At 61.6% G+C, this 57,671-nt stretch carries 49 protein-coding genes, 4 tRNA genes and 1 riboswitch (1 of these 54 running past the window's edge); of the genes, 13 read left to right on the forward strand and 40 right to left on the reverse strand.

What is annotated here, in order from left to right:
- Positions 1–317 precede the first annotated feature (317 nt).
- The 4 genes from tenA to thiD are packed head-to-tail and all read right to left on the reverse strand — an operon-like array spanning position 318 to position 3,247.
- Positions 318–989, reverse strand: a complete 672-nt coding sequence (gene tenA / locus AACP59_RS02030; RefSeq protein ID WP_297317080.1) for a thiaminase II — start codon at positions 987–989, stop codon at positions 318–320.
- Positions 986–1,627: a thiamine phosphate synthase gene (gene thiE, locus AACP59_RS02035; protein ID WP_297317081.1), complete on the reverse strand. Its 642-nt coding sequence runs from the start codon at positions 1,625–1,627 to the stop codon at positions 986–988. The genes tenA and thiE overlap by 4 nt, the downstream gene beginning before the upstream one ends.
- A complete protein-coding gene (gene thiM / locus AACP59_RS02040; RefSeq protein ID WP_339349643.1) occupies positions 1,617–2,432 on the reverse strand; it encodes a hydroxyethylthiazole kinase in 816 nt (271 codons plus the stop codon). The genes thiE and thiM overlap by 11 nt, the downstream gene beginning before the upstream one ends.
- Complete coding sequence (gene thiD / locus AACP59_RS02045; protein ID WP_297317083.1) at positions 2,429–3,247, reverse strand: bifunctional hydroxymethylpyrimidine kinase/phosphomethylpyrimidine kinase; 819 nt, start codon at positions 3,245–3,247, stop codon at positions 2,429–2,431. The genes thiM and thiD overlap by 4 nt, the downstream gene beginning before the upstream one ends.
- Before the next feature lie 73 nt (positions 3,248–3,320).
- A riboswitch (TPP riboswitch) is annotated at positions 3,321–3,419 on the reverse strand.
- 321 nt (positions 3,420–3,740) lie between these two features.
- Between thiD and AACP59_RS02050 the strand changes: the two genes are divergently transcribed.
- The gene (locus AACP59_RS02050; RefSeq protein WP_339349645.1) at positions 3,741–5,072 is read left to right on the forward strand and encodes a leucine-rich repeat domain-containing protein; all 1,332 of its coding nucleotides are present in this window, start codon (positions 3,741–3,743) and stop codon (positions 5,070–5,072) included.
- Between the two features lie 111 nt (positions 5,073–5,183).
- On the opposite strand, the gene der is transcribed toward AACP59_RS02050, so the two are convergent.
- Positions 5,184–7,313, reverse strand: coding sequence for a bifunctional cytidylate kinase/GTPase Der (gene der, locus AACP59_RS02055; protein ID WP_339349647.1), 2,130 nt, complete (start codon positions 7,311–7,313; stop codon positions 5,184–5,186).
- Positions 7,310–8,083, reverse strand: coding sequence for a pseudouridine synthase (locus AACP59_RS02060; protein WP_297317086.1), 774 nt, complete (start codon positions 8,081–8,083; stop codon positions 7,310–7,312). The genes der and AACP59_RS02060 overlap by 4 nt, the downstream gene beginning before the upstream one ends.
- 187 nt (positions 8,084–8,270) lie before the next feature.
- Here AACP59_RS02060 and AACP59_RS02065 point away from each other — a divergent pair, with 187 nt between their 5' ends.
- Positions 8,271–9,347: an MIP/aquaporin family protein gene (locus AACP59_RS02065; protein WP_339349648.1), complete on the forward strand. Its 1,077-nt coding sequence runs from the start codon at positions 8,271–8,273 to the stop codon at positions 9,345–9,347.
- On the opposite strand, the gene AACP59_RS02070 is transcribed toward AACP59_RS02065, so the two are convergent.
- The 17 genes from AACP59_RS02070 to AACP59_RS02150 form a co-directional block, all read right to left on the reverse strand.
- A complete protein-coding gene (locus AACP59_RS02070; protein WP_297317104.1) occupies positions 9,344–9,679 on the reverse strand; it encodes a DUF3017 domain-containing protein in 336 nt (111 codons plus the stop codon). The two genes, AACP59_RS02065 and AACP59_RS02070, sit on opposite strands and share 4 nt — an antisense overlap.
- A 342-nt stretch (positions 9,680–10,021) precedes the next feature.
- The gene (locus tag AACP59_RS02075; RefSeq protein WP_297317088.1) at positions 10,022–11,395 is read right to left on the reverse strand and encodes an NAD-dependent succinate-semialdehyde dehydrogenase; all 1,374 of its coding nucleotides are present in this window, start codon (positions 11,393–11,395) and stop codon (positions 10,022–10,024) included.
- A gap of 153 nt (positions 11,396–11,548) precedes the next feature.
- Positions 11,549–13,150, reverse strand: coding sequence for a bifunctional phosphoribosylaminoimidazolecarboxamide formyltransferase/IMP cyclohydrolase (gene purH / locus AACP59_RS02080; RefSeq protein ID WP_339349649.1), 1,602 nt, complete (start codon positions 13,148–13,150; stop codon positions 11,549–11,551).
- 21 nt (positions 13,151–13,171) lie between these two features.
- The gene (locus AACP59_RS02085; protein WP_339349651.1) at positions 13,172–14,662 is read right to left on the reverse strand and encodes a cell division protein PerM; all 1,491 of its coding nucleotides are present in this window, start codon (positions 14,660–14,662) and stop codon (positions 13,172–13,174) included.
- Positions 14,659–15,582 carry a succinate--CoA ligase subunit alpha gene (sucD, locus tag AACP59_RS02090; protein ID WP_339349653.1) on the reverse strand — a complete coding sequence of 308 codons (924 nt, stop codon included), beginning with the start codon at positions 15,580–15,582 and terminating at the stop codon, positions 14,659–14,661. The genes AACP59_RS02085 and sucD overlap by 4 nt, the downstream gene beginning before the upstream one ends.
- A complete protein-coding gene (sucC, locus tag AACP59_RS02095; RefSeq protein ID WP_297317092.1) occupies positions 15,579–16,787 on the reverse strand; it encodes an ADP-forming succinate--CoA ligase subunit beta in 1,209 nt (402 codons plus the stop codon). Before sucC ends, sucD begins: the two co-directional genes overlap by 4 nt.
- 24 nt (positions 16,788–16,811) lie before the next feature.
- Positions 16,812–17,396 carry an adenine phosphoribosyltransferase gene (locus AACP59_RS02100; RefSeq protein WP_339349655.1) on the reverse strand — a complete coding sequence of 195 codons (585 nt, stop codon included), beginning with the start codon at positions 17,394–17,396 and terminating at the stop codon, positions 16,812–16,814.
- Between the two features lie 132 nt (positions 17,397–17,528).
- Positions 17,529–18,065 carry a preprotein translocase subunit YajC gene (yajC, locus tag AACP59_RS02105; protein WP_339349656.1) on the reverse strand — a complete coding sequence of 179 codons (537 nt, stop codon included), beginning with the start codon at positions 18,063–18,065 and terminating at the stop codon, positions 17,529–17,531.
- 71 nt (positions 18,066–18,136) lie between these two features.
- The gene (gene ruvB, locus AACP59_RS02110; protein ID WP_339349657.1) at positions 18,137–19,198 is read right to left on the reverse strand and encodes a Holliday junction branch migration DNA helicase RuvB; all 1,062 of its coding nucleotides are present in this window, start codon (positions 19,196–19,198) and stop codon (positions 18,137–18,139) included.
- Between the two features lies 1 nt (position 19,199).
- Positions 19,200–19,811: a Holliday junction branch migration protein RuvA gene (ruvA, locus tag AACP59_RS02115; RefSeq protein WP_297317096.1), complete on the reverse strand. Its 612-nt coding sequence runs from the start codon at positions 19,809–19,811 to the stop codon at positions 19,200–19,202.
- 53 nt (positions 19,812–19,864) lie between these two features.
- Positions 19,865–20,446: a crossover junction endodeoxyribonuclease RuvC gene (gene ruvC, locus AACP59_RS02120; RefSeq protein WP_339349658.1), complete on the reverse strand. Its 582-nt coding sequence runs from the start codon at positions 20,444–20,446 to the stop codon at positions 19,865–19,867.
- A gap of 4 nt (positions 20,447–20,450) precedes the next feature.
- Positions 20,451–21,206 (reverse strand): YebC/PmpR family DNA-binding transcriptional regulator, encoded by a 756-nt coding sequence (locus AACP59_RS02125; protein WP_297317098.1) that lies wholly within the window; start codon positions 21,204–21,206, stop codon positions 20,451–20,453.
- A 115-nt stretch (positions 21,207–21,321) separates the two neighbouring features.
- Entirely contained in the window at positions 21,322–22,572 is a 1,251-nt protein-coding gene (locus AACP59_RS02130) for a glycosyltransferase family 4 protein (protein WP_339349659.1), read from the reverse strand.
- 8 nt (positions 22,573–22,580) lie between these two features.
- Positions 22,581–23,579 carry a phosphatidylinositol mannoside acyltransferase gene (locus AACP59_RS02135; protein ID WP_339349660.1) on the reverse strand — a complete coding sequence of 333 codons (999 nt, stop codon included), beginning with the start codon at positions 23,577–23,579 and terminating at the stop codon, positions 22,581–22,583.
- Positions 23,580–23,585: 6 nt separating this feature from the next.
- Complete coding sequence (gene pgsA / locus AACP59_RS02140) at positions 23,586–24,260, reverse strand: phosphatidylinositol phosphate synthase (RefSeq protein ID WP_297317101.1); 675 nt, start codon at positions 24,258–24,260, stop codon at positions 23,586–23,588.
- A gap of 14 nt (positions 24,261–24,274) precedes the next feature.
- On the reverse strand, positions 24,275–26,329 hold the full coding sequence (thrS, locus tag AACP59_RS02145; protein ID WP_297317102.1) for a threonine--tRNA ligase: 2,055 nt from the start codon (positions 26,327–26,329) through the stop codon (positions 24,275–24,277).
- Positions 26,330–26,444: 115 nt separating this feature from the next.
- Positions 26,445–27,302 carry a PAC2 family protein gene (locus tag AACP59_RS02150; RefSeq protein WP_297317103.1) on the reverse strand — a complete coding sequence of 286 codons (858 nt, stop codon included), beginning with the start codon at positions 27,300–27,302 and terminating at the stop codon, positions 26,445–26,447.
- Positions 27,303–27,449: 147 nt separating this feature from the next.
- Here AACP59_RS02150 and AACP59_RS02155 point away from each other — a divergent pair.
- From AACP59_RS02155 to AACP59_RS02170, 4 genes are all read left to right on the forward strand, one after another.
- Positions 27,450–27,522 (forward strand) — tRNA-Gly (locus tag AACP59_RS02155).
- A 28-nt stretch (positions 27,523–27,550) separates the two neighbouring features.
- Positions 27,551–27,621 (forward strand) — tRNA-Cys (locus AACP59_RS02160).
- 20 nt (positions 27,622–27,641) lie between these two features.
- Positions 27,642–27,713 (forward strand) — tRNA-Val (locus AACP59_RS02165).
- A 34-nt stretch (positions 27,714–27,747) separates the two neighbouring features.
- A tRNA-Val gene (locus AACP59_RS02170) sits at positions 27,748–27,820 on the forward strand.
- A gap of 658 nt (positions 27,821–28,478) precedes the next feature.
- Here the strand turns inward: AACP59_RS02170 and AACP59_RS02175 are convergent.
- Both AACP59_RS02175 and AACP59_RS02180 read right to left on the reverse strand, forming a co-directional pair.
- On the reverse strand, positions 28,479–29,132 hold the full coding sequence (locus AACP59_RS02175; RefSeq protein WP_297316808.1) for a helix-turn-helix transcriptional regulator: 654 nt from the start codon (positions 29,130–29,132) through the stop codon (positions 28,479–28,481).
- Positions 29,133–29,960: 828 nt separating this feature from the next.
- Positions 29,961–30,836, reverse strand: coding sequence for an undecaprenyl-diphosphate phosphatase (locus AACP59_RS02180; protein WP_339349663.1), 876 nt, complete (start codon positions 30,834–30,836; stop codon positions 29,961–29,963).
- 109 nt (positions 30,837–30,945) lie between these two features.
- Here AACP59_RS02180 and AACP59_RS02185 point away from each other — a divergent pair, with 109 nt between their 5' ends.
- Positions 30,946–31,740 (forward strand): fructosamine kinase family protein, encoded by a 795-nt coding sequence (locus AACP59_RS02185; RefSeq protein ID WP_297316810.1) that lies wholly within the window; start codon positions 30,946–30,948, stop codon positions 31,738–31,740.
- An 88-nt stretch (positions 31,741–31,828) separates the two neighbouring features.
- Here AACP59_RS02185 and dnaJ read toward each other — a convergent pair whose 3' ends face one another.
- Positions 31,829–32,962: a molecular chaperone DnaJ gene (gene dnaJ, locus AACP59_RS02190; protein WP_297316811.1), complete on the reverse strand. Its 1,134-nt coding sequence runs from the start codon at positions 32,960–32,962 to the stop codon at positions 31,829–31,831.
- A gap of 70 nt (positions 32,963–33,032) precedes the next feature.
- The gene (gene hrcA, locus AACP59_RS02195) at positions 33,033–34,115 is read right to left on the reverse strand and encodes a heat-inducible transcriptional repressor HrcA (RefSeq protein WP_339349667.1); all 1,083 of its coding nucleotides are present in this window, start codon (positions 34,113–34,115) and stop codon (positions 33,033–33,035) included.
- A 185-nt stretch (positions 34,116–34,300) separates the two neighbouring features.
- Here hrcA and tkt point away from each other — a divergent pair, with 185 nt between their 5' ends.
- Complete coding sequence (tkt, locus tag AACP59_RS02200; RefSeq protein WP_297316813.1) at positions 34,301–36,403, forward strand: transketolase; 2,103 nt, start codon at positions 34,301–34,303, stop codon at positions 36,401–36,403.
- 162 nt (positions 36,404–36,565) lie between these two features.
- Positions 36,566–37,675: a transaldolase gene (tal, locus tag AACP59_RS02205; RefSeq protein ID WP_297316814.1), complete on the forward strand. Its 1,110-nt coding sequence runs from the start codon at positions 36,566–36,568 to the stop codon at positions 37,673–37,675.
- Positions 37,676–37,914: 239 nt separating this feature from the next.
- On the opposite strand, the gene AACP59_RS02210 is transcribed toward tal, so the two are convergent.
- From AACP59_RS02210 to AACP59_RS02260, 12 genes are all read right to left on the reverse strand, one after another.
- Positions 37,915–38,241 carry a ferrochelatase gene (locus AACP59_RS02210; protein ID WP_339349668.1) on the reverse strand — a complete coding sequence of 109 codons (327 nt, stop codon included), beginning with the start codon at positions 38,239–38,241 and terminating at the stop codon, positions 37,915–37,917.
- A gap of 121 nt (positions 38,242–38,362) precedes the next feature.
- A complete protein-coding gene (locus AACP59_RS02215; RefSeq protein WP_339349669.1) occupies positions 38,363–38,614 on the reverse strand; it encodes a hypothetical protein in 252 nt (83 codons plus the stop codon).
- A complete protein-coding gene (locus tag AACP59_RS09460; RefSeq protein WP_370465954.1) occupies positions 38,541–39,098 on the reverse strand; it encodes a chlorite dismutase family protein in 558 nt (185 codons plus the stop codon). The genes AACP59_RS02215 and AACP59_RS09460 overlap by 74 nt, the downstream gene beginning before the upstream one ends.
- A 742-nt stretch (positions 39,099–39,840) precedes the next feature.
- Positions 39,841–40,089, reverse strand: coding sequence for a preprotein translocase subunit SecG (gene secG, locus AACP59_RS02220; protein WP_297316817.1), 249 nt, complete (start codon positions 40,087–40,089; stop codon positions 39,841–39,843).
- A 60-nt stretch (positions 40,090–40,149) separates the two neighbouring features.
- On the reverse strand, positions 40,150–40,932 hold the full coding sequence (tpiA, locus tag AACP59_RS02225; RefSeq protein ID WP_297316818.1) for a triose-phosphate isomerase: 783 nt from the start codon (positions 40,930–40,932) through the stop codon (positions 40,150–40,152).
- Between the two features lie 106 nt (positions 40,933–41,038).
- A complete protein-coding gene (locus AACP59_RS02230; RefSeq protein WP_339349671.1) occupies positions 41,039–42,235 on the reverse strand; it encodes a phosphoglycerate kinase in 1,197 nt (398 codons plus the stop codon).
- 113 nt (positions 42,236–42,348) lie between these two features.
- Positions 42,349–43,320, reverse strand: coding sequence for a DNA-binding protein WhiA (whiA, locus tag AACP59_RS02235; RefSeq protein WP_297316820.1), 972 nt, complete (start codon positions 43,318–43,320; stop codon positions 42,349–42,351).
- A 137-nt stretch (positions 43,321–43,457) separates the two neighbouring features.
- Positions 43,458–44,378, reverse strand: a complete 921-nt coding sequence (gene rapZ / locus AACP59_RS02240) for an RNase adapter RapZ (protein WP_297316821.1) — start codon at positions 44,376–44,378, stop codon at positions 43,458–43,460.
- Positions 44,375–45,376 carry a shikimate dehydrogenase family protein gene (locus tag AACP59_RS02245; RefSeq protein WP_339349673.1) on the reverse strand — a complete coding sequence of 334 codons (1,002 nt, stop codon included), beginning with the start codon at positions 45,374–45,376 and terminating at the stop codon, positions 44,375–44,377. The genes rapZ and AACP59_RS02245 overlap by 4 nt, the downstream gene beginning before the upstream one ends.
- 58 nt (positions 45,377–45,434) lie before the next feature.
- Complete coding sequence (gene uvrC / locus AACP59_RS02250) at positions 45,435–47,834, reverse strand: excinuclease ABC subunit UvrC (RefSeq protein ID WP_339349674.1); 2,400 nt, start codon at positions 47,832–47,834, stop codon at positions 45,435–45,437.
- Positions 47,835–47,848: 14 nt separating this feature from the next.
- A complete protein-coding gene (gene uvrA / locus AACP59_RS02255) occupies positions 47,849–50,791 on the reverse strand; it encodes an excinuclease ABC subunit UvrA (RefSeq protein WP_339350068.1) in 2,943 nt (980 codons plus the stop codon).
- 159 nt (positions 50,792–50,950) lie between these two features.
- Positions 50,951–51,556 carry a DNA-3-methyladenine glycosylase I gene (locus AACP59_RS02260; RefSeq protein WP_297316824.1) on the reverse strand — a complete coding sequence of 202 codons (606 nt, stop codon included), beginning with the start codon at positions 51,554–51,556 and terminating at the stop codon, positions 50,951–50,953.
- A 156-nt stretch (positions 51,557–51,712) separates the two neighbouring features.
- On the opposite strand from AACP59_RS02260, the gene AACP59_RS02265 reads away from it, so the two are divergent.
- Together AACP59_RS02265 and AACP59_RS02270 are read left to right on the forward strand one after the other, a co-directional pair.
- Positions 51,713–52,900 carry a TspO/MBR family protein gene (locus AACP59_RS02265; RefSeq protein WP_297316825.1) on the forward strand — a complete coding sequence of 396 codons (1,188 nt, stop codon included), beginning with the start codon at positions 51,713–51,715 and terminating at the stop codon, positions 52,898–52,900.
- A 121-nt stretch (positions 52,901–53,021) separates the two neighbouring features.
- A complete protein-coding gene (locus tag AACP59_RS02270; protein WP_297316826.1) occupies positions 53,022–54,623 on the forward strand; it encodes an ABC-F family ATP-binding cassette domain-containing protein in 1,602 nt (533 codons plus the stop codon).
- 43 nt (positions 54,624–54,666) lie between these two features.
- Here the strand turns inward: AACP59_RS02270 and AACP59_RS02275 are convergent, their stop codons facing one another.
- The gene (locus tag AACP59_RS02275) at positions 54,667–55,356 is read right to left on the reverse strand and encodes an MgtC/SapB family protein (protein ID WP_297316827.1); all 690 of its coding nucleotides are present in this window, start codon (positions 55,354–55,356) and stop codon (positions 54,667–54,669) included.
- Positions 55,357–55,560: 204 nt separating this feature from the next.
- Here AACP59_RS02275 and AACP59_RS02280 point away from each other — a divergent pair, with 204 nt between their 5' ends.
- Together AACP59_RS02280 and AACP59_RS02285 are read left to right on the forward strand one after the other, a co-directional pair.
- Positions 55,561–57,474 (forward strand): bifunctional ADP-dependent NAD(P)H-hydrate dehydratase/NAD(P)H-hydrate epimerase, encoded by a 1,914-nt coding sequence (locus AACP59_RS02280; protein ID WP_339349676.1) that lies wholly within the window; start codon positions 55,561–55,563, stop codon positions 57,472–57,474.
- 61 nt (positions 57,475–57,535) lie between these two features.
- Positions 57,536–57,671, forward strand: partial view of a 2,3-bisphosphoglycerate-dependent phosphoglycerate mutase gene (locus AACP59_RS02285; RefSeq protein ID WP_339349677.1) — the start only. Its footprint extends 659 nt past the window's final position; 136 of the gene's 795 nt are visible here — the first part of the coding sequence; the start codon lies at positions 57,536–57,538; the stop codon falls past the right edge of the window.

Genomic DNA, 57,671 nt, shown 5'->3' on the forward strand with positions numbered 1-57,671 from the left:
TCAGCCAATTGCTCGACCACCAGCGGTTGCAACAAATCGTTGCGGGCGCCAACCGCAACAAGTGCCCAACCGCGGCAAACCCGTCAATGAGGAACCGTCATCCGTCCCCCAGAAGGGGCATGCGCCTCCCGAAACCCAGAACCTGATCGGCCAGAGGCACCGGATACGACGACTGGGCTTGCCGGCCACGAAAGAGGGTCAGGTGGCAGGCAGGACGTATGCGGAAGAACATGGAGCGGCCCGGGTGGCGCAAACTTGCGCACTGTTGCCGCACGCAGATCAAAACCAGCCCGGGGATGACTGGGTATGGGTGGTGGTCAGTCGGTACCCATATCCCGGTGGTAGGCCATGGTCCAGAACTGGACCTCGGCCCGGACGCTGGCACCGAAGATTCCAATCAGGTGCCGGCGTTCGCGGGAGCTGCGGTCCTTCCCCATCTGGTTCAGTGTTTCTATGATCCACTGGTAGGAGGAACGGTATTCCTCAGAGGTGTACGTATCCAACCAGGGCTTGTAGGGGTTGGCCATCAGTCCTTTGCGGTAAGCGGTTACCAGGCGTCTTGCATAGTCGTCATAGGTCCAGGCGCATGGGAGAATCGTGGCCAGAAAGGCGCAGAAGTCCCCGCCCTGGGCCTGGACCAGCATCTCATTGGTGTAGGCCCGATTGGCCTGGGACTGCCTGGTTCCCTTCATATCCGTGGCACTGATGCCCCAGGTGGCCATGTAGGCCTCGTGGAGGCTTTGCTCGGTGTGTACTATCCGATACTGCATGAGGATGCAACGTCGCTGAAGTTCCGCATCGGGTGCGCTGACCGATCCCAGGGCACAGACCTTGGCATATTGGGCCAGGTAGAGGTAATCCTGAAGAAGATAGAACCGGAAGGACTCCTGCGGTAGGGTGCCCCGGCCCAGACCCTGGACGAAGGGGTTTCTGTATCCCTCTTCCCAGGTATTGGCCACCGATTGCTTCATGTCCTGTGTGATGGTCATGCCCGGTCTCCCAGGGTTGCGTCAACCACCGCTCTCAGGTGCCTGCTGGCCTTGCAGATGTCCTTTTTGCCCAGGATGGCGGAGACCAGGGCGAAACCGGCGATGGGGCCGGATTCCTTGAAGGAGGGGATGTTGGTCTCATCGAGCCCGCCTATCAGGACTATCGGGATCCGCACGGCCGATTGAATGGCTTTCAGGTCATCGCGGCCAATGGTGAAGGCATCCCGCTTGGTGGAGGTGGGGAAAACGGCCCCCACCCCCAGGTAGTCGGCTCCCCCGTCCTGGGCACGGCGGGCCTGGTCGGGCGTCTGTGCAGAGATGCCGATGATCCTGTCTGGACCCAGGAGACGACGCGCCTCGGTCACCGGAATGTCGGACTGACCCAGGTGGACGCCGGCCGCCCCGCAGGCCCAGGCCACATCGACCCGATCGTCGATGATCAACGGTACTCCGTAGCGGTCCGTTACCTGCTTGACCGCCTTGGCACGCTCGAGGAACCGACCGCCGTCGCTCCCCTTCTCCCTGACCTGGACCAGGGTCACCCCTCCCTGAAGGGCCCGGGTGACTGCTGAGGTCAGGTCGGGTGTCAGTGTGCTGTCCGTCACCAGGTAGAGGCGGTAATCCATCTCAGGCTTCATCGTGGTCGCCTTCTTCCTGCAGGGTTGCATCGTCCATCAGGGAGATGGCATCAATCAGGGCAGAATGGAAACTGCCTGTCCCCAGGCCCCGGGTGGCCTTGTCGGCATGTTGGCCGGCTATGCCCATGGTCTCGATGCCCCAGAGGGCGCTCATCAGGGGCTGGTCGGGAAAGGCTCCGCAGAAGGCGCCCATGAGCGAGGCGGTCATGCATCCGGTGCCGGTTACCTGTCCCATCCGGGCGGACCCGTTATGGATCATGAAGGTGGTTTCGGCATCGCTGACCGTGTCTACCTTGCCTGTGGCCACGATGACCGAACCGGTGCGGCCCGCGAGTTCCCTCAGGAGGTGGGCCGAGGCCGTCTTGTCCCTGTCGACTTCGGACACATCCACCCCCTTGGCCTTGCCCGCTTTGCCGGCCAGGAAGTTGATCTCGGACAGGTTCCCCTTGATGATGAAGAAGCGGACCTCCCGGAGCAGGTCCTCCAGCGTCCGGTTGCGAAGTCTGGAAATGCCTGCCCCGACCGGATCGAGGACGACCGGAACATGATGTTCGTTGGCCACCCTGCCTGCCTTGAGCATGACCAGGGCGGATTCCTCATGCAGGATGCCGATGTTGATGACCAGGGCATCGGCCATGGCTACGATTTCGTCCATATCGGCCAGACTGTCGGCCATGATAGGCGAGGCACCGATGGCCAGGGTGGCGTTGGCGCAGTCATTGGCGGTGACGATGTTGGAGATGTTCTGGATCAACGGGTTTTTCGCCCGCAGGGTTGCTATGGGGTTGGATGAAGCAGATGTCATTGCCGGGCCTCCTGACTCCTGGTCCCCGCCTCGGGGAAGAACCGGTGGAAGTGATTGGTGGGGCCGTGGCCATGGCCAAGGGGAAGTGCATGTTCGATCGCTCCGGTGACATAGGTCTTGGCCCGGCCCACGGCCTGGTCCAACGGAAACCCCAGGGCCATCCATGAGGCGATGGCCGAGGAGAGGGTGCACCCCGTACCATGCGTGTTGGTGGTTCTGATGCGCGGCACGGAGTAGTAGTGGAATTCATCGCCGTCATAGAGGACGTCGATGGCATCGCCGATGGCGTGACCACCCTTGACCAGGACCGCGGCATGGCAGCCGGCATTGATGGTTCGGGCGGCCTCCTTCATCTCGTCCAGACTCTCGATGGAGCCTCCTGCGATCCGCTCCGCTTCGGGGATGTTGGGGGTCAGGACCGAGGCCAGTGGCAGGACCCTGTCGATCAGGGTTCTTACCGCCTCATCCTCCATCAGGGAGGACCCGTTCTTGGCCACCATGACCGGGTCGAGGACGATGGCCGCGGGCTTCCATTCCTCCAGCCCGCTGGCCACGGTCTCCATGGTGGTGGGATTGGAGAGCATGCCCACCTTGACGGCATCGGGACGGATGTCCTCGAAGACCGCCCGCATCTGATCGCGGATGATCTCCGGTTCGATATCCTGGTAGGTGATGACCCTGGCGGTGTTCTCGGCCACCACCGAGGTGATGACCGACATGCCGTAGACCCCGTGCGCCGAGAAGGTCTTCAGATCCGCTTGGATCCCCGCTCCCCCGCTGCAATCGGAACCGGCTATGGTCAGTGCCGTTTTCATACCGCTGCCTCCTTGTACGCAAAAGGGACGTCCCTCAGCCTGAGGAACGTCCCTTGCCGTCGATGCGCTCGCCGGTTCCGCGACTATTGCTCCCTACGCTGGTCTTAACCAACAGGTTCAAAGGGTCAGGTTCCACCTTCTCAACGCGTACCGCGTTCCCCTGCAAACTCATCTTCAATTATCGGGCACCAGTCTATGCCCGGATACATACATGAGCATGGAATCATCCTGCATGGTAGGCTTGAACCATCGTTCACACAGGGGATGTTCGGCTATGAGGTAGCCGTTTTATCAGATGGTAAGGGGAATGTCCATGCATCTTCGATTGGTAGACGGCAAAATTCGGATGGTGCTTGCCGTCCTTCTTACCCTGGGATTAGGCGGATTGGGTCCGATTGTATCGGCCCAGGCGGCCAATCCCGTGCCGCGGTTGCGCACGTGCACCGTGGGAACCAGTACCATATCCGACTGTTTCCCCGATGCGAATATGGCCATGGCCGTTTCGCGAAATCTGAGCAAGGCGACCACCGATGTGTTCACCCTGGCTGATTCGCAGCTGTCAGGGTCTCTGACATTGAACAGTGCACGCATCCGAGACATCGACGGCGTGCAGGAATTCACCCAGGTGACCGATCTCAATATCAGTGGAAACCAGGTTGAGGATATCTCCGCCCTGGCCGCCATGACCCAGCTGACCAGGCTGAATCTTAACAACAACAAGATTTCAGACATCAGCTCCCTCAGTGGCCTGACCAACCTGGTCAGTCTGAAGGCATCATTCAATAAGCTTGATGATACTGCTCCGTTGAGGTCCCTTGCCGGAAACCTGAAATACCTGGAACTGGTCGGCAATGGCATAACCGATATGCAACCCCTTGGTGCCTTGACCAATATGGAAACGCTGAATGTCAGCGCCAATTCCATCAGCGATGCCTCGCCCGTCTCCGCCCTGACCAGGATGATCCGATTCGAGGCCTATGGGAACCGGATATCCGACCCGGCGCCCTTCGCCCATTTGAACCGAATCAGCACGCTTAATCTGCGCGCCAACGCGATTTCCGATCTTTCGGCATTCAACGGGTTCGCCGACATGACCGATCTGGATGTTCTTGATCTTTCCGATCAGGCGATCATTCCCGACCCCATCCTGGCGGACAGGACGACGACGCTTGAAGTGCCCACCGCCTTCGTTGATTCCTCTGCCGGAACCTATGCGCCCATAGTTTCCAGCAATCCCACAGGCGTCACAGATGCTTCCGGGGAAAAGGTGACCTGGCCGGTCAGGGATCAGGGCAATTATTTGGTCTACTTCTCGTACACAGGCTCCATACCTTCGGGTTCTTACCTCTATTCCGGATTCGTGGGGCAGCAAGTCCTTCCTTCGGTTACGGTCACCTACGACACCCAAGGGGGTTCCGTGGTGCCCCGCCTGTTGCTGGGAGTAAACGATGTCATCGGCAGTCGGAAACCGGCCGACCCGGTCAGGACCGGTTATGGCTTCAAGGGTTGGACCACGGACCTGGCGGGTACGGCTCCCTACAACTTCAGTGACCCTGTTGCCGCCGACCTGACCCTCTATGCACAGTGGCAACTCAATACGACTCCTCCCAATCCCGGTCCGGGAGGTGGCGGGACCCTGCCACCCACGCCAGGCCACGGTGGAACACCCGCACCCTCCCATGACCCGGGCAGCGACCGGCAAGGGCAGAACGTCCAGCTGGCTCAGACCGGAACCTCGTCGGCATTCATGATCCTTGCCGGGCTCGGTTTTGCTGCGATGGCAGGAGTCTTCCTGGTGTTGAGAAAGACACTGACCTCCCGCTGAATTCCGTGACCGGACGTGCCTGAAGCGCCTGGGACGGACGAAAGGAAGCAGGTTCCCGGACTGGCCTGATGGTCAAGTCAGGGGACCTTTTCGTCTTGCCGGCGTCCGCAGTTACTTCCGCTTCTTCTCGCGGATGTGGACCGAAATCTGTATCGGTGAACCCCGAAAACCGAACTCCTCACGCAGGGAGCGTTCCAGGTACCGACGGTACCCGTGCTCCAGGAACCCAGAGGCGAAGACGACGAACCTGGGCGGCCGGGTGGAGGCCTGGGTGGCAAAGAGAATCCTGGGCTGCTTACCGCCCCGCAAGGGGTGGGGATGGGCGGCCTGGACCTTGCCCAGGAAGGAGTTGAGTTTCCCTGTGGGAATACGCTGGTTCCATGAGTCCAGGGCGGTCCGCATGGCCCGGGCCAGGCGGTTGGTGTGCCAGCCGGTCTTGGCCGACAGGTTGACCCGCTCGGCCCAGGTGACACGGTCGAACTCCGTCTCCCAGAGACGTTCCAGTCGCTGACGGCCGAAGTCATCCAGGAGGTCCCACTTGTTGAAGACCAGGACGATGGCGCGACCGGCGTCCACGGCCTGGCTCATGACCTTCAGGTCCTGGTCGGCAATGGGTTGGGAGGCGTCGAAGAGGATCAGGGCCAGCTCGGATCGTTCGATGGCGGCCTGGGTGCGCAGGCTGGAGTAGTACTCGGCCCCGGAGATCTTGTGGAGGCGGCGCTTGATGCCCGCCGTGTCGATGAAGAGCCAGTCCTCACCATCCACATTCACCACCTCATCGACCGGGTCCCTGGTGGTGCCGGCCAGGTCGTGGACCACTGCCCGTTCCTCATGGGCCAGCTGGTTGAGCAGGGAGGACTTGCCCACATTGGGTCTGCCGACCAGGGCAACCCTGCGCAGCCCCTCGGGGGTCAGGAAGCCCGACGTCTTGTCGGCCTTGCGGAGCTGCTCCAGGGCGGCATCCAGGAGGTCGCCGATGCCCCGGCCATGCATGGCGGAGATAGCGTAGGGCTCGCCCAGCCCAAGTTTCCAGAACTCGGATGCCGTGTAGTCCGCCATCCGGTCATCCAGTTTGTTGACGGCCAGAACCACGGGTTTCCCTGACGCCCGGAGCATTTTGACGATGCGCTCATCACTGGCCGTCAGGCCCACCTGCCCGTCCACGACCAGGACGACGGCATCGGCCAGTCCCACGGCCACCTGTGCCTGGGAGGCGATGGCGGATTCGATGCCCTCCACGTCGGTCTCCCAACCGCCGGTGTCGACAAGCTTGAAGTCGGTTCCGGCCCACTCCGCCTCGTAGCTGACCCTGTCGCGGGTGACACCGGGGGTGTCCTCAACGACGGCTGCCCGGCGACCCAGGATCCTGTTGACCAGGGTGGACTTGCCCACATTGGGCCTGCCGACGACGGCCAGGACACCCACCGGTCTGGGGGCCGCCTGTTTTGTCTGTGAGGTGCCTGATCCAAACAGGAGGGTGCGGTCCTCCTCGTCCAACTCGTACTCGTCCAGTGCCTGGGCATACTGGCCGTAAGAGTCCTCCTCCATGGCCCTGGAGACCATGTCGATCAGGGTGTCGAGCGTCTGCTCGAAGGTCATGTCCGAGTTGTCCACGGTTGCGACACCCGGAGCGGCCTCGTTGAAGGAGGTGACCTTGGCGTCCTTGGCGTCCCTGGCGGCCACGTTGTCGGCACCTGCCCCCGATTCCTCTGCCGTCTGCCCTGATCTGCGGGCCTCACGGACCTCCTCACGGGCCGTCAGGAGGACACGGACCTGGGCATCTGGTGCGACCACGGTGGTGATGTCGCGTCCCTCGGCCACGATTCCACGCCCGCCTGATATGGAATCCGTCTCACCCTGCTCGGCGATGATCGCCTGCTGGGCGGCAATGAGCACCCTTCTGACGGCGGGAATGGAGGAAACGGCGGAAACGTGGGAGGAGACCTGTTCGGAACGGATGTCCTGGCTGATATCCTCACCGTCCAGATGTATCACCGGGTTGTCGGGGTCCAATCCCATTTTCAGGTGGCCATCGGTGATGGAGGCGGCAACCGCCTCGGTGATGGCCTCCTGATCGGGATGGTCGGCGTCAAGATTCAGGCCCTGCCTGAGGCACCAGAGGGCGCTGGCCCGGTACATGGCCCCGGTATCAAGGTAGGCCAGTCCAAAATGCTCGGCAAGGGCCCTTGAGGTGGAGGACTTACCGACTCCGGCCGGTCCATCGATTGCTACGGTGATCACAGACCCACCTCCTTGTCGAGGGACTTGATTTCGGCCGGAGAAAGCACGCGATAGGAACCGGGCTTGACCTCACCCAGCTTGATCGGGCCGATCTGGGTGCGTACCAGGCGGGTGACCGGGTACCCGATGGCCCCGAAGATGCGCCGCACGATCCGGTTCTTGCCGGAGTGGAGGACCACCTTGACCAGGGTGTGTTCCCTGTTGTGGTCGACGATGGCACAGTGATCCAGGCGGATCAGGCCATCGTCCAGTTCCACCCCCTGCCTGACCAGGCGTCGGCAGACGTTTCCCCCGATATGCCCCTGCAAGGTGGCGATGTAGGTCTTTTTGACCTCGTACTTGGGGTGCATGACGTGCTGGGCCAGCTCCCCGTCATCGGTCATCAGGATCAGGCCCTCGGAATCATAGTCCAGTCGACCCATGTGGAAGACGCGTTCGTACTTGTCTCCTATGATGTCGCGCAGGGTGAAGCGACCCTTGGGGTCGTCCATGGTGGAAAGGACCCTGCGCGGTTTGTTCAGGGCCAGGGTGATGTGTTTGTCGTTCAGGTGGATCCTCGACCCGTCCACCCGGATCCGCTGATGATCGGGGTCGACCCGGCTGCCCAGCTCGGTGACCAGTTCCCCGTCCACCTCGACCCTGCCCTGGGTGATGATCTCCTCGCACTTGCGTCGCGATCCGAACCCGGCCTGGGCCAGGATCTTCTGAAGACGTACTCCCTCTTCATCGTTCTGGCGTGCACGGATGGCTTGCGAATATGGATGTGGCATCGTTCTCCCAACGTGGCCTGTCTGAAAAGACGTATGACTTGCTAAGAGGCCCCTGTTGAGACCTCGGGCCTGACCGGTTGTTCGACCCGGCAGGGCCACCGTATAGTATAACGGATGGATGGGATGTGCTGCTAGTATGGCATACGCCGTCAATGAATCAGTTTGAGGAAACAAAAGGTGGGGATAAATGAACGTGGAGCCAACCGCAGAACCGCTTGCTCAGCATGCCTTGGAGCAGAACAGTGCGGCAGATGAGATCGAAGAGGTACAAGAGGTGACCGGAATTTCCGCACCAGTGGATGGCCATCGTCAGGGATTCCGGGCCGGGGATGTGAGATGGATCAGGGTCGGGGCCGAGCTGGTAGGGACTTTCCTGATCTGCGCCGTGCTCTACTTCGCTTTCAGCTTCGGACAGATTGTCCTCGGGCAGCCCACGGTCATTCTTCCGGCCATTGGGACCGCCCTGGTCTATATGGCCGTGACCGCCATGTTGGGTTCGATTTCCGGCGGGCACTTCAACCCCGCTGTGACCGTGGCAGCAATGTTCACCTCGCAGATATCGCTGATTGATGGACTGCTCTATATCGTGGCTCAGCTCTTGGGCGCCATCGGCGCGGGATTCCTCCTGATCCGTATCCTCCCCACCACCCAGACCATCCCGGCCAAAACCTGGCTTATGTTCATGGTCAATGGGTTCGATGCCAATTCACCGGCCGCGCCCACGCTGAGCCAGCAGCATATCACTTTTGGCGCGGGTATCGCCATCATCGTCGAATTGATCGGGAGCCTGATAGTGGTCGGGGCCGCCATCGCCACCATGCGTTCCGATGGTACTGCCCGCAAGAACCACGGCCTCTATACCGGCATGGCGTATGGAGCAGGCACCCTGATCGCCTATCCGGTCACCAATGCCGCCCTGAATCCGGCCCGCGCCACCGGTATCGCCATCTTCGCCCAGGCCAAGCATATGCCTGCCTCCCCGATTTCCCAGCTCTGGCTCTTCTGGATCTGCCCACTTCTGGCCGCCTCGCTGGTGGCTCTGGCCGTCATCATCTCGAATATTGTCACCGATGGCCTGAACAACCGGGCCAAGGATGCAACCGCTGTCGAAACCGTTGCCGAAATGGTCGATGATTCCGATGAGGATGCGGTTGCAGAACATGACAATACTGCTGATACCGATTCATCCGAGGTGGATTCTTACCTGGATAACCTGAATGAGGCAGGCCCGGATGGCCGGGATTCCTCTGACTCGGCTCTCTAAAGGAGCAACTGGATGCTCAGGTAGGTCAGGAGAAGGCCGATTCCCAGGCAGATGCCGATAAAGGAATCGAAGGCCACGGACCTGACCTTCCAGGGGCTCCGCTCCCTGAGAATCAGGCGGAGCAGTCCCGATACGATGGCCGCGACGGACACGATGACCGTCGCGGCCATCGTGTTTCCGAGTAGGGCCACCAGTGCAGAGACGATGACGAGCAGGAAGATGATGCCCTCGAAGAGGGGCCGACCTTCGTGCGATTCGGAGACGTATGGGTGGCCGTGAGGGCCATGGACAGGTACTTCCCCGGAATCGCCCGTCCGCGTACGGCGGGACAGGGAGGACATCTCCTCCCCCTGGTCTGCATGCTGTGCCGCCGATTTCATCACTGGCCTTTCTGCAATGACGCTCTTTCCTTTCGAAGACTACCAGCCCTGGTCAACAGGGTGCGGACGCCGGGAAGTCGTTTGATGAGTCGACCTTGGCACCAACGGTCCAGGTCAAGTGGCGACTGAACCGGCCCCGTTGCCTGCCAACCTCCTCCACTCCAACCGGTTCACGTCCAGCAGTCACCTTGCAGTGGCCCCTATGGCGGCCTGGTTACGGCAGGGAAGCAAAAAGGTGCCACCGCCCTTCTGGAGCGGTGGCACCTCCCATATCAACAGGAGTGAATGGTTCGATCAGCGGTTGTGATCGAAGATCAGATGCTCGTTGGCGAAGGTGTCGAAGCCCAGGCTGAAGAGTTCGCGTCCATACCCGGAATTCTTGATTCCACCGAAGGGTAGTTCGGGCATGGTCACCCAGCCGCCGTTGATGAAGGTCATGCCGGTCTCGATTCTTCTGGCCAGTTCATCGGCATGGTCGATGTTTTGGGAGAAGACCGTTCCGCCCAGGCCATAGCTGGAGTCGTTGGCCAGTTCGATGGCCTCGTCCTCCGTATTGACCTTGTAGATTGTGGCTACGGGGCCGAACATCTCCTCGTCGTAGGCCGGGTTGTCCTTGGTGATGTCGGTCAGGATGGTCGGCATCAGGAAGGCTCCTGGGGAATCGACGGGCTTGTTGCCATAGGCAACCTTGGCTCCGGCTGCAATGGCCTGGTCCAGTTGCTTCTGGAGGCCGTCGCGGGCGTGTACCGTGCACATGGGGGCCATGGTGGTCTCGGGGTTGCTGGGATCTCCCAGGGTCAGCTTGGAGAAGGAATCCACCATCATGGAGACGAAGTCGTCGTACTTGTCGGCCATGACGATGAACCGCTTGGATGCACAACAGACCTGGCCTGCGTTCATCAGCCTGGCGCCGGGGGCGACCTCTTTCAGGAGGTTCCAATCGGCATCATTCAGGATGATGAAGGCATCATTGCCGCCCAGCTCCATGGAGGACTTCTTCAGATGCATGCCTGAAGACTTCGCCACGGAGGCCCCGCCACGCTCGGAGCCGGTCAGTGCGACACCGGCCACACGCTTGTCGGCAATGGCCTTGTCCACCTGGTCGTAGTTGATGAAGAGGTTTGTCAGGCTTCCCTCGGGGGCACCGGCGCGCAGAACGGCATCCTCGAAGGCCTGGGCCGAGGCCGGCACATTGGAGGCGTGCTTGAGAATCATGGGATTGCCCAGGATGAAGTTCGGGGCGAAGACCCTCATGATCTGGTAATAAGGGAAGTTCCAGGGTTCCACCATGACCAGGACGCCGGTAGCCTGCTTGACGTAATAGGCCTTGCCGGCAGGGTTGTCCAAGGGGGTGGGCTTGAGCAGGTCCTCAGCCTTGTCTGCGAAGTACTGGGCGATGTCGGCGCAGAGTTCCACCTCGGCACGGGCCTCGGTGATCAGCTTGCCCATGTCCTTGGTCAGATTGGCCGCCAGGGCGTCCTCCTCCTGACGGAAGATCGCCGCCACCTTCCCGAGCTGGCTCGCACGCTCCGAGGGGTCGTCATCCTTCCTCCACTGTTTGTAGAGGGCATGACCGGTGGCCAAGGCCTCTTCCAGATCCTCATCTGTGGCATCCGGATAAGTCTTGATCAGTTCATTGGTATAGGGGTTAACGGTCTGATACGTCACCTTGATCTCCTTCGAATCGTCGGTAACCAGTCAGCATCATTGCTGATAGTTCAATCATAATATCACCGCGGCCCCGGCAGGGCATGCATGCCAAGTGTGAAAAATCAAACAGTCGAAGACCCGACACGGCCCTCCCCTGCCAGGGTTTCTCTCTCAGTGGAAGAAGTGTCTGGTCCCGGTCAGGTACATGGTCATACCAGCCTGTTTGGCCGCCTCGATGACCTCCTCATCCCTGATGGATCCGCCGGGGTGGACGGCGGCGATGACACCGGAATCGGCCAGGTATTCCAGACCATCGGCAAAGGGGAAGAAGGCATCCGATGCTGCCACCGAGCCCTTGGATCGGTTGTTGCCCCGGTCCAGGGTGTTTGCCCGTTCCACGGCCAGGTGGCTGGAATCGACCCTGTTGACCTGGCCCATGCCGATGCCTACGGTCGCACCATCATGGGCCAGAAGGACGGCGTTGGATTTTACGGAGCGAATGGCCCGCCAGGCAAAGGCCAGGTCGCGCATGGTCCGATCGTCGGGCTCCTTGCCGGAGACCAGCCGCCAGTTGGCCGGATTGTCGCCGGGGGTGTCGATCAGATCCTGGGACTGTACCAGGAGGCCCCCGTCGATGGGGCGCAGGCTGGGCTGGTGGCGGGGTGGACGCTCCACCTTGAGGATTCGGAGGTTCTTCTTGGTCTTGAGGAGGTCCAGGGCCTGGTCCTCATAACCGGGGGCCACGATGACCTCGGTGAAGATGGGCTTGACCTGCTGGGCCATGGCCAGGGTCACCGTCCTGTTGGCTGCAATGACACCGCCGTAAGCGCTCATGGGGTCACAGGCGTGGGCCTTGCGGTGGGCCTGGGCGATGTCATCGCCGATGGCCAGTCCACAGGGATTGGAGTGTTTGACCACAGCCACCGCGGGCTGGTCGGCGAAATCCCATACCGACCGCCAGGCAGAATCGGCATCCACATAGTTGTTGTAGCTCATGGCCTTGGCCCCGCCCAGTTCGGTGGCGGCGGCGAATCCCGTCCGGTCCAGCGGATCCAGGTAAAGGGCGGCCTCCTGGTGGGGGTTCTCTCCATACCTGAGTTTGTGGGAGAGCCGCCAGGTCCTGGTAAGGTTGGCCGGCGCGGACCCTGTACCGGTATCTGCGTCATCGGTGCTGGTCCAGTGCTTGTCCGTCCACTCGGCGATGGCGGCATCGTAGGATGCCGTCATGGCGAAAGCCTTGGCGGCCAGGGCCTGACGCTCGGCATGGTCAAAGCCGGTTCCGGACCTCACCCGTTCCGCGGCAAGGGGGTAGTCGGCAGGGTCGGTGATGACGGCCACGCTGGCATTGTTCTTGGCTGCCGCCCGGACCATGGCCGGACCACCGATATCGATCCTTTCCAGACAGGATGCCGGGTCGGCACCCGACAGGACCGTCGCTTCAAAGGGGTAGAGGTTGACCACGACCAGGTCGAAGGGCTGGATGTCCATCTCCTTCAATTGCCTGGCGTGATCCGGGTTGGTCATGTCGGCCAGGATGCCGGCGTGGATGTGGGGATCCAGGGTCTTGACACGCCCGCCGAGGCACTCGGGGAATCCGGTCACAGCCTCGACCGGGGTTACCTCCACTCCCAAGGACTCCAGTTTGGCGGCCGTGCTGCCCGTGGAAACAACCTGGGTACCCGCCTGAACGAAGGACTTGGCCAGTTCCTCCAGCCCCGCTTTTTCATAGACCGATACCAATGCCCTGGTGATCCTTCTGGTGGTGACAGCCATGGCGCTCCTTAGATTGGTTGGTTACTGGTTCGGAAAATGGTTCTTGGACTTCGCGCTCCTGGCCCTGCCAGAGGTAGGGCCCTGGTGCTTCTGCGTTTCGGAGGAGACAATGCGGCGTGGTTCCCTGACGGGGTCCTGCCCAGGTTTGGATTCATTCCCATCCCGGTTCCCGTGGTCGGTTGGATGCGTTTCGTCGCCCTCCCGAGTGTCCTCTCCTCGCTGTTTCCGGGTCTGGTCGTCATCATCCTGCCCGGTGAGGCCGGTGACCAGGGCCCCCTCCTTCTGAATATGCGATTCGACCTGGTTCCACAACACCAGCAGGGATCCCGCCAGGATGGTCATGATCCAGCTGGTTATAAGGCCCATGCCCAGGGATATGGCAATCATCTTGCCGGATGCAGAGACGGAGACCCCCACCGAGGCCAGGCGCTGGGTGCCCAGGGCCCCATTGGACAAGGCGAAGAGAAGGATGGAGATGACCAGGCAGATCAGCCAGGCCAGGACCATGGCCAGGGTGGCCAGTAGAAAGCGCTTGATGACGGTCCTGGAGAGAACGCCATGCTTGCGGACAGTCGCTATCAGGCGGTAACTGCGTGGACCCAGGAGAAGCAGGAAGCCAAGAATCAATCCGGCCAGAAGGGGAATGTTGAGCAGGAGTGTCCTCACCTGCGAATTGGTAACCGGATCGGGGAAGAGACCGAAGAGGGGAACCGACGGCAGGCTCTTGGCATGCCCGGACCAGAGGGTGAAGGAGGCCAGGTCACCTATGGCGAACCCGTCGGCAAGGAGCCAGGAAAAGGCCCAGATCACCATGGTGGGCAGCCAGGCCAGGGAGGCGATTGAAGTGACGACGGATGAGGCGGTACCCATGCGGGCCAGGTGGAAGAGTCGGCCCACGGCATCGTGGTAGAGGGCCAGCCAGCATATCAGGGTGATCAGCCCCATCAGGAGGAAACCCCCTGCCAGGGCTGTACCCCAGGAGAGGCCCAGGCGGACCGATCGACGCAACCAGGAGGGAATCCCGGCCTGGACCGTGGACTCCCACCAGTCATGGAATCCCTCGGATGTGACCAGGGCCAGAAGGTATCCGATGAGGAAAACCAGCGCGGTTTTGAAGAGTATGGCGGGTGTGGTGTCCACCTGGACCGCCTGCGTACCCTGGAGGATGATCAGGTTCATGACCATCCAGGTCAGGGTGCCCAGACACCACCCTCCCGTGGAGGTGCCGAACCGGGAGACCAGGGCCCTGATCAGCCAGATCATTCCTATGGTCAGGAGGAGGGGAATGATGGTCAGGGTCAGTGACCCGGCGGTGAAGCCGCATCCCTCGGTGAGGAGGATCAGGGTCTCCGTCAGCGGGACCGTGGCAATGGAGAGGGAGGGGCCGCCCTCCTCTATCGAGATGATGAGGAGCATCAGGGCCATGCAGACACCCAGGGTCACGGTGTAGATCGCCATGGCCAGGAAAGCCTCCAGAGCCCCCCTACCCCAGGTCCTGAGACGGGAGATCATATGATGGCATGCTCCCTGAGAATGTTCGTGGTCAGTTCGGCGGTCTGGCCGGGGGTGGTGCCGACCGGAATGCCGACCGATTCCAGAACCTCCTTCTTGTCCTGGGCGGTTCCCTTCCCACCGGAGATGATGGCTCCTGCGTGGCCCATCTGCTTGCCCTCGGGGGCGGTGAAGCCAGCGATGTAGGCGACGATGGGTTTGGTCATGTGGGTGGCGGCCCACCTGGCTGCATCCTGCTCGGCCGTGCCGCCGATTTCGCCGATCAAGACACAGGCCTTGGTCTCCTCGTCACGGTTGAAGGCCTGGAGGGCCTCAAGGATGGTGGTGCCGACGATGGGATCGCCGCCGATGCCCAGACAGGCGGTGAAGCCGATGGAGGCCAACTCACCCATCAGCTGGTAGGTCAGGGTGCCCGACTTGGAGACAAGTCCGACAGGTCCCCGGCCCACGATTCCGTCCGGGATGATGCCCAGATTGCTGCCCCTGGAACCGGGCTGTGAGGGCAGGGTCATCAGACCTGGGCAGTTCGGGCCGACGATGCGGCATCCCCGATCCTGGGCCAGGGCCACACAGTAGGCGGTGTCTGCCACAGGGATTCCCTCGGTGATGACCACGATCAGGGGGATCCCGGCCTGGATGGCCTCCACCATGGCATCCTTGGCGAAGCGCGGAGGGACGAAGATGACCGAGGCTGCAGCATGGGTGGCCGTGACGGCCTGGGTGCAGTCGGCAAAGACCGGAACGGACTCGCTGGTTCCGTTTGCCAGGGTGAATTCGACCCTGGCGCCGGCCTTGCGGGGGTTGACCCCGCCGACGATCCTGGTACCTGCCTGAATCATCCTGGCCGTATGGACCATGCCCTGGTGGCCGGTCATACCCTGGACTATGACCGTTGCCCCGTCTTCGATGAACAGGGTCATCGTGCACCCTCCTTGAAGTCGGAAGCTTCCTCGGCAGCCAGACGGACGGCCTGGGCGGCCGCCTCCTCCATGGTGTCGGCCACCTTCAGTCGGGCATCATGGCTGTCCGCGATGATGCGCAGGCCCTCCTGAGCGGCGTTTCCATCGAAGCGGACGACGATTGGTCTGGGGTCGTCACGGTGTGCGACGGCCTGTACAATGCCCTGGGCCACCTGCTCACAGGAGGTGATGCCTCCGTAGACGTTGACCATGACGGACCGCACCTGGGGGTCGGAGAGAACCACATCCAGGCTGGTCTCCATGACCTGGGCCGAGGCGCCGCCGCCTATGTCGAGGAAGTTTGCGGGTCTGACCGCCTTGCCCTGGTCCTGACCTGCCCCGGAGACCGCATCGAGGGAGCTCATGACCAGGCCGGCGCCGTTTCCGATGACTCCGACCTGACCGTCCAGGTGGACATAGTGAAGACCGTTATCCTTGGCTTTGCGTTCGTAGGGGTCGTCCTGTCCGCTGTCGGAGAAGCGGGTCCATCCGTCATGACGGAAGGCGGCGTTGCCGTCCAGGGAGATCTTGGCATCCAGGGCATCGAGATGCTTGGTTGACTCGTCGTCCGGGTCCCCGACCTTGGCCAGGGGATTGATTTCCACCAGGGTGGCGTCGCAGTCCTGGAAAGTCTCCCACATATGCAGGAGGATGTCGGCCGCCTGGTCCAGATCGGCGTGGTAGAAGCCGATGCGTCCCGCCATGGCCTTGGCCGCCTGGCGGTCGAAGACCTCCAGTGGGCTGATGTGCAGGCGCTTGACGGACTCGGGGTGCTGTAGGGCGATGGCCTCGACCTCGGTGCCGCCGTTGGCCGTGGCCAGAACGTCGTAATCCCGCGAGGCCCGGTCCACGGAGATGGAAACGTAGTATTCGTGGAGGATGTTTTCGGCCTTGGTGACCAGTACCCCCTTGATGGGATGGCCGGAAACGGACATGGGGAGGATTCGCTCAGCCAGCTGCACGGCCTCTTCCCGGTTGTCTGCACGCTTGACCGCGCCCGCCTGACCCCGGTGACCGATGGTGGCCTGCCCCTTGATCATGCAGGGGTACCCGATGGTGTCGGCGGCTTCTCCGGCCTCCTCGGCTGTAGCGGCATAGATGGCCCTTGGCTGGGGAATACCATGTTCCTGAAGCAACTGCCTGGCCTGGTACTCATAGAGATCCATGGTGTCTGCCCCTCCCCTCTGTAGTCAGGCCGGCATGTTGAGCAGGCTGGTTACCGGATATGCGTCCAGGGCCTCACGGCCGTGCAGGCCATTGAGCTCCATGACAAAGCTGAATCCGGCCACCTGGCCCCCGGCCTGCTCGATGAGGCGGGCTGCGGCCTGGGCGGAACCACCGGTGGCAATCAGGTCATCAACCACCAGAACACGCTGGCCGGGCTTGATACAGGACTTCTCAACCTCTATCTTGGCATTGCCGTATTCCAGGGAATACTCCTGGGACAGGGTCTCGGGGGGCAGCTTCCCCTCCTTGCGCAGGGCCAGGAATCCCTTGCCCTCTTTGGCGGCGAGCTGTGGGCCGATCAGGAAACCGCGAGCCTCGAGGCCGGCAACCAGGTCGAACCGGTCGGACTGTATGGGGAGATTCCTTTCCATGGCCTCAAGCAGGATGGCCAGGCCACGAGCATCGGCCAGGGCCGGGATGAAGTCCCGGAAGAGGATACCCTGCTTGGGGAAGTCGGGTATGGTACGAATCAAGGAGATGAGATACTTGGCGTCGTCCTCGCTCACGCCCTCGAGCTGTCCGATTCTGATATCGTCCGAATGAGCCATGGTCTTCTTTCTGTCTCGCTCCTTGGATCTGATAAGACTCTGTAATCATACCTGTTCAATATCACAAGGAGGGTTCCGCAACTATAGGTCTCGAAACAGGTCCCTTGCCGACCGAACAGGCTCAGCCAGGACCTACTGACGCGAAGCTGCGGACTTGTCCTCATTCTCATCGGCCGTGTGGGAGTCGTCTTCGGAGCCGGAAGCGTCATCCTTTGCTGACTCATCCTTCGGGGCTCCGTCATCGACCTGGCCACCCTTGACGGATGCGGTCTCATCAGTTGACTGCCTGGTCGAGTCGGCGGCCGCCCCATCGGGGTTCTCGTCCTTGTCCGCATTATCCTCGCCCTCTTCGATTTCGGGCAGGGGGTTGCCGTTTTCATCCACCTCGTCGTCATGGACGTAGGCGGGGACGATCGGTGGCTTGGTGATGGCCTGGATGCGCCAGCGTGAGAGGGAACCCTCGGAGTCGAGGACCACCTGTTCCTTTTCCTGGTCGACGGAAACGATCTTGCCCAGAAGTCCCGTGCTTGTGGCCACTTCATCCCCAGGCTTCAGGGAGGCGCGGAAGTCCTGAACGGCTGTTTGCTGTTGCCTGTTCCTGCGGCTGCTGAACCACATCATCACAATCATCAGGGCGATGATGACGATCATAAAAAGCATGGATTCCATAATTCCTGTCGACTCCTCAAATTGTGGCCGGAACGTTCAGTCGGCCATGCAAGCTGTCCGAAGTATTCAGTCTAAAACAGCTTCATGACATCCTTGGTCGGTTTTTTGCCCAGATGTTCCCAGGCCTTGGCGGTTGCCACACGCCCCTTGGGGGTGCGTACCAGGAAGCCTTCACGGACCAGGTAGGGTTCGCACACGGTCTCCACGGTTTCTGATTCCTCCCCGACCATGGCGGACAGGTTGTTCAGGCCGACAGGCCCCCCGTCGAAACTGTTGACGATGGCGTTGAGCACGGCCAGGTCCAGGCGGTCGAGTCCTTCGGAATCGATCTGGTAGAGGGAGAGGGCATCCTTGACGTCGTCGGGGCCCACTGCCGCCAGATCATGGACGATGGCCCAATCGCGCACCCTCCTCAGAAGCCGGTTGGCTATTCTGGGTGTGCCCCTGGATCTCAGGGAAAGCTGGTGGGCGGCGTCTTCGTCCAGGGAGAGACCAAGGACCTTGGCCGATCGCTCAATCAGCTTTTCGAGCTCCTCGTGCGGGTAGAAATCCAGGTGGGCCGTGAATCCGAACCGGGCTCGGAGCGGGGATGGGAGCATCCCCTCCCTGGTGGTGGCCCCGATGACCGTGAACCTGGGCAGGGTCAGAGGAATCGATGATGCTCCTGGGCCCTTGCCCACCATGACATCGACGCGGAAGTCCTCCATGGCTATATAGAGCAGTTCCTCGGCAGCCCTGGGCAGGCGGTGGATCTCGTCGATGAAGAGGACCTCACCTGCTTCCAGGGAGCTGAGGATGGAGGCCAGATCACCTGCATGCTGGACAGCAGGCCCGGAGGTGATCCGGATGGGGACCTCAAGTTCGTGGGCCACGATCATGGCCAGGGTGGTCTTGCCCAGGCCGGGGGGGCCTGCCAGGAGGATGTGGTCGGGTGCAACACCGCGCTTTTTGGCTGCTTCCAGGAAGAGCCTGAGTTGGGCCTTGAGCCTGGGCTGGCCGATGAACCCGGCCAGTGTTTCCGGACGAAGTTCCTCGTCGCTGACTGGCTCACCCTCGATGGGTTTGGCCGAGACCATGCGCAGTGATTCCTCATTGGCATCCAGATTGGCGGCTTCATTCAGGGAACCTGCCATGTCAGCGTCCCCTATCAAGGAGGGCCAGGGCCTGTTTGAGGACCTTGGGTACGTCCTGCCTGCCCAGGGGCATCGGGAAGTCACCTTCCTGGCTGACCTGGTCGACCGCCTGCTCGGCATCATGCTGCTGCCATCCCAGGGAGATGAGCCCTTCGACCACCTGGTGGCTGCCGGAATCCCGGTTCGGCCTCTGCTGGGAACCATCCGGGTTATTCAGGTCCAGTTTGCCGGAGAGTTCCAGGATGATTTTCTGGGCGCCCTTTTTGCCCAGGCCTGGAGACCGTGACAGGGCCGTGGAATCACCGTCGGCAACGGCCTGGGCGAGTTGGTCGGGGGTCAGGGTCGAGAGGATGGAGAGGGCCACACGGGGGCCTACCCCGCTCACTTTCTGCAGTTGGGCGAAGAGACTCTTGGAGGTGCGGGAGAGGAATCCGTAAAGGGTGACCGAATCCTGGGAGACATTCAGGGAGGTGAATACCGTGACCGTGGTTTCGGACCTCATGGACCCCAGATCGGACTGGGGCATACGAACCTCGTAACCCACCCCCGACACATCGATGATGGCACATCCCGCCTCGATGGCGGCCACCCGTCCTGACAGCATAGCCAGCAATTGATCACCTCCACGTAATGGACCCATGCACTCGAACGTCTGTTCGAATCAGCTTACATGTCTCTGTGGACTCCCGCACGCCTGTTTTGGTGGGCCGCCGCCTGCGCCCACTGACGTTGTGCGGGGGTCAGGTGCTCCTCGCGTTCGCCGCCCTGAAGCGCCCCGGCCGGACGCAGGGCATGGCAGATGGCCTGGGCCAGGGCATCCGCCGCATCGGCGGGTTGGGGCAACCTGTCCAACCCCAGAATCCGGGCCACCATGCGCTCGACCTGGATCTTTTCGGCCTGGCCATTTCCTGTTACGGCCATCTTGGCCTCGGTCGGCGTGTGCAGGGCCACAGGTATCCCCCTCTGGGCTGCCACCAGCATGGCCAGACCGGCCGCCTGGGCCGTGCCCAGGACCGTGTTCCTGTTGGACTGGGCAAAGACACGTTCAATGGAGACCACATCCGGACTGAACAGGTCCATCTTCTCGCTCAAGCCCTGGTAGATGGCCAGGAGACGGAGGTCCTGCGACTGGTCCGGGTCGGAACGGATCACATCGACATGGATAAAGGAAAGCCGGCGCGATGCGCCGGCTTCGATGACACCGACGCCGCAACGGGTGAGTCCCGGGTCGACGCCGAAAACGATCATTGATTCACTCTTCGTCCAACTGGGCCAGGACGTCGTCGGGTGCGGTCCAGTTGCTGTAGATTTCCTGGACGTCGTCCAGATCGTCCAGGTTGTCAATCAGCTTGGAGACCTTGCGGGCCGAATCCAGGTCCAGGGAGACCTCGCTCTTGGGGTTGAGGACCAGGTCGGCGGAGTCGTAGTCGATTCCGGCATCCTGGAGGGCCTTGCGAACCGTGACCATATCGCTGGGACCGGTCAGGACGGTGAAGCTCTCGCCGTTGTCCTCGACATCCTCGGCGCCCGCCTCGGCCGCCTTGTCGAATACCGTGTCGTAGTCGGTGCCTTCGGCGGGGACCACGATCTGTCCCTTGCGCTCGAAGTTGAAGCTGACCGAGCCGTTCTGGGCCAGGGAGCCGCCACCCTTGGTCAGGGTGGAACGGACCTCGGCCGCGGCACGGTTCCTGTTGTCGGTCAGGCACTCGATGATGATGCCCACACCGGCCGGTGCGTAGCCCTCGTAGACGATCGTCTCGTAGTTGGCCGCCCCGGCCTCCTCGCCTGAACCGCGCTTGACGGCCCTGGAGATGTTATCGGCGGGGACCGAGGACTTCTTGGCCTTGACGATGGCATCGTACAGGGTGGGATTGCCGTCCGGGTCACCGCCACCGGTCCGGGCGGCGATCTCGATGTTCTTGATCAGCTTGGCGAAGAGCTTGCCACGCTTGGCGTCGATGGCTGCCTTCTTGTGCTTGGTGGTGGCCCACTTCGAATGCCCTGACATATGACTCCTGACGGTACGAATGCATAAACGAATGGAATTCTAATTTGGCTCTTTGACAATCATAGGGGTCGCAGGGGCCTGGTGCCAACCCGCTTCGCTCTGGGGAATGCCCGGATCAACGGCCCGGGCTGGCCGTCACGGTTGCCCTTCTGAGCGGATTCCATCCCCTGCGGCCAGGGACTCCCTCCTCCAGGGCCTTGGCATATACCTGGAGGATCCGGTCGGTCACATGGTTCCAGTCGTAGTCCATGGCCCGTCTCCGGCCCCGGTCCGCCAGGTCCCGGCGGCTGTCGTACCGGCCGAGGAGCTCCAGGATGACCCGTGCACAGTCCATGGGGTCGCCCTTGGCGAAGAGCCTGGCGCTGGTCCCCTCCTGGGAGACGTCCCGGAAGGCCTGGAGGTCGGAGGCCACGACGGGGCATCCTGCGGCCATGGCCTCGGTCAGGACGATGCCGAAGCTCTCCCCACCGGTCTGCGGGGCTATATACATGGTCAGGCTGTGATAGAAGGATGCCTTGTCATCATCGCTGATCCTGCCCAGGAAGAGGAAGTGCTTGGACAGGTCGGGGTCGATGTCCCTGAGCATCTCCCTGGCCTCCTTCTCCCCGTCTCCTGCGCAGAGGAATCGGACTCCGGGCATTGCGGCCAGGATGGTCGGGGCAGCCTGGGCAAGGATGCGGAATCCTTTGCGCTCCTCCTTCATCCGTCCCAGGAAACCGATGGTGGGGGCTCCCGGTCTTCCCTCCCACTCGCGTTCGGGAGTGGCCTTCCGGAAGAACCCCGCATCGATGCCATTGGGGATGATCTGGGTGTCTATCCTGTCGGTCAGTATGTGCTCCGCGGTCTGCAGGGCGGACGGGCTGACGCAGATGGCCTGCCGGATGTTGGCAAGGTAGCTGCGCAGGTAGGGCCGGGTGATCCGCATGGCCAGCGGGTATGTGTCGAAGGAGGCATGGAAGGTGGCCACATACGGGCAGGGGGCGAACCCCCTGATCAGGGGCTTGTGGCTGAGGCTGGGTACCTCGGGCTCATGGAGGTGGAGGATGTCGAACCGGCCCTGACGGACCCACTGACGGGTGACACGACCGGCCGAACCGAAGTAGCTCAGGTTGGCCACTGATCCGTTGTAGGGGACGGCGAATGAAGACCCGGTGGTCTGTACCCAGAGGGGCATGTCATTGGTTCGTCGCCCCGGGGCCAGGACCTGGACCTGGTGTCCGCGCTTCATCAACTGCTGGGCGAAGTCGCGAATGTGGAGCTGGACGCCTCCCGGGGTCTCGAAGGAGTATGGCGAGATGATGCCGACCCGGAGATGTCTCCCCCCCAGGGGGTCGAGGGTGGTGATACCTGAACTCGTGTCTTCCATGACTGCCCTCAAGACCGGTCCCCCTCTCCCCTGCCCTGCCGTTTCCGGATTTCGACTCGTATGTGTTCAGGTACCCCGTGCATCCTGGACAGGTCCAGATCCTCGATGAAGATCGGCTGGAGCATGTGCCAGTCCTCCGGGTGCTCCCCGATGCCCCGGGCCCACTGGTCGACCCAGGCCTGGGTCAGTTCCCGGACGGCCCGGTCCCGGGGAAGATCCTGGAAGGCCTCGGTGTCTATGGGACCGTCGATCGAGCAGATGTATCCGCGTGGTGTACCGGCCTGTCGTCTGCGTTCACCACTCAGCTTCTCCCGGTACATGTTGACCGTGTAGAGCGGGAGATGGGAATCCAGGGCGATGACCGCAGGTCCGGCAGCCACCCGGATCCACGAGTCAAAGGCTCTGACGAAGACCCCGTTCCGGCTCAGGTCCCGATCCGCCAGGAGGGGGACGACCTGTCCCGGATCCGACAGGATGCCGGTCAACCGTTCGATGATTCCCGATTCACCGGTCAGGATGATCCGGATGCCCAGGTCACGACGAATCTGGGCAAAGGCCTCCAGGAGCGACCGGTCACTGAGCCGTTCAGCCACCGTGGTCACGGGACCAACGGCCCTGCCGGCCCAGAAGCCTGCATAATCCCAGTTGCCCTGATGCCCCATTCCGATCGGCACGGACCGGGATTCGATCATGGCCTTGGCCGGGTCCGGGAAACCGGTGCCGGCGGGCCTGATTCTGGCCAGGAGCTGTTCGGGGCTGCGGGCACCGACGGTCAGGGCTTCGGAAAAATAGGTGAAATAGGAGCGCATGCCCAGTCTGCTCACATGGCGGAGCCGCTTCCTGCCCGCAGACCCAAGCACATGGGTCAGATTGGCCTCGAGCTGCTTGACCCCTCCGATGCGCAGGAGCCAGGAGATGTCGGCGCAGAGGAGGAAGAACCCTCGTATCAGGGTTTCAGGCACCCACCGGGCATACCGTGCAGTCAGAATCAGTAGGCGGTCCAGCATGGGGCCTCACTCGTGGCTGGGATCGGCCGGCCGCGGGTTCCTGTTCATATCTTGGCTGACATGACTGATGCGTTGCCAGACCGTGACGATGCCCAGAAGGGCGAGGGCCACCAGGAAGCAGCTGAGGACTGCCAAGGGGAGACCGGCACCTGTCAGGGCCATGCCCACCAGGATGATGACCAGGCGGTCGGACCTGGTGGCGATGCCGTTCTTGGCTTCGAACCCCTCGGCCTCAGCCCTGGCCCGGGCGTATGAGGTGACGAAGGAGGTCATGATGGCGAAGAGGGCTGCGGCCATGCCGATCTGGGCCCAGATATCAGGTCCCTGATGGGACCCGTCAGCCATCCAGAGAACCTCATGGCGACGCAGATAGACGATGACACCGGTCAGGACCGCCCAGTCGGCGATTCTGTCCAGGGTGGAGTCCAGGAAGGCTCCGAACTGGGTGCCGCCACCGGTCATGGAGGCCACCGACCCATCCAGGGAGTCGAAGGCCACCAGGATGGCCAGGACGATGGCCCCGGGCAGGAGCCAGCCGGTCAGGCCGGTGGCGATGGCGACGATGACGGTACCGGCAGCGCCGATGATGGTCACCCCGTTGGCGGTGACCCCGATCCTTACCAGGCCCCTGGCAATAGGTGCGATGATGCGTTTCCAGGGGCGACGTAGATGTTCGAACATGGTTCCGTCCTGCCTCAGGCTTGCTCTGAAGCCGTGGCCGAGGTCTGCGAGGTGAAGTCGTCAACCGAGTTGATCTGGACCCTGGTCGAGATGGCCTCGGCGATCCAGGCCCTGGCGGACTCCACGGGAACCCCGTTGAGCTGACTGCCATCCCTGAATCGGAAGGAGACCGCATTCTTGGAAACGTCTTCCTCGCCGGCAATCAGGATGAAGGGGGCCTTGGACTTGGCCGCATTGCGAATCTTCTTGCCGAACCTGTCATCGGACCGGTCGATCTCGCAACGAACCATGTCATCCCTGAGGGTCTCCAGGAAGGATTCCAGGTGGGGGGCGAACTCATCGGCCACCGGAACCGCCTGGACCTGGACCGGGGCCAGCCAGGCGGGGAAGGCGCCGGCGTAGTGCTCCAGGAGTATGGCGAAGAAGCGCTCAATGGAGCCGAAGAGGGCCCTGTGGATCATGACCGGGCGCTGGTGTGACCCATCGGCGGCCACATATTCGAGCTGGAAGCGCTCGGGCAGGTTGAAGTCCAGCTGGATGGTCGAGACCTGCCAGGTGCGCCCGATGGCATCGCGGGCCTGGACCGATATCTTGGGACCGTAGAAGGCCGCTCCCTCGGGGTCGTCCACCAGTTCCAGACCGGAGTCCTTGGCCACCTCGGCCAGGGTGTTGGTGGCCTCCTCCCAGACCTCGTCGGACCCGACGAACTTGTGGGGGTCCTTGGTGGAGAGCTCCAGATAGAAGTCGTTCAGTCCGAAGTCCTTGAGGACCTTCAGCACGAACTGGAGGAGACTGGTCAGCTCCCCCTTCATCTGGTCACGGGTGCAGTAGATGTGGGAATCGTCCTGTGTCAGACCGCGTACACGGGTCAGGCCGTGGACCTCGCCGGACTTCTCGTAACGGTATACCGTCCCGAACTCGAAAAGCCGCAGGGGCAGCTCCTTGTAGGACCGCTGCCTGGACTTGAAGATCAGGTTGTGCATGGGGCAGTTCATGGGCTTCAGGTAGTAGTCGAAGCCCTGCTTGGTCACCTGGCCGTCGGAGTTCTGCTCCTCATCCAAATGCATGGGCGGGTACATCCCGTCCTTGTACCACTGGAGGTGTCCGGAGATCTCGTAGAGGTGGCCCTTGGTGATGTGCGGCGTCTGGACGAAGGAGTAGCCGTTCCGACGGTGCATCTGACGGGAGTAATCCTCCATGGCGTTGATGACCGCGGCTCCCTTGGGATGGAAGACGGGCAGGCCGGGCCCTATCTCGTCCGGGAAGGAGAAGAGGTCCATCTCGGCACCCAACTTGCGATGGTCGCGTTTGGCGGCCTCCTCCAGGCGGGAGATGTAGGCCTTCAGGTCATCTTTGGAGGCCCATGCCGTGCCGTAGATGCGCTGGAGCATGGGGTTCTTCTCGTCACCGCGCCAGTAGGCGGCGGCCGTCCTCATCAGCTTGAAGCACTTGATGTAACGGGTGTTGGGCAGATGGGGCCCACGGCAGAGGTCGCTCCAGACCGTCTTCCCATCCCGGTCCAGGTTGTCGTACATCGTCAGCTCGCCGCCGGTGGCCACCTCGGTGGCCTCTTCACCGCTGATTTCGGCCTCCTTGGCCCCGATCAGCTCCTGCTTGTAGGGTTGGTCCTTTTCTTCGGCACGGGCCTCGTCCTCGCTGACCACCCGCCTCTGGAAGCGCTGGGAGGACTTGATGATCTGCTTCATCCGCTTCTCGATCTCCTTGAGATCGTCAGGGGTGAAGGGCTTCTCGACGTCGAAATCGTAGTAGAACCCGTCCTTGATGACCGGGCCGATGCCCAGTTTGGCATCCGGGCGGATCTCCTGGACGGCCTGGGCCATGACATGGGTGGCCGAGTGGCGCATGATGGCCAGACCGTCCTCGCTGGTCAGTGCGATGGGCTCGACGGAATCACCCTCGTGGAGGGGGGTGTAGAGGTCGCGTGGCTGGTCGTTGATCCTGACCGCAATGATGTCCTTGTCATCAGCAAAGAGCTGGACTCCAGTCTGATCCGCTGCCACCTCCTTGTGTTCACCGCTCAAATTTATGGAGATGTTCGACTGTGTCATGAATGCCGTCCTTGCTATCGGAGCCCGCGTTACAGGGTGCAGGCTGGACATGGTTATCGAGGACAGATTATGTCGTAAGTCAGACAAGGGCGGGAATCATGGTCCGGCCCGGACCCTAGTCCTCGGGGCTCCGTCCGGGGCCCTTGTCGCCCATGGAACGCAGAAAGTCCTCAGCCTCCTTGACCAGCTCCTGGGCGGTCGGATCATCCAGCTGGACGTTCATCTGGTCTTCCGACTGTTTGTCGGTCTCCATCTCCAGACGGTGCACGTAGCTGGCCAGGTCGTCGTTGCAGTGGAGGAGGACGGATGCCTGGGCCTTCCACTCCAGTGCCTTACGCGGCAGGTTCCCCTGTTCCAGGTCCATGCCCAGCATGGAGGAGAGTCTTTCCAGGAGCTGCAGGGTGCCCTGGGCGCATTCATCGCTGCCCAGGTACTGGGGCACGGACACCCAGACGGATTCGGTCGTATACCCGTCCTGGGTGGCCAGGGCATCAAGGACCGTGGGGATGCCGATGGGGCCGGAATGGCCGTCCGTGTCGGTCAGGGCCTGGTCGCTGGCCAGGTCGTCGATAGGCAGGGGCCTGGTGTGGGGGCAGTCGGCGAACATGGAGCCCAGGGTGATGATGGAATCCACCTCGTAGTCCTCAACCATGTGGATGCTCTGCCGACAGAATTCGGTCCAGCGGTAATTCGGCTCGGGGCCCATCTCCAGGAGGAGGGTGTGGTCCTGATCGATCTGGACCAGGTAGAACTTGGTGGACGGCCAGATGATCCGCCTCCGGCCCTGTACATGACAGAGCATGGGTCGCGACATCTGGTAGTCGTAGAACCCCTCGCCCTGGATATTGCCCACCTCGCGGGAGTCATAGACATCGAGAAGGTGGCGGATGACGTTGGTCGAGGCTGAGCAGGCATCATTCCAGCCGTCAAAGGCCGCCACCATGACGCAATGCTGCTTGGCTTCTTCTCTCATACCTCTCACATTACCGGTAGGAAGCCGCTGATACGCGGGGTATGCCATCAGCGGAGGGTGGGCGACACGCTCTTCTTGCCTCATTCCGCATTCACGGATATAGTAGTTACTCGTGCTCAGGCAGTCATGCCTATGGCTGGTTGAAGTGCGGGCATAGCTTAGTTGGTAAAGCGCGACCTTGCCAAGGTCGAGACCGCGGGTCCGAGTCCCGTTGCCCGCTCGAGGTTTTCGAGCAGTTTAACCAATACGGTGGGTTAGCCAAGCGGTTAGGCAGCGGCCTGCAAAGCCGTATAGACGAGTTCGACTCTCGTACCCACCTCTCTCGCAAGAGAATGACCCGGGCGGTTGGCGCAGAGGTAGCGCACTTCCCTGACACGGAAGGGGTCACTGGTTCGAATCCAGTATCGCCCACGAGGATCGCGGTTATGCGGTCGTTCAGGATTTCGGGCGATTGGCGCAGCGGCTAGCGCACTTCGTTCACACCGAAGGGGTCGCAGGTTCGATTCCTGCATCGCCCACCCCAATCCGATGTGTGAGCTACCGTTGGTTCGCCGTTTTTCGTGTTCCCCTCCTTTGTGGGTTGGTCTTTGATGTGCCCTGCAACGCCTGCCGTTGAATCTGGTCGAGGATAAGTACCTAAGGAAACAGGGGCCAGGTCCAACATGATAATGATTTATCATTGGCCCTTCAGGATCTGAGTTCATCGATGAGCACCGCTGAAGCACACCTGGTCGATTTTTCCTGAAATAACCCGATTCGACACGTACGCTGAGCTCGAAGCTTGTGATTGACCGAGGCTTGTGATAATTTGCTATTTGTTCCCTGTAGGTGCAGATGGCGAGGTATTGAGCCGTCGTTACGGATGAAGGGTGGTGGCATGCTGATGGAGCGGAGTCCTCTTGTGCGGACTTCGATGGCTCCTGCCGCTGTGCTCAGCGGGTTCGAGCAATGGTTGGCCCGAACCTTTGAACTGAGACCTTTCGTATAAGGTGTGTCATACTTCGGCGATCCGAGCGTCGGGTCGCGGTCCGATCCTCAGAGATTTCCCATCATCGTGGATTTTTCCGGGGTTCGATATTCAATTCCCCTCCGGCAGCGTGAAGAAATATACCCCCCCCCCTCTCCCCTGCCGGAGGTTTTCTTATAGGTGGACAGGGGGGTGAAAGCGGGTGGAAGCTACTTCAGCGCCTGCAGGTACCTGTAGAGGGTGGGCACGGAGATCTTGAGCTCTGTTGCCACAATATTTACGGCACCCTTGATCAGGAAGATGCCGCGATCCTTGATGTCTTTGATGATCCTGAGACGTTCGATCCTGCTCAGCTTGTCAATGGGGACCTGAATCTGTTTTATTACGTCTTGGGCGATCCTGCGGATATTCTCCTCGGGGTCCTCGTCCAATACCTGGCTTGGTATGCCGGAAGAGACCATACCATTGACCGAATCCGTTGTACTGATGGTCTGCAGTAGATGTGCGGCCCTCTGAAGCTCAGTGATGTTGATATTGATGCAGAGGACGCCGATGATATGCTCCTCCTGGTTGCGAATGAACAATGAGGACACCCTGAACTGATGGTTGTTCAAATCGCGGCCTCGGTAGTCGGAAATAAAGTCGATACCGCTATCTTCGGCTTTTCGGGCCAGCTCCAGCGTCTCCTTGGTCATGGCGTCGCCCTTCTTGCGGCCGGACAGGTGACCGTTGCGAATGAAGACGATGGAGGCATGCGGCCTGTGCAGATCGTGCACGGCGATTTCGGCCATAGGTCCGAAAGCATCGGACAAGAACTCGGCCAGAGGGGAAACCTCCATGATGTTTGCAACTGTAAAGTGCATTGCTGGTCCTCAACATCCTAACAGGGCAGATTACTCTACCGGTTGATGTCATCGGAAGCGGACGTGTCCATCCGTATGAGCTTCCTGTTCTGTTGTGATTCTCGAACTCGTCATCTACCACCCGAGCCGATTGCGTGCATGACTTTCGTCCTACCGCAACGGTATTCGAGAAAGCATCCACATTATCGCATGGCTACGTGATGTTTTGCATCTGTTGGATCCGGCCTGTCGTGTCGTTCGGGCGGGTTGTGAGATATGTGGTTCTGCCTGAAAAATATAATGGAGAAAGTACAGGAAATGTCAAGTACAACGCAATCCGTAGGCAACAGGACAAATGTTACTTTGGTCACCCTTGCTGTTTCGCGGACTCGTTCATGATGGCCATCGAGAGAACCATCGTCTTCACTGCCATGCCCACAATCGTCCCCGATCTCCACGGGCCAGCCGTCATGAATCGGGTCTATCCCATATATTTGCTGACGACCGCCGTAACCACACCGATCTCGGTCTTGTCCTGGTATGATCCCCGTGTTGCTGTATTTCGCACCTGCCTATGCATATGACCTTGTCCGATTCGGCGGGAAACCAGATATGTGACCAGATAGAGGCATAGGCTGCGGCGCGGCCTCCGACAGGGAGATCTGCCGACCGTCCTACCCTCTTTACGAGCATGGTGAAAAGTCTGGTCACGGGGGTGTGACCGGCAGCAAGCACCGATTGTCCGACAACCTCAGCTGCCTCGTTCGCCATCACTTCAGGCTGAACGCTCCTAACGAGCAGGTTCCGCCGCCGGACGGAGTGTGCAACCGAACCTGGCCGGTTCCCGCGTCATGCGGCGGCAACACCCCCGACGGCCGGTATGACATGGAAGATCAGGAGCAGGGCCACGATGAGGGCAAGACAGATTCGGTAGATGACAAAACCCCGGTAGGAGAACCGTGAAACGATTTTCAGGAAGGCGATGATGACGAAATAACCGACCAGGAAACTGACCAGGGTGGCGCAGATGGTGGCACCCCATCCGGGGAAGGCAGCATCGGCATCGATGTTCCTGACCGACTTGTAGGTCTCCAGGATGCCGGCACCGAATACGGCCGGGATGGCCATCAGGAAACTGACACGGGTGGCGGACTCTCGAGTGTATCCGAGTCCTCGGCCGAAGGTGATGGTACCCCCGGAACGAGAGACACCGGGAATCAGGGCGAGCATCTGTCCCACGCCGAAAAGGATGGCGTCCCTGACGTTCATCTGCTTGATTTCCTTGGTTTGGCGTCCATGCCTGTCGAAATAGTCCAGGAGGAGACCGAAGACGATGAGGACCACTACGGTGATCCAAAGATTGCGCAGTTTGGTCTCAATCATCTTCTGGAAGATCATTCCGGCCAGAACAATGGGGATGGTGCCGATGATGATATACCAACCCATGGCGGCATCGTGGTCGTCGGTACCCAGGCGTTTGCGCCAGGAGGTTCCGTCCTTGCCCAGGAGGCAACGGAGCCAGTGGGTAAGAATCCGCGCAATGTCATGGCGGAAATACAGGAGGACCGCAAACTCCGTGCCGAATTGGATGATCGCGGTGAAGGCCGCTCCCGGATCCTGTCCCAGAAGCCCTCCCAGGATGCGGATGTGGGCGCTCGATGAAACCGGGAAGTATTCGGTCAGGGCCTGCACCAGGCCGAAAAGCATGGATTCAAAGAAGTTCATGATATGAGAGCTTAGCCTTCAACCATGGGCTTGTGGCGCGTGAAGGTGGCATGTCTCGCAGAATGCCCACAATGGAATCGTCGGGCTATCGCGCAAGGGAGGTACGGACATGGTCGGAACATACAGGAAGTCACGCGGAGGAGCACCCGCCGGGTTCTTCGAGTGTGAAGGGCTCGGTCTGCGTTGGCTGGGTCAGGCACAGGCGGTGGGTGGTCCCAGGGTGGTCGATGTCTATGACTGGGGCAAGGACCATCTCGATATCGAAGAGGTGGATTCAACCTCGCCCAGCGGTGGTGCGGCATATAGGTTCGGCGCCCAGCTGGCCCGAATGCACGATGCAGGAGCCGATCATTACGGCTCCGCCCCGGAGGGATATCATGGAACCTGCTACTTCGGCCCCCTCCAGGACCCCCTCCCCATGGCAACGGGAGATTGGGACGATCCGGCGACCTACTGGGGGCAGGCTCGACTTGAGCCCATGGTCCGGATGGCCGTGGACAGGCGGGCTCTGAACCAGGGCGATATGGATATGACCCGTCAGATCATCCAGGCCTTGCCGGAGATGCTGGGTGCCGCGGCCGATGACAGGCCCGCCAGGGTCCATGGCGATCTGTGGAGCGGCAATGTGATGTGGACCAGGAACGATGGTCAGACCGAGGCGGTCCTGATCGATCCGGCGGCGCATGGTGGACATCGTGAAGAGGATCTGGCCATGCTTCATCTTTTCGGCATCCCCTATTTGAGTCAGATCATGGATGGCTATCAGTCGGTCCACCCGCTGGCAAGGGGGTATGAGAATAGGTTGACCCTCTGGCAGCTTTATGCAATCGCCGGGCACTGTGCCTTCTTCGGAGGCGGGTACGTGAGTGAATACCGATCCATGTGTCGATCCCTGCTTGGCTGAACGGGAAGGAACCGAGCATATGGATAGGCCCCGGTTGTGGAGGTAATCCTGCAGGGCCCGGGGCCTATCCGTATACTCGGGGGTCTCGCTAGTTGAAGATGTCCTTGAGCCTGTCGAAGAGACCCTTCCTGGCACCGGCTCCTGTGGGCTTGGAATCCTGTGGGATCTCCCTGGCACCCGAGTCATGGCTCTTGGCGAAGTCCTCAATCAGGCCGCGCTCCCGATCGTCAAGCTTGGTGGGGATCTGAACCAGAACATGGACGACGATGTCGCCTCGGTCCTCCTTGCTCCCCAGCCTGGTCACCCCCAGACCCTTCATCGTCACTTCATCGTCGGGCTGGCTTCCGGCCGGTATCTGAATCTGGCGGGGGCCGTCGAAGGTATCCAGGTCGACGGCATGGCCCAGGACGGCCCAGGTCATGGGGATGGAAATCCAGCAGTGGAGGTCCTGACCACTGCGTGTGTATCGTTTGTCGGCCTTGATGCTGATATCGATATAGAGGTCGCCGGCGGTGCCGCCCCCTTCGCCCACCTCGCCCTGGGAGGCCAGACGCAGACGCGATCCGTCAGCGACGCCTGCCGGGACGTTGATGCCCACATCCCGCCTGACCCTGACCCTGCCGTGTCCCTGGCATTGCGGGCAGGGATGCTCGATGATCGTTCCGTGACCTTCGCAGCGTTCGCAAGGTGCCTGACTCATCATCTGGCCAAGGAGGGTGCGTACCACTTTCTGGGCATACCCCCTCCCCTGGCAGACCGGGCAGGTGACCGGCGAGGTTCCTTTCTGGGCGCCGGAGCCGCCGCACTCCTGGCAGAGACCGAAAGTGTGGATCTGCGTGTGAACCGTGCCGCCGAAAATGGCGGTCTTCAGGTCGATGTCGACCCCGGCCAGGGCATCACGTCCCGGCTGTGTGCGCGGTATGGGACCCCGTGAATCCGCTCCGAAACCGCCGCCGAAGAATTGGCTGAACACATCGCCCATGTCGAATCCACCCGCAGCGGACGCCTGCGGATCATTGGGGTCCACACCCTGGTCGTACATGCGTCGCTTCTGGGGGTCCGAAAGCACCTCGTAGGCGCTGTTGACCTCCTTGAATCTATCCTCGTACTCCGGCCCGGCGATGTCCGGGTGGTACTTGCGGCTCATCTTCCGATAGGCCCTCTTGATCTCATCGTCGCTCGCCGTGCGCTCGACGCCCAAAACCTCGTAGTAATCTGCCACCGATATTCCTTCTGTGTTTCTGTGCTGGCCTATTCTTCCACAGACCCGAGTCAGCTAGGTCCCAACGGGCTTACTGTTCTTCCGCCCCGGCCAGAAAACCGGTCAGGTAGGATGCCACGGCCCGGACCGCGCTCATGGTCACTGCATAGTCCATATGGGTGGGTCCGATCGACCCGACGAAGGCGATCGGTTCATCGGTCAGATCCGCATCGTCCGCACCCGATCGTTGCTGATGGGCATGACCATAACCGGATGTCACCACCGACGCATGAACCAGCTCCGGAGTCTGGGTTTCGGTCCCGATGGCCACGCTGACCCCGTTGTTCTCGCGGGAAAGCTCACTCTGTGCCTTCATCAGCCTCATCAGGACCACCTGTTCCTCAAGGGCATCCAGAAGGGGGGCAAGGTCTCCAATGGACACGGCCTGGCTGTGGGTCAGCTGTGAGGTGCCAGCCATGTATATTCCGCTGGTCTGCTCCTTGGTGGCCATCTCGTCGAAGACGGCGGCCAGGATGCGAAGCATGGACTTGGCGTCGGATTCAGGGTTGAAATCAGCCATGAGCTGGCATCGTTCGGCCGCCTGGGTCAGCGGCAGGTCGTGGCACTGCTCGTTGATCATGTCCGAAAGACCTGCAAGGGCATCCGGGGCTGGTTGGTGGGAGCCGTGGAGGGTGCGTTGCACGACCCTGCCGGTATCCGTGATGACAACCACCAGGACGGACCCCCTCCCCAGTCTGATCAGTTCGGATCGTCTCAGGTTCGAATGGGCCAGTGAGGGTGAGGCCACCACGGCTATCTGCCCGGTGATCTGCGCAAGGAGGCGTGCGGCGTGTTGAAGGGTGTCCTCAAGGTTGACAGACCCCGACAGGAAGACGTCTATGCCCCTGCGCTGGGCGGCGGAGAGAGGAACCACCGTGGCCAGACGATCGACAAAGTACCGGTACCCCTTCTGGGTGGGGACGCGTCCTGCCGAGGTATGGGGCTGAATCAGATAGCCCTCTTCCTCCAAAGCGGCCATATCGTTGCGGACGGTTGCGGAGCTGACCCCCAGGTGGTGGTTTCTGGTCAGGGATCCGGAACCGACTGGTTCCTGAGAGCGGATATAGTCCTCTACGACGGCGCGCAGGACCAACATGCGTCTGGTATTGGCCAATGATGCTCCTTCCGTCATGACTCAAGTCTTAGCACTCTGATTGCGAGAGTGCCAAAAGATAGTGCGAAGAGCCGAATCGTGTCGGCTCGCACCGATATCATGGGAGTGCAATGTGAAGGTAATCGAACATTTTCGACACAAGTCGAACATGGAGACCTCTCAATTGGAAGGAAAGTAGATACCATATGTCCAATTTCACATGGTCTGAACTCGACGAGCGGGCGGTCAAGATGGCCAAGGTCCTCTCAGCCGATGCCGTCGAGAAGGCCGGCAGCGGTCATCCCGGCTCACCCATCTCCCTGGCGCCCATCGCCTACACGCTCTATCAGCACTTCCTCAAGCATGATCCCAACGATCCGGACTGGGAAGGCCGCGACCGCTTCATCCTTTCGGGTGGTCATGCCTCTCTGACCCAGTATGTGCAGCTCTACTTCTCCGGATACGGTCTCACCCTGGACGATCTGAAGCGGTTCCGTACAGCAGGAACCCGGACTCCGGGCCATCCCGAGTATGGTCTCACCCCCGGCATCGAGATGACCACCGGCCCACTGGGGCAGGGGCTCGCCTCGGCCGTCGGTTTCGCCTATGGCCAGCGTTACGAGCGCGGCCTGCTGGATCCCGATGCTCCCGCCGGGCAGTCCCCCTTCGACCACAACATCTGGGTCATCTGCGGCGAAGGTGATGTTGAGGAGGGTGTCTCATCGGAGGCCAGCTCGTTGGCCGGTGACCAGCAGTTGGGCAATCTGACCGTTATCTTTGATGCCAATCACATCCAGATCGAGGGTGACACCAAGATCGCTCTGGGCGAGGATATCCTCGAGCGCTATCAGGCCTACGGCTGGTATACCGATGAGTTCAGCTTCATCCAGCCCGATGGGTCCTACAAGGAGGATACCGAAGGCCTTGCAGCCGTGCTCGAGAAGGCCCGGCAGGTAACCGATCGGCCGAAGTTCATCAAGGTCGATACCCTGATGGCCTGGCCCACCCCCGGCAAGACCAATGACCCCTCCGCCCATGGTTCCGCTCTGGGCGCCGAGGCGGTCGCCGCCTTGAAGACCACCTTGGGATATGATCCCCAGCAGTCCTTCCAGGTTGACGAGGAAGCTTTGGCCCACGCTCGTGAGGTCGCCCAGCGTGGACTCGCGGCCCACAGGGAATGGGACCGGAGCTACCAGGCCTGGCGCCAGGCCAACCCCGATAAGGCCGCTCTGCACGACAGGATTCATGCCGGCAAGCTGCCCGATGGTTTCGACAAGGCCATCGATGATCTGGAGATGAGCTTCGAGGCCGGTTCCAAGGTGGCAACGCGTAAGGCGTCCGGTGCGGTCATCAATGCCGTGGCTCCGATCATGCCCGAGCTCTGGGGAGGCTCCGCCGATCTGGGTGGGTCCAACAACACCAATATCAACGGCGCCGTGTCCTTTGCGCCGGAGTGCGATGAGACGGTGCAGTGGCCCAAGGCGAACAAGTACGGTCGTCAGCTCCACTTTGGCGTGCGTGAGTTTGGCATGGGTGCAATCACCAATGGCATCCTGCTCGGATCGGATACCCGGCCCTTCAACGGGACCTTCTTCCAGTTCTGCGACTATGAGCGTCCTTCGGTGCGGCTGGCCGCGCTGATGGACATCCCCAATCTCTACATCTGGACCCACGATTCAGTAGCCCTGGGTGAGGATGGTCCTACCCACCAGCCGATTGAGCATCTGTCCGCCATGCGCGCCATCCCCCAGATGGAGGTTGTGCGTCCGGCCGATCAGTTCGAGACCGCCGAGGCCTACCGTGCCTTCTTTGAGAAGGACAACACCCATCCCACGGCAATGATTCTGACCCGCCAGGGTGTACCTACCCTGGAGGAGACCAGGACCAGGGCGCGCGATGGTGTTCGCAAGGGAGCCTATGTTTTGGTCGATACCGAGGGTCGGCCCGACGTGTTGATCATGGCCACCGGGTCCGAGGTCCAGCACGCCGTGGCCGCCGCCAAGACCCTCGGTGAGCAGGATGTCAAGGCCCGAGTCATCTCCATGCCCTCCATGGAGTGGTTCGAGGAGCAGGACGACGACTACAAGGAGGAGATTCTCCCGGCATCCGTCAAGGCCCGCGTCTCGGTCGAGGCAGGTTTGTCCATGCCCTGGTACAAGTACCTTGGTTCCTATGGCAAGCCCGTATCCATCGAACGGTTCGGTCTGCAGGGCAGTGGTGACGAGAACATGCGTGACCTGGGCATCACCCCGGAGCATGTGGTCGAAGCCGCCAAGGCCTCCATGGAGGAAGTCCGCAAGGCCTTCTGATTCGACCCGGATCAGCCTCCGCATGCACCTGCCCGCAGGGACTGATCCATCTCCCCCTTCCGGTCGGCAATATGTCGCCGGCCGGAAGGGAATACCGAATATGGCTTCGTGGTGAAGCATACTGAATGTGTTACCGTCAAGAACCCAAAAAGGAGTTACAAGATGGCAGAAAATGCAAATACACAACGTACGAGCGACTCGGGTGTTTCAATCTGGCTGGATGATCTCAGCCGTACCCGTATCGAGTCCGGCAATCTGCAGCAGCTGATCGCCGAACGCAACGTGGTGGGCGTGACCACCAATCCCTCAATCTTCCAAAAAGCCCTGAGTCAGGTTGGTCCCTATGACGAGCAGCTCAAACAGCTGGGGCGCATCGATGTCGAGGATGCCGTACGTGAACTGACCACCACTGATGTGCGCAACGCCACCGATATCTTCCGTGAGGTCGCAGAGAAGACCGATTACGTGGATGGTCGCGTCTCCATCGAGGTGGATCCCCGTCTTGCCCACAACACCGAAGAGACCGAGAAGCAGGCCGAGCAGCTCTGGGCCAAGGTGGACCGGCCCAATGCCATGATCAAGATTCCCGCCACCCTGGAGGGTCTGCCCGCCATCACCGCAACCCTGGCCAAGGGCATTTCGGTCAACGTGACGCTGATCTTCTCCCTGGAGCGTTACCAGCAGGTCATCGATGCCTTTATCGAAGGCATGGTCCAGGCCGACAAGAACGGCCATGACCTGAAGCACATGGGTTCCGTGGCTTCATTCTTCGTCTCCCGCGTGGATACCGCCGTGGACAAGCTTCTGGAGGCCAACGGATCCGATGAGGCCAAGTCTCTGGAGGGCAAGGCTGCCGTCGCCAATGCACGCCTGGCCTACGAGCTCTTCGAGTCGGCCTTCGACAAGGACTCCCGCTGGGCTGGCCTGGAGGCCAAGGGCGCCAAGCGTCAACGCCCGCTCTTCGCCTCGACAGGAACCAAGAACCCTGCCTATTCGGACTGCAAGTATGTGGATGAGCTGGTTGCCCCACACATCGTGAACACCATGCCCGAAAAGACCCTTGAGGCCCTGGCGGCCCACGGCAACGGCTCACCCTCCATCAAGGGCACCTACGAGGAGAGCCACCAGGTCATGCAGAAGCTGGCAGACTTGGGCATCAGCATTAAGGATGTGACCGACAAGCTCGAAGCCGACGGTGTCGCAGCCTTCATCGATTCGTGGGATTCGGTCCTCTCCGACGTCCAGAAGGGTATTGATCGAGTCAACGGCTGAGAATCTGGCCGCGGGTCTTACAACCATCGGCCATCATTCTTGACCAAGGACGCAGACGAGCACCCCACCCGGTACGGATCCGGATGGGGTGCTCGTCGTTCCCTCTGTCAGAAATCCTGGTAAACCGGAACCTGATCGGTCTGTTCGCCGCTATCGAACCCACCGGTTCGGCATTTATTCGACCATCTGTTCGAGGGTGCTGATCAGGACCGGGCTATCGTTGGGCATGTTGAGTCTGATCAGGTTATTCCTGTGGACTGAACGGCCCGAGACAGCTCCAGGTCAACGTCGTCGCAGACCCCCGGGTTGTCTGCGACGAAGCCGATGGGGGCGGAAACGGTGGTTTTGACGTTGCCATCGGCGATCAGATTCATGGTGAACGAAGCAAACCGGGACGATCCATGGTTCCTCGGTACGTCCGGCAGACTGCCAGGCCGGGATGTACCGGTCCTGACGATCCCCTCCTCCCGGGCCACGGCCTTGGTCAGACCGACCACCTCATACGTTGTAGGGGTTATCCCTCCCTCGATGACGTGCCGAGGAAGGGAGTGGGCGCTGAAAATCACCCTGGGTATCGGACCTGCCGGTCAGTTTCTTCATGCAATCAGCTGGTCCTTTCGGAAATGGAGCAGATCCCGGTGGTTCCGCCAGGACCGCATTGGCAGCTGGGTCATGCCCGAATGGGTTTCAACGGGGCCTGGCGGGCACATAGTAGCCCTCACTCGAACAGACGTAATACTGGAGACTGATTACCCGGGTGATGCCGTCCGTCACGATGGTGTCAATCGAGGCACTGATGAATGGGGCAATGTACTTCAATCCCTCATAGACCTTGCCGGAGTATGAGCGTCTTATCCTCCCATGATCATGCATCTGGGTCCAGCGTTGGTCGAAGGGAATTGTGTACCAGTTGGCACCCGGTAGGCGGGTTTTCGACATGGGGAAGATGCAGATATATAGGGCTTGTCCGGCGCGAGGGGGTGAAGACTGGCGTTGATATGGAGAACCAGCCACGGTCGGTCGTCGGTTCGCCGGAATAGAGACAGACCTCGGTGACGGAGACATAGGAGATCGTGGAGACCAGATGGTCGAAGAGGTGTAGCTTCTCCAATGAGGTCTCGATCTCCTGAAGTCCATCCGGCATCTCCCTGAGAATCATAAGACCAAGGTCCGCCTCCTGTCCGTTGACCCGGCACCAGTAACGGCCTCCCTTTCCCTCGTATTGAAGCCTGATACAAGAAACGGAGACCAGGACCGCGAATTCATCCAGACAGTCCTGCCGTTCCCGTGACGGCACCTGCCGGCAATTGGATCGATCGATTTTCCGGAAGAGGTGGAAGCAGAACCAACCTTCAGGACTCGGTGCGACTTGCTCGGCCATGGGTATGTTCCTTCGCTTGCACAGTGTGATGGCTGCACCCATGTACAACGCGATTGGAGACCAATCTAGCGAGTATGGGGTTTGTGCGGAGAGACCGTCTCATTGATGTGCGAATCCCACTCGGGAAATTCTGTCAGGGTGCTCACCCTCCATGTGGGACATAACAGGAAATGAAGGAATACCCGAGGTATGAGGGGGCCATCCTGCCTGCACCCGAACAACGGCATCGATTGCTTGTTCTTGTTTTACAAGTGCTTTCACACCGTGCAACCCTCCCTGGAAGGGCTGGGGATCACCGGACCATCTCACGACCCTGTCGGAGGCGGAGATCCTCCGACATTGCCTATGTCAAATCGCGTATGTCCTCCGGAGGGAATCAGATTGGGTCGATCGAATTGAAGATTCGGTCCATCCCCTCCCCCGGCTCTCAATGCCACAGATTCACGACGCGTGACCGCCTGTCCTGCCCTCTCAGGTTTTGGTCCGCAAAACGGACTTGTGACTGTCCACGGTTTCGGGAATGGATGTCGAGGCTGATGTTTCTGTGTGGATACAACCAGGGACGGAACCAATCGTCCGACCACGCCCTCTTCGAATCGACTGCGGAACCCCCTCTTACAGGGATACGCTGTGACGGCTCCCCGACCATATCGAACCTCATGATTCAGATCGGCACAGGTCACGCTTCCGCACAGGGTTCAAGCGGTACCTCCCAGGACTTGGGGACTGCTTCCACGGGCATAAAAAAGCCCCGACCGCCGGCCGGAGCGACAACTGAATCGGATCAGGCGATCTTGTACTTGGCCATCAGGCTCAGCGCGATGATGATGGCCACCCAGATCAGGGCGACGATGATGGTCAGGCGATTCAGGTTCTTTTCCGCTACGCCCGAGGTGCCGGCGTTGGAGCCAATGCCGCCGCCGAACATGTCAGACAGCCCGCCGCCCTTCCCCTTGTGCATCAGAATCAGCAGTGTGAGCAGGATACTGGCGATAACGACAACGACTTCCAAGGCAATTTTGACAGCGGCCACGGCAACCTCCAGAACAATAGATTACTCCATATTGTACAGACACCCGGGGATGAACCCCAATCAACCCTTGGCGGCAAGACGGACGATCCGCGCGAACTCCTGTACATCCAAAGAGGCGCCCCCCACCAGGAACCCGTCCACATCGGGCTGCTGAATCATCTGGGATGCATTCTTGGATGTGACGGACCCGCCATAGAGTATCCTCACCGTCTGGCCAGCGCGGTCTCCGAACTGACGACCTATGTGCTCTCGTATGGCCTGGGCGGCGTCCTGGGCGGTCCGAGGGGTGGCCACCATGCCGGTGCCGATGGCCCAGACCGGCTCATAGGCCACAATCAGGTTCTCCATGTCGTCCTGTGACAGGTCACGGGTCACATCATTGACCTGGCCGACGGCGAATTCCAGTTCGATGCCTTGGCGACGTTCCTCGTAGCTCTCCCCCACACAGAGGATGGGCTTCATCCCCGCGGCAAGAACGGCACGGATCTGATCCACGATGTTGGCATCATCCTCCGGGTGGTACTTGCGTCGCTCGGAGTGCCCGACGATGACATAGGTGCATCCCAGCTGGGCCAGCATGTCGGCGGAGACGTCACCGGTGAAGGCGCCTTGGGAGGTGACCGAGACGGACTGGGCCCCATAACCGATCGGGAGGTTGTCGGCCTCGACCAGGACCTGGACCGAGCGCAGGGCCGTGAAGGCGGGCATCAGAGCCACCTGGCAGCGCTTGTGGTCGAAGTGGGCATCTCGCAGGAGCCAGGCCAGCTTCTGCACAAAGTAGGTGGCTTCGAGGTGGTCGAAATTCATCTTCCAATTACCGGCCACCAGGGGAATGCGTGCCATACCAGACCTTTCCAACCTCTTGATCGCGACGGGACTGCGGGACAGACGCCAATGCCGGACCACCGGATGCAAGACCCGGCGGCCCGGCATTGTCTATGAGCCGACTTTACTCCAGTACTTTCAGACCCGGCAGCTCCTTGCCCTCAAGGAACTCCAGGGAGGCGCCGCCACCGGTGGAGATGTGCGAGAAGCCATCCTCCGGGAAGCCCAGGTTGCGGACAGCGGAGGCGGAGTCGCCACCGCCGACGATGGTGAAGGCTCCTGCTTTGGTGGCGTCTACCAGACCCTGGGCCACGGCGCGGGTACCCTCGGCGAATGCCGGGAACTCGAAGACGCCCATGGGTCCGTTCCAGACCACGGTCTTGGAGTCCATGATCTTGTCGTGGAAGAGCTTCTGGGAGTCGGGGCCGATGTCCAGACCCATCTTGTCGGCGGGCATGGAGTCGGCTGCGACCACCTCGTGGGGCGAATCGGCCTTGAACTCGTCAGCTACGACGATGTCGGTGGGCAGTACCAACTCGACGCCCTTCTCTTTGGCGGTCTGGATATAGCCCTTGACGGTCTCGACCTGATCCTCCTCAAGCAGGGAGGAACCGACTTCGTGGCCCTCGGCCTTGAGGAAGGTGAAGACCATGCCGCCACCGATGACCAGGCGGTCCGCCTTGCCGAGCAGGTTCTCGATCACACCCAGCTTGTCGGAGACCTTGGAGCCTCCGAGGACAACAGTGAAGGGACGCTCGGGATTTTCGGTCGCCTTGGAGAGGGCTTTGACTTCCTTCTCGACCAGGAGACCCGCCGCAGAGGGCAGGAACTTGGCGACGGAGTAGTTGGAACCCTGGGCACGGTGGACGACACCGAACCCGTCGGAGACGAAGACTTCACCCAGCTTGGCGATCTTCTGGGCGTAGGCGTCACGCTCGGCCTCGTCCTTGCTGGTCTCTTCGGGGTTGAAGCGGACGTTCTGCAGAAGGAGCACATCGCCATCCTGCATAGCCGCAACCTTGGACTGGGCGTCAGGGCCGTAGGTGTCATCCGCCAGGGGGACTGTCACGCCCAGGAGCTCACCCAGACGGTCGGCGACCGGAGCCAGGCTGAGTTCGGGAACGACCTTGCCCTTGGGGCGGCCGAGGTGGGCCATGAGAATGACCTTGGCGCCTTGACCGCGCAGTTCCTTGATGGTGGGGAGGGCGGCCTTGATGCGACCGTCATCCTTGATGGTGGTGCCGTCCAGCGGTACATTGAAATCTGCACGCACCAGGACGCGCTTCCCCTTGAGATCTCCGAGGCTCTTCAGTGTTTTCATGCCATTCCTTTCTTACAGCAGACATGACGAAACCGTCGGTCTGCGCAATTGCGGGCGATGAACCCCGCACTGGTACCCATGGTACTAAGGCAAGCCGACGGTTGGTGCAGGAATCAGCCCTCGTGGCCCTCGGCCTTGTGCACTTCCTTGGTCTGCTGCTTCTCCACCTTGGCGGCCAGCTGCAGAAGACGACGGATACGACCGGCGATGGCGTCCTTGGTGACGGGTGGGTCGGCCAGACGGCCCAGTTCCTCCAGGGAGGCATCGCGGTGGTCCAGACGAAGCTGTCCGGCGGCGCGCAGGTTCTCGGGGATCTCATCGCCCAGAACCTGAAAGGCCTTGGTCACCTTGGCGCTGGCCTCGACGGCGGCCTTGGCGGAACGGCGCATGTTGGCATCATCGAAATTGGCCAGGCGGTTGGCCTTGCCGCGGGATTCGCCGTCACTGCGCTTGCCGGTCCACTCCCTGGACGACTTGGGCGCACCCATCAGGTTGAGCATGCGCTCGATCACATCAGGGTCACGCAGGGTCACCCGTTCCGAGCTGCGGACCTGACGAGCCTTGGCGTTGATGCCCAGACGGCGGGCGGCGCCCACCAGGGCCAGGGCCGCTTCGGAACCAGGGCAGACAATCTCCAGGTAGGAAGCCTTGCCCGGGTCGGAGAGCTCCCCGTGGGCCAGGAAGGCCCCCCTCCAGGCGGCCTTGACCTGTGCTATGTTGCCCGAGACGATGTCGGCTGGAAGACCGCGCACCGGATGCTTGCGTCTGTCCAACAGGCCGGTTTGGAGGGCCAGGGCCCCTCCGGCCCTGAGAACCCTGACCGAGTACCGAATCGCGTTTCCGGCAGGGGTCTGTCGCTTGACCTGAATCAGATCCGAATCATGTCCATAGACGTCTTTGATGGTGTTCTGCAACCATTGTGCAGCGGGTAGGGAATCGAACTGGGCCTCCACCACGATGTGGCGTTGGATGATGTGAAGACCACCGCCAAATCGAATCATCGCGGCGGATTGGGCTTTTTTGGCTGCGGGGAGTTCGTTGTCAATTGCGGCCAGCTCGCTTTTGACATCATCAAGTAGGGCCAAGAGCCGTCCTCCTAGGAAAAACCGTTGTTGAACACTGAGGTCCGCGCGACTCGCCGGTCGAACGGACTACCGGATTACTGTGATATCGAATAAGTTGGACAATTTCCGCCTTTGGCTATGAGTGGCGAACAGGGTCCTCAATGGGACCTATGCGGGAGCTCACGGGCCGATACGGTAACGTCCATTCCCTTGATTCTCAATCGTCTGGCCAGCTCGTCGGCCATGGCCACTGAGCGGTGCTGACCCCCCGTGCAGCCGAAGGCGATGGTGACATAGTGCTTGTCTTCCCGGGCATACCCCCTGACGGCCGTCAGGATGGCCTCGGTGTAGGCATCGATGAACTCCTTGGCCCCTTTGCTGGCCAGAACGAAATCACGTACGGCCTGGTCGTGACCGTTGAGCTCGCGCAGGTTGGGCACCCAGAAGGGGTTGGGAAGGAAGCGCAGATCCGCCACGAAATCGGCGTCGATGGGTATTCCGTACTTGAATCCAAAACTCATGATGTGGATGCCGACGGTACTGGGCCCGGAACCCAGCATGAGCTCGTAGAGTCGGGTCGAGAGGTCGTGGATGCTCAGGGCCGAGGTGTCAATGACCATGTCGGCCCGTTCCTTGAGGTTGGCCAGGAGTTTGCGCTCCTCGTGAATGCCATCGATCAGCCGACCGGAACCCTGGAGGGGGTGGGGACGCCGGACGGATTCGAATCGCTTGACAAGAACCTGGTCGGAGGCGTCAAGGAAGAGAATGCGACATTTGACTCCCAGATCATCCAGGTGGCCCAGGACGGCCGAGAGGTCGTCGAAGTAGGATCGGGACCGTACGTCGATCACTGTGGCCAGACGATGCAGGGAGCTGCCTGAGGAGGTCATCATGTCGACCAGGGGAACCAGGAGACGGGGCGGCATGTTGTCGACCACATACCAGCCCATGTCTTCCATGGAATCGGCAGCCCGTGAACGTCCGGCTCCGGACATGCCGGTGATCAGCATGACCTCGAATCCCTGGAAGGGTGGAATGGGTTCGCCCTTGGATTCGGACGGGGTCTCGTCGGTGCTCATTGTGTCTCCTTCTTCAGTTCGCGGTCCATGGCCCCCACCGGGACGGCATCCAGGGGGTTGCAAGTCATTTGGGCCACCTGTCTGACCGCCTGGTAGAGCAGCATCCGGTCTCCGCTGATGGCCTGGCCTCCGGTCCGTCGTTTCCAGGATTGGATGAGTCTGGTGGGGCGAGGCCGGTATACGACGTCCAGGAGGAGATGGTCCGCCCCGGCATCTGCAGGACCGGATTCATCCCGCGCTGTCCTGCCGGTTCCAAGGGTGGGCCTGTCCAGGAGATCGGCCATGGGATCTGCCGCATGGGCGGGCAGGGTCGAGACCACCAGGTCGGCCCGGCAAAGCAGGTCAGCCACACGGTTCCTTTCATCCATACCATGAGGGGTACCGACGGTAATGCCCAACCCACCGGCCAGGTCGATCATCCTTGTGGTCCTGCCGGGATGGCGGGCCACCAGATCCAACTGGTCGACACCGAGGAGACCAAGGGCGCAGAGGGCGGATTCGGCTGTGTTTCCGTTGCCCAATATCAGTCCATGCAGGTGGTTCCGGGAGGGGGCGACGGGTTGACCATCCGACACGGCCTTGATGATGTCGATGGCCTGGTCGGGTTCCGTCAGGGATCCGGCGACCTCCATAAAGGCGCAGACGATCCCTTCAACGTCGGTGTTGGTCAGGCTGATGGCCGGTCGGCCGCCATGGTCCCCGGACCGGTCCCAGGAGAGGACGGCTGTATTGGACACACCTAGGATGTGGGCCCATCGATCGCGGAAGGTGCCCATGGGGCCGATGGTCTTCTTCAGGGGCATGGTCAGGCTGAGCCCGGCCCAGCTGGAATCGAGGGAGTCGATGAACCTGTCGAGGGTCTCCTGGGTGACCCGACGGCGTTCGTACTCCCAACCGTCCATCCCCATGGCCCCATAGGCGGCCCGATGAAGAATGGGCGAGAGGGAATGGTCGATGGGGTCGCCCAGCACCGCGCAGCGTCGCTCCACCTGATCCATCGCTCCTCCTTACTTGGTCTCAAGCGGCGGACAGAACCGCTTCTGCCCCGGGCCCAGTCTACTCGGTGGCGGGCTCCTGTTCCCGGGACTGCTCGGAGCTGGCATCGTCCTGGTGGAGGGCCTGGTAGATGGAAGCCGCCTTGGCCTGGCCGATCCCCTTGACTCCCTCCAGATCCTCCAGGGTGGCCGCACGCATCTTCCTGACCGATCCGAAGTGGTTGAGGAGGCGCTTCTGGTAGGCCTGGCCGATTCCTGGAATGTCGTCCAGGGCGGACCGGAGGGCACCCTTCCGCCTGGTCTGGCGGTGGTAGGTGATGGCGAATCGATGGGATTCGTCACGGACCCGTTGCAGGAGGTACATCCCCTCGGACTGGCGCTTGAGGATGATCGGGTAGTCGTCATCCGGCACCCAGACCTCTTCAAGTCGCTTGGCCAGACCACACAGGGCCACGTCATCCACGTCACAGTCGTGCAGGGCCTTGGCCGCTGCCCTGACCTGGGGTTTGCCGCCGTCGACGACGATCAGGTTGGGCTTGTATGCGAAGTGGCGGGCCGAAGTGTTCTGCTGGACGACGGCCTCCCTGGTTTCCGGGTCCTCGCCCAAGCCATCCTTCCGGTCCGCCGTCTCATCGGACCTCTTATTCTGTTTGACCTTATGCTCCGCTTCAAGACTGTCACCGCTGTCACCGGCGATGTTGCCGTGGTGGAAGCGCCGGGTCAGGGTCTCATAGATGGCGCTCGTATCGTCCACGGCCCCCCGCCCGTCCTTGCCGCGGATGGCGAAGCGGCGGTATTCGGCCTTCTTGGGGATGGCATCCTCGAAGACCACCATGGAGGCTACCTGGAACTGGCCGCCGACTGTGTTGGAGATGTCGTAGCATTCAATCCGCAGTGGTGCCCGGTCGAGCCCCAGGGCTTTGGCCACGTCGTTCATGGCGTCCGTCCGCGCGCCGATGTCGCCCATGCGACTCATCTTGCTGCGTTGGAGGGCCTGGCGGGCATTGGCGTTGGCACGGTCCATCAAGGACTTCTTCTCGCCCCAGCTGGCCACACGGATCCTGACCGAGGATCCCCTGAGCCCCCGCAGCCACTCCTCCAGGGAGTCGGTCCTGGAAGGCCGGATGGGAACCACCACTTCCGGGGGCACGGGTGATATGGGGGCCAGGAGGTCGGCCCTGCCGGTCTGCTCCTGATGGGTGTTCCGCTTCTTGGTTGCCCGGGCCCTGGCCTCGGCATCCAGGGCGGTGACCCTCTGGGTGGACCCCATGGCATCCCTGGCCTGGCTGATGGTAACGCCCGAGTCCTCCTCATCCGGTGACTCCAGGGCCACCTCCTGGTGGGGACCCGTGGTTGCCATCTCGCTGTTGGTCTCGTTCATCAGGTCCGAATAGACCTGGACGATCAGGTCGCCGATCAGATCGGCATCGGAGACGTCCTCGACCCGTTCCACACTCCAGTTCCGCTCACCACGGATGGCACCGGCCCTGACGAAGAAGGCGTGGACGGAGGCCTCGAGCTCATCGGAGGCGACCCCGAAGACGTCTACATCAACGTTGGACCCGAAGGCCACCGCGTTCTGTTCGATGACCGTGTCCAGCATGGCAATCTGGTCCCTCAGACGGGCGGCCTTTTCGAAGTCCAGGTCATCGCTGGCGCTCTTCATCTGGCGGGTCAGCTTGGCCCGGTAGGGTTTGCCCAGACGACCGGTGATGACTCCGGTCAGTTCCGCACAGAGTCTGCGGTGCTCCCGGGGACTGATCCGGCCGACGCAGGGTGCCGAGCACTTGCCGATCGAGGCCAGGAGGCAGGGTCGGCCGCTCAGTTCGGCCTTATGAAAGACACCGGCCGAACAGGTTCGGACCGGGTAGGTCTTGAGTAGTCCATCCAGGGTATGTCGGACGTCCCAGACCTTGGCGTAGGGGCCGAAATACCTGGTGTCGCGCCGCTTGCGGACACGCGTCATCCACACCCTGGGGACCTTCTCCCCCACGGACACGGCCAGGTAGGGGTAGGTCTTGTCGTCCCGGAAGACCACGTTGAAGCGGGGGTCGAACTCCTTGATCCAGGTGTATTCCAGGGTCAGGGATTCCAGCTCGGTGGCCACCACGGTCCACTCCAGGCTCCGGGCCGTCAGGACCATGGTCTGGGTGCGGGGGTGGAGGTTGACCAGGGGCTGGAAGTAGTTGGTCAGCCGGTTGCGGAGGTTCTTGGCCTTGCCCACGTAGATGACCCGGCCATCCCCGTCGCGCCACTTGTAGACACCGGGCTGGGCGGGGATGTCTGAGGTCTTGGGACGGAAACCGTCACGGGTGTCACCGAGCAGGGGGGCGCCGTTCCTGTTCAGCCCGACCGATACGTCCTCTTCCGGAAGGGACCCGGTCCGGGCATCGGCTTCGAGCGCACGGGCGGTCTTTCGCCAGACCTGTGGCGTGTGACGTTCGAAGCAGCTGCGCGTCATGGTTACCTCATCCTTCACTGTGCCTTGGTGGTCTTGGATCCCTTGGAGGCCTTGGCTACCCTGTCGGCATCCAGCAGGGGCTTCAGATAGCGGCCTGTCCAGCTGCCGGGGCTGGCCGCCACCTGCTCAGGGGTACCCTGGGCCACGACCGTGCCGCCTCCGTCACCGCCCTCGGGGCCAAGGTCGATGATCCAGTCGGCCGTTTTGATCACATCGAGATTGTGTTCGATGACGATGACCGTATTGCCCTTGTTGACCAGTCCCTGCAAAACCTTGAGGAGCTTGCGGACATCCTCGAAGTGGAGGCCGGTGGTGGGCTCGTCCAGGATGTAGATGGTCTTCCCGTCAGACCGCTTCTGGAGCTCGGTGGCCAGCTTGACCCTCTGGGATTCCCCGCCTGAAAGGGTCGGTGCCGGCTGGCCCAGACGGATGTAGCCCAGGCCCACCTCGACCAGGGTGTCCAGGTAGCGGGAGATGGAGGGGTATGCCTTGAAGAACCGTGCCGCCTCCTCGATGGGCATATCGAGCACGTCCGAGACGGTCTTCCCGTTGTAGGTGACCTCCAGTGTCTCCCGGTTGTAGCGCTTGCCATGGCAGGTCTCGCACTGCACATAGACGTCGGGCAGGAAGTTCATCTCGATCTTGATGGTCCCATCCCCGTGGCAGGTCTCGCAGCGCCCGCCCTTGACATTGAAGGAGAAACGGCCTGGCCCATACCCGCGGACCTGGGCCTCGGGGGTCTTGGCGAAGAGCTGGCGGATCTTGTCCCAGACACCGGTGTAGGTGGCCGGATTGGACCGTGGTGTGCGGCCGATGGGATTCTGGTCGACGTGAATGACCTTGCGCAGCTGGTCGACCCCCTCCACCCTGGTGTGCTTGCCGGGTACGATACGGGCGTTGTTGAGCTTGTCGGCAAGGACCGGGTAGAGGATGGAGTTGACCAGGGTGGACTTGCCCGAACCCGAGACCCCGGTGACCAGGGTCATGACACCGAGCGGGAAGGAGACCTTCAGATCCTTCAGGTTGTTCTCCCGGGCACCGACCACGGTCAGCTGCCTGGTCTTGCGGACCTTGCGTCGGGTCCTGGGCACTTCGATTCGCCTGCGACCTGCGATGTAGTCGCCGGTGATGGACCTGGCGGCCTTGACCAGATCCTTGGAACGGCCGGAGAAGATGACCTCTCCCCCGTGTTCGCCGGCACCGGGGCCGATGTCGACCAGCCAGTCGGCCTGCCGGATCGTGTCCTCGTCGTGTTCGACCACAATCAGGGTGTTGCCCAGGTCACGCAGTCGCTGCAGGGTGCGGATCAGGCGGTCGTTGTCACGCTGGTGGAGACCGATGGAGGGCTCGTCCAGGACATACATGACCCCGACCAGACCGGAGCCGATCTGGGTGGCCAGACGGATGCGCTGGGCCTCCCCGCCGGACAGTGTGGCCGCGGCACGGGACAGAGTGAGGTAGTTCAGACCCACGTCATTCAGAAAGCGCAGGCGAGCCCTGATCTCCTTGAGGACCTCCCCGGCGATCTTGGCCAGGGCCCCCTCCAGGTGGAGATTGTCGACCCATTCCAGGCTTTTGGCGATGGGCATATCGCAGGCCTGGGCGATGGAGAGTCCGTCGACCGTCACGGCCAGAACCTCCGGCTTCAGGCGCTTGCCGTGACAGACCTGACAGGGCACCTCGCGCATGTACGACTCGTAGTACTGCTTCATGGGTTCCGAGTCGGTCTCGTCATGGCGGCGCATCAGGGTGCGGACCACACCCTCGAAGCCGGTTGAGTACTCACGCAGGCGGCCCCAACGATTCCGGTAGGACACGTCAACCTTGAAGTCATGCCCGTACATGACCGCGTGGCGAACATCCTCGGGCAGGTCCCTCCAGGGGGTCTTCATGGAGAAGCCCATCTCCTTGGAGAGGGCATCCAGGAGGTGACCGTAGAACCGCTGTTGGGTCTTGGTGCCGCTCCAGGGTTCGACCGCCCCGTCCTTGAGGCTCTTGTCCGGGTCGGGCACAACAAGTTCGGGGTCGATCTCCAGGCTGAAGCCCAGACCGGTGCAGGCCGGGCAGGCACCATAGGGGGCGTTGAAGGAGAAGGTGCGGGGTTCGATCTCGTCCAGTTCCAGCTCGTGTCCGTTGGGGCAGGATCGCTTCTCGGAAAAGGGCTGACGCCGGGCGGGATCCTTGGGGTCCAGGTCAACGAAGTCGACCACGATGATGCCGTTGGCCAGACGGAGTGCCGTTTCCACGGAGTCGGTCAGACGCTGGCGGGCCGTCGGCTTGATGACCAGACGGTCCACCACCACCTCGATGGTGTGCTTCTTCTGCTTGGCCAGCCTGATCTTTTCGGAGAGCTGGTGCATCTCCCCGTCGATGATGGCACGGGAGTACCCGTCGGATCTGAGGAGTTCCAGGGTCTCGACGAACTCACCCTTGCGCCCCTTGGCTATGGGGGCCAGGATCTGGAAGCGGGTCCCCTCGGGTTTGCCCATGAGGGTATCGACGATCTGCTGGGGGGACTGTGCCCGGACCTCCTCACCGCAGACCGGGCAGTGCGGTATGCCGGTGCGGGCGTAGAGGAGCCTCAGATAGTCATAGACCTCGGTGATGGTGCCCACGGTCGAACGCGGGTTGCGGTTGGTGGTCTTCTGGTCGATGGAGACGGCGGGGCTCAAACCTTCGATGAAGTCCACGTCCGGCTTGTCCATCTGCCCCAGAAACTGACGGGCGTAGGCCGAGAGGGATTCCACATACCGGCGCTGCCCCTCGGCGAAGAGGGTGTCGAATGCCAGGGAGGACTTGCCGGACCCGGACAGACCCGTGAAGACCACCATGCGGTTGCGGGGTATGGAGAGGTTGACGTTCTTCAGGTTGTGGGCTCGGGCGCCCTGGATGACGATCTTCCTGTCGTTGGGCACCTGTGAGAGGTCCGCCACCAGGGAGCCCCTGGCCTCGACCATCCGCGGCTGTTCGATCGCCGGTTCCACCTGTGCTGATGCCTGATTCTTCTGGTCCACTTGTTCCCGTCCGCTTCCCTAGCCTGCTAATACCGTAAGCCTGCCCATGATACCGCCTGGAGGGAATAATTCGAACATGTGTTCGATGACGGCGAATCGTCATCAGGCCCGGCAGGCGTTCAGGCAACACCCACGCTGGTGGTCGTTGACGATTCCGGTGGCCTGGAGGAAGGAATGGACCGTGACCGGGCCGACGAATTTGAAGCCCGACCCCTTCATGTCCTGACTCACGATTTCGGACAGGTGGTCGTACCGCGGCGTGGAAAGGTCGCTCGGATAGTCGTGGTTGATGGTCTTCCCGCCGGTGAAGGACCAGCAGTACCGGTCGAACCCCTCACCCGGAAAGGCATCCGCAATCACCCCGGCATTGGCTATGGTGGCTTCGATCTTGCGTCGGTTCCTGATGATGGTGGAGTCCTGGACCAGCCGTTCCACGTCGGTCAGGTCATACCCGGCCACGGTCAGGATATCGAAGTCCGCAAAGGCCCTACGCAGGGCCTGCCTGCGGTGGAGTATCAGCTGCCAGCTCAGTCCGCACTGGAAGATCTCCAGGCTGAGCATCTCGAAAAGGGCCCGGGACCCATGGGTCGGCAATCCCCACTCCTGGTCGTGGTAGGCACGGATCTGGGGGTCATTCCCCTGGGCCCAGTCACAGGCCATCCGTGACGATTCCGGTTCGTTCAAGACGCTTCCGGGATTTCCACCCATGGCTGCCTCCCCGATTGTGCCTGGTCGGATTCCGGTGGGTTCATTACAGCTCCGGAGCCCTCTCCCAGCATACAGTTGAGCTATGAACGGGATGGTCCGGCCCCGGGGTTGACTCCGAACAGGCGTGTCTGGCCGGACCGGAGAGGAGCAGACAGGATGAACGACAAGGGCAGGACCGGCGATGGGGATCAGGCTTCAGACAATCCCCGCAGACTCTGGTCCGAAGGCAGGAAGGATCCGGTGGAGGAGGCCCGACGGACCTCACCGGCCATGCGCGAGCAGGAGGCGGCAGAGTCCTCGGGGAAGGACCGTGCTTCAGGATGGCAGGGTCGGCCGGAACCCGGCAAAAGGGACGAAAAGCCATCGGAGGCCTCCGACAGGAAGTCGAACCCGTCGGATGACAAGAATGCGGTTGGTTCTGCCTCGACCGTAGAGGCCGCAGGCGGACAGTCCGGGAATTCAGCAGGCACAAAGAAGACATCCGGACCCGTCGGGAAGGGTCGTGCTGAACAGTCGGAGAAGCGGGAAACCAGGGAGGGCGACCATGATGAGAAGGAAGGCCGCTCCTGGAAGCTTTTCGAGGACGTGCTCCTCTGGGCCGCATGGTTGGTCATGGTGGCCTTCAATGGGTATGCGGAAGTATTCAAGTTCAACGGGACCACGACCGGAGCGATTGCCAAGAGCGTCGATGTCTGGCTCATGCCGGCCGGATACGTCTTCGCCATCTGGGGGGTCATCTACATCGCCCTGGCCATATGGCTGGTGAGGTTCTGCCTGGCCGGGCCCAGCAGGAAGAAACTGGGCTTCCTCCCCTTCACGCTGAGCGGCCTGATCTTCGTGGCCACCTGCTGCCTGAACATCGCATGGCTGATCTTCTGGCACCTGGAGCAGGGATTGATCTCCCTGATCGTCATCGCCGTTCTGACCTTCCTGGTATGGATGCTCTACGCCCTGGTCAGGCGTGATGCCACCAAGGCCGGCACCCCGGTCGTGGCCAAGACCCTGGACTGGGCGCCCCTCTCCCTCTACGGCTCCTGGCTGAGCGTGGCCACACTGGTCAACGCCGCCTATGCCATCATCAGGTCCGACACCAGGGTTTCCAATATCCTGCAGGGCTTCGCCACCGTAATCGTCGTCGGACTCCTCCTGGCCCTGGCCTTCCTGATGATGCAGAAGATGAGCGACTGGGTCTTCGGCCTGGTGGTCATCTGGGCCTGCCTGGGCATCGGCATCAGAATCTTCTCCTTCATGGCCGCCCTGGGTGTTCTGGTGATAGCCATGACCGCAGTCGGCGCCCTGATCATCTACTTCCCCTGGAACAGGTTCACACTGGCCAGACGTTGACCCCAGAGCCAAGCCCGCCGACCCAAGGGACCGGTACTTGCTACCATGGTCCCTTGGGTCGGACCATATCGACCGACCATCATTCGATTGCAACCATCTGGAAAGAGGGGTCGGGCGCGGCATGGCTATCGAGGCACAGGGACTTGAGATCCGTATCGGCGCCCGCCTACTGCTGCAAGCCACCGATTTCCATGTCAGCAAGGGGGACAGGATCGGTCTGGTCGGGCGCAACGGTGCGGGCAAGACCACACTGACCCGGGTCATCACCGGTGACATGCTCCCCTCGGCCGGCAAGGTCAGGGTGAGCGGCCAACTGGGCTACCTACCCCAGTCGACCCATACGGGAGACCCTGCGCAGAGCGCCCTGGACCGGGTCATGAGCGCTCGCGGCATCGCCACGACCATCCGGCGCATGCGCAAGGCCGAGACCGACATGACCAATCCAGATCCGAAGATCATGGAAAAGGCCATGAAGCGATATGACAAGGCCCAGCAGGACTTCGAGAACGCCGGCGGGTATGCGGCCCAGTCCCAAGCCATTGTCATGGGCGAAAGCCTGGGACTGAGCCAGGAGACCCTCAAACAGTCCCTGGGGACCCTCTCCGGCGGTCAGCGCCGACGCATTGAGCTGGCCCGGATTCTATACTCGGATGCAGACACCCTGATCCTGGATGAGCCCACGAACCACTTGGACGCCGACTCCATCGAATGGCTCAAGGACTATCTGCGAAAGTTCGAGGGCGGATTCCTGGTCATATCCCATTCCACCGAGCTTCTGGACGAGACCGTCAACCGGGTCTGGCACCTTGATGCCCAGAGGGCCAGCATCGACATGTACTCCATGGGGTGGAAGGCCTATCTCAAGCAGCGGGTGGTGGATGAGGAACGCCGCCGCCGTGAACGCGAGGTGGCCGAGAAGAAGGCCGACCGGCTCATGAAGCAGGGCATCCGCCTGCACGCGAAGGCCACCAAGGCCGTGGCCGCCCAGAACATGATGCGACGGGCACAGCGGCTGCTGGATACCACCCAGGAGGCCGAGAGGGCCGAGAAGGTTGCGGATCTGCGCTTCCCCGAACCGGCGCCCTGCGGGAAGACCCCGATCATGGCCGAGGACCTGTCCAAGGCCTACGGGTCCAACATCGTCTTCGCGGGAATCAACCTGGCCATCGACAAGGGGTCCCGGGTGGTCATCCTGGGCTATAACGGAGCCGGCAAGACCACCACCCTTCGGCTCATGGCCGGAATCGAGCAGCCCGATACGGGCCGGGTGGTCCTGGGACACGGGGCCAAGATCGGCTACTTCGCCCAGGAACACGACACCCTGGATGAATCCGTCTCGGTCCTGGAGAATCTCCAACAGGTGGCCCCCGACCTGGACAACACCCAGGCCAGAACTATCCTGGGATCCTTCCTCTTCTCCGGGGAGGATGCCATGAAGCCCACCAAGGTCCTTTCGGGCGGCGAAAAGACCAGACTGGCCCTGGCTACCCTGGTGACCAGCAGGGCCAATGTGCTCCTCCTGGACGAGCCCACCAACAATCTGGACCCGGCCTCCAGGGAGGAGATCCTCAAGGCCATCGCCAAGTACGAGGGTGCCATCGTCCTGGTCACCCACGATGAGGGTGCCGTCAGGGCCCTGAACCCCGAGCGGGTCCTGCTCATGCCCGATGGGGACGAGGACCTCTGGAACGACGGGTACCTTGACCTGGTGGCCGAGGAATGATCAGGTAGTCAGACAATCAGCGGATTCCGGCCTTTCGATCTCCTCAGTCGTCTTCACCCAGGACCTGCACGGCCCTGACCCCACCGGTGCGGCCGATGGACTCGACAAGTTCGGTCACATCCCCCTTGCCCAGGATATTCACGGTAACTTCCGCCCCCCGCCAGTTGTCGCGAGAGACCTCATGGGTGGTCAGAACGCGGGATTCGAATCCCATCCGAGTGGCCTGGATCAGGGATTCGCGCAGGGATCCCTGGCCGTTTTCGTAGATGATCCGCAGAATCGTATTCTGCCTGTTGCGCAGGAGCCACTTCAGGATGGGTGCCACGACCAGGACCGCGAAGAAGTAGAAGATCACGGCGAGGATGGCCACCGAGAACATCTGTACCCCACAGGCCATACCCACGGCGGAGGCAACCCAGATGGCGCTGGCCGTGGTCAGTCCCCGGACCGAGTCATGGTTGAAGAAGATGACGCCGGCCCCGATGAATCCGATGCCAGATGCCACCGAGGCCGCGATCCTGGAGGCATCCCAGGAATAGTTGCCGGTCGCCGCCTGGATGCCGTAGAGGGAGACCATGGTGAAGAGGCAGCTGCCGATGCCCACCAGGATATGGGTGCGGATGCCTGCATCATGCTTGAGGAACTCACGCTCAAAGCCGATCAATCCACACAGGACAACCGTCATGACCAGTGCCATGATCTGCCCGGTATCGGGCGAGGAGAATCCCTGCATATCATCACTCCTTTGGAAGGGCTTCGACAATGTGCCCGACCCTAGTTCCTTTTCGCGACAAGATTCGGCTCCTTGGGGAAGGCCAGCCCTGAAAGGCCCGCCATGCCGCCCCTGAAAAATAGAGAATGGAGCGACCAATCGGATAGACTGGAGAACCGGGGGCATTTACCACGGTGAGACCGGAGCGGTAAGGAGAGTGCGAGCATGAAGCCGTTGCTTGAAGACAGGAACCGGACGTATGGGGACCTGACCACCAAGGCCTACAGTGCCGATACGATCAGGTCACTGGAGGAACCCTTCCTGGAAGACGGGGTACCCCTGATGCGGATGGCGGCGGGATCCCTGGCCGTGGTGGCCGGCATCATGCTGGACCAGGCCGATATCGACCCCACCGAGGCACGGATCGTCCTCCTGGCCGGGGCCGGGAACAACGGGGGAGACGGACTCTACGCCACGGCGGACCTGGCCAGACACGGGACCGATGTGACCGTGGTCGCCACCGGTCGCAGCCTGCACCAGGGGGGCGTGGAGGCCCTCCTCAGGGCAGGCGGTGTGGTCATGGCCCTGGACCCACTGGCAGTCATTCCCGACTGTGACGCACCTGAGGGGTCGGACCAAGCCGCGGAGGCCCTGGCCCAGGCCGTGGAACTGTGCCAAAACGCCGATCTGGTCATCGATGCCATGACCGGCATAGGCCTCAGGGGTGCCCTCCGGGGGATACCGGAAGCACTGGCCGCCAACCTGGGTGAAGACGGCTCCCTCCCCCGGGGATCTGCCTTCACCCCGGGGGTGGACCGGCAGACCCCCCTGGTTCTGGCGGTAGACACGCCGTCCGGTGTGGATGTAGACAGGGGAACCCTGCCAGGGGCCTATATCCCCGCCGATGTCACCGTGACCATGGGAGCCCTCAAGCCCTGCCTGATGCTTCCCCCCTCCGCCTATGTCTGCGGCCGTGTCGTCCTGGTGGACTTCGGGTTCGACACCTCGGCCCTGGCTCCGACCGTGGAATGCATGACCGCCCGTGACTGTGCCGGGCTCCTGCGCGCCCCCCGGATTGACGACACCAAGTACAGCCGCGGTGTGGTCGGTCTGGTCACCGGATCGAACCGGTACCATGGTGCCGCACTCCTTTCGTCCACGGCTGCCGCCAATGCCAACGTGGGCATGATTCGCTACCAGGGCCCCGACGGCGTGGGTCAACTCATTCTTGGCTCCATACCTGAGGCCGTCCTGGGCACGGGACGGGTGGAATCCTGGGTTTTGGGCTCAGGGGTTCCCACCCAGGCCGCCCTGGATCGGATGGGCGGGGGAAAGACCGACGACGGGGATGGGCAGCGTGACCTGATCGCCTCTCTGCTGACCAGGCAAGCCCAGGACGAGGAGGAGGGACGTGCCGGAACGGCCCCGCCCATGGTCATCGATGCGGGTGCCCTGGATCTGGTGCCCGATAGGATCGGGCCCCAGGCCGCGCTGACCCCGCATGCCGGAGAGATGGCCTCCCTCCTTCAGGCCCATGGACAGCGTGTGGATGTGGACCAGGTCCTGGACAGACCTGTCCATTGGGCCATCCGCGCCTGGGAACTGACAGGTGCCACCATCCTTCTCAAGGGGGCGGTGACCCTGGTGGTCGGCGACGACGGGACAGGACAACCCAGGGTCATGACCAGCGGGTTCGGTCCGGCATGGCTTTCGACCGCCGGCTCCGGCGATGTGCTTTCGGGGACCATCGGAGCCCTGCTTGCCCAGAACGCCGATCTGATCCAGGATGAACCGGCCTCCATGGTCGATCTGGTTGCAGCCGGAGCCTACCTGCATGGGCTGGCAGGGTCCCTTGCCGCCGATTCCCTCCAGTCGGGCTGGGATGTGCCCCTGGTCTTCCAGCCCAGGAATCCCCAGTCCTTCCTGGACCAGATCCAGGAGGACGCCAGCCACAGGACAACCACCGGGTATGGTCCCCTGGGCCACCCCATCCGTGCCTCCGAGGTGGCGGAGCACCTGCCCCAGGCCATCGGCCTGCTTCTGAGCCAGGGAACCCAGGGTTCAGGTTCGGACGGTGGCGGAAACAACCAGACCAGGGAGACCTCCCTCTTCTTCGAGCACAGCTCGCTCTGGTTCTGAGGATTCGTCAGGTGGGAGTATGGTCGGGCTTGACCATCCCCGAGGGTAAAGGAGCCGGCTCATGGATGCCAGATTGATAGTGATGCGTCATGGTGAGAGCACTTGGACCCAGAAGTCAGTCAACCGTTTCGCGGGATGGGTCGATGTTCCCCTGACGGCCCGTGGTCGTGACCAGGCCGGACAGGCCGGCAGGCTCC

Origin of the sequence: Bifidobacterium indicum, from assembly GCF_036987015.1 — a bacterium.
GTDB classification, from domain to species: domain Bacteria; phylum Actinomycetota; class Actinomycetes; order Actinomycetales; family Bifidobacteriaceae; genus Bombiscardovia; species Bombiscardovia indica.

What these genes read in the sequence shown, in the direction of transcription:
- tenA (WP_297317080.1), bottom strand. Translation starts at nt 989, where the DNA reads ATGACCATCACACAGGACATGAAGCAATCGGTGGCCAATACCTGGGAA.
- thiE (WP_297317081.1), bottom strand. Translation starts at nt 1,627, where the DNA reads ATGAAGCCTGAGATGGATTACCGCCTCTACCTGGTGACGGACAGCACA.
- thiM (WP_339349643.1), bottom strand. Translation starts at nt 2,432, where the DNA reads ATGACATCTGCTTCATCCAACCCCATAGCAACCCTGCGGGCGAAAAAC.
- thiD (WP_297317083.1), bottom strand. Translation starts at nt 3,247, where the DNA reads ATGAAAACGGCACTGACCATAGCCGGTTCCGATTGCAGCGGGGGAGCG.
- AACP59_RS02050 (WP_339349645.1), top strand. Translation starts at nt 3,741, where the DNA reads ATGGCCGTTTCGCGAAATCTGAGCAAGGCGACCACCGATGTGTTCACC.
- AACP59_RS02060 (WP_297317086.1), bottom strand. Translation starts at nt 8,083, where the DNA reads ATGCCACATCCATATTCGCAAGCCATCCGTGCACGCCAGAACGATGAA.
- AACP59_RS02065 (WP_339349648.1), top strand. Translation starts at nt 8,271, where the DNA reads ATGAACGTGGAGCCAACCGCAGAACCGCTTGCTCAGCATGCCTTGGAG.
- purH (WP_339349649.1), bottom strand. Translation starts at nt 13,150, where the DNA reads ATGGCTGTCACCACCAGAAGGATCACCAGGGCATTGGTATCGGTCTAT.
- AACP59_RS02085 (WP_339349651.1), bottom strand. Translation starts at nt 14,662, where the DNA reads ATGATCTCCCGTCTCAGGACCTGGGGTAGGGGGGCTCTGGAGGCTTTC.
- sucD (WP_339349653.1), bottom strand. Translation starts at nt 15,582, where the DNA reads ATGACCCTGTTCATCGAAGACGGGGCAACGGTCATAGTCCAGGGTATG.
- sucC (WP_297317092.1), bottom strand. Translation starts at nt 16,787, where the DNA reads ATGGATCTCTATGAGTACCAGGCCAGGCAGTTGCTTCAGGAACATGGT.
- AACP59_RS02100 (WP_339349655.1), bottom strand. Translation starts at nt 17,396, where the DNA reads ATGGCTCATTCGGACGATATCAGAATCGGACAGCTCGAGGGCGTGAGC.
- yajC (WP_339349656.1), bottom strand. Translation starts at nt 18,065, where the DNA reads ATGGAATCCATGCTTTTTATGATCGTCATCATCGCCCTGATGATTGTG.
- ruvB (WP_339349657.1), bottom strand. Translation starts at nt 19,198, where the DNA reads ATGGCAGGTTCCCTGAATGAAGCCGCCAATCTGGATGCCAATGAGGAA.
- ruvC (WP_339349658.1), bottom strand. Translation starts at nt 20,446, where the DNA reads ATGATCGTTTTCGGCGTCGACCCGGGACTCACCCGTTGCGGCGTCGGT.
- AACP59_RS02125 (WP_297317098.1), bottom strand. Translation starts at nt 21,206, where the DNA reads ATGTCAGGGCATTCGAAGTGGGCCACCACCAAGCACAAGAAGGCAGCC.
- AACP59_RS02130 (WP_339349659.1), bottom strand. Translation starts at nt 22,572, where the DNA reads ATGGAAGACACGAGTTCAGGTATCACCACCCTCGACCCCCTGGGGGGG.
- AACP59_RS02135 (WP_339349660.1), bottom strand. Translation starts at nt 23,579, where the DNA reads ATGCTGGACCGCCTACTGATTCTGACTGCACGGTATGCCCGGTGGGTG.
- pgsA (WP_297317101.1), bottom strand. Translation starts at nt 24,260, where the DNA reads ATGTTCGAACATCTACGTCGCCCCTGGAAACGCATCATCGCACCTATT.
- thrS (WP_297317102.1), bottom strand. Translation starts at nt 26,329, where the DNA reads ATGACACAGTCGAACATCTCCATAAATTTGAGCGGTGAACACAAGGAG.
- AACP59_RS02150 (WP_297317103.1), bottom strand. Translation starts at nt 27,302, where the DNA reads ATGAGAGAAGAAGCCAAGCAGCATTGCGTCATGGTGGCGGCCTTTGAC.
- AACP59_RS02175 (WP_297316808.1), bottom strand. Translation starts at nt 29,132, where the DNA reads ATGCACTTTACAGTTGCAAACATCATGGAGGTTTCCCCTCTGGCCGAG.
- AACP59_RS02180 (WP_339349663.1), bottom strand. Translation starts at nt 30,836, where the DNA reads ATGAACTTCTTTGAATCCATGCTTTTCGGCCTGGTGCAGGCCCTGACC.
- AACP59_RS02185 (WP_297316810.1), top strand. Translation starts at nt 30,946, where the DNA reads ATGGTCGGAACATACAGGAAGTCACGCGGAGGAGCACCCGCCGGGTTC.
- tkt (WP_297316813.1), top strand. Translation starts at nt 34,301, where the DNA reads ATGTCCAATTTCACATGGTCTGAACTCGACGAGCGGGCGGTCAAGATG.
- tal (WP_297316814.1), top strand. Translation starts at nt 36,566, where the DNA reads ATGGCAGAAAATGCAAATACACAACGTACGAGCGACTCGGGTGTTTCA.
- AACP59_RS02215 (WP_339349669.1), bottom strand. Translation starts at nt 38,614, where the DNA reads ATGTCGAAAACCCGCCTACCGGGTGCCAACTGGTACACAATTCCCTTC.
- AACP59_RS09460 (WP_370465954.1), bottom strand. Translation starts at nt 39,098, where the DNA reads ATGGGTGCAGCCATCACACTGTGCAAGCGAAGGAACATACCCATGGCC.
- tpiA (WP_297316818.1), bottom strand. Translation starts at nt 40,932, where the DNA reads ATGGCACGCATTCCCCTGGTGGCCGGTAATTGGAAGATGAATTTCGAC.
- AACP59_RS02230 (WP_339349671.1), bottom strand. Translation starts at nt 42,235, where the DNA reads ATGAAAACACTGAAGAGCCTCGGAGATCTCAAGGGGAAGCGCGTCCTG.
- rapZ (WP_297316821.1), bottom strand. Translation starts at nt 44,378, where the DNA reads ATGAGCACCGACGAGACCCCGTCCGAATCCAAGGGCGAACCCATTCCA.
- AACP59_RS02245 (WP_339349673.1), bottom strand. Translation starts at nt 45,376, where the DNA reads ATGGATCAGGTGGAGCGACGCTGCGCGGTGCTGGGCGACCCCATCGAC.
- uvrC (WP_339349674.1), bottom strand. Translation starts at nt 47,834, where the DNA reads ATGACGCGCAGCTGCTTCGAACGTCACACGCCACAGGTCTGGCGAAAG.
- uvrA (WP_339350068.1), bottom strand. Translation starts at nt 50,791, where the DNA reads ATGGTCGAGGCCAGGGGCTCCCTGGTGGCGGACCTCTCACAGGTGCCC.
- AACP59_RS02260 (WP_297316824.1), bottom strand. Translation starts at nt 51,556, where the DNA reads ATGGGTGGAAATCCCGGAAGCGTCTTGAACGAACCGGAATCGTCACGG.
- AACP59_RS02265 (WP_297316825.1), top strand. Translation starts at nt 51,713, where the DNA reads ATGAACGACAAGGGCAGGACCGGCGATGGGGATCAGGCTTCAGACAAT.
- AACP59_RS02270 (WP_297316826.1), top strand. Translation starts at nt 53,022, where the DNA reads ATGGCTATCGAGGCACAGGGACTTGAGATCCGTATCGGCGCCCGCCTA.
- AACP59_RS02275 (WP_297316827.1), bottom strand. Translation starts at nt 55,356, where the DNA reads ATGCAGGGATTCTCCTCGCCCGATACCGGGCAGATCATGGCACTGGTC.
- AACP59_RS02280 (WP_339349676.1), top strand. Translation starts at nt 55,561, where the DNA reads ATGAAGCCGTTGCTTGAAGACAGGAACCGGACGTATGGGGACCTGACC.